Origin of the sequence: Dickeya sp. Secpp 1600, from assembly GCF_003049805.1 — a bacterium.
GTDB classification, from domain to species: domain Bacteria; phylum Pseudomonadota; class Gammaproteobacteria; order Enterobacterales; family Enterobacteriaceae; genus Dickeya; species Dickeya fangzhongdai.
Genome location: NZ_CP023484.1, coordinates 4,092,422 through 4,149,282, shown reverse-complemented (window position 1 = coordinate 4,149,282; position 56,861 = coordinate 4,092,422). Strand labels below are relative to the sequence as shown.

Below are 56,861 nucleotides of genomic sequence, written 5' to 3'. Positions count from 1 at the left end.
TCAACGGCTCCCGCGGGCTGTTCCCCGGCTTGCTGGCGGTGATCTGCTTCATTTCCATCACTCCCACCACCATCGATATGGTGATCAACGGACAGACTTTGCCGGTGAAAGACGTGCTGGCGCGCCAGTTTTCCGACACCAAGAGCCTGTTCCTCGGCATGTTTATCGCCATTCTGTCAGTCGAAATCTATTCGAAGCTGGAGTCGGTGGACCGGTTGCGCATCAAGATGCCGGACAGCGTGCCGCCGAATGTGTCGGCGTCGTTTTCGGCGTTGATCCCGGCGATCATCACCGTGACGCTGGTGGCGACCTTCGGTTTTACCTTCCAGAAAGTGACCGGCATGTACCTGTATGACGCCATCTATATGGTGGTGCAGCAGCCGCTGGAGTCGGTGGTGCAGAGCCTGCCGGGGCTGTTGATCCTGATGTTCGTCGCGCAGCTGTTCTGGGTGATCGGTATTCACGGCAACCAGATGATCAAGCCGATCCGCGAACCGCTGCTGCTGGGGGCCATCGCGGTGAACATGACCGCGTTCGAGCAAGGCCATGAGGTGCCGAACATCATCACCATGCCGTTCTGGGACGTGTACATGAGCATCGGCGGGTCCGGCCTGACCATCGGTCTGCTGCTGGCGGTGATGATCGCCTCCAAACGCCGGGAGATGAAAGAGATCGCCAAAATCTCTTTCGGGCCGTGCGTGTTCAACATCAACGAGCCGGTGATCTTCGGCATGCCGATCATGCTCAACCCGATTCTGGCTATTCCGTTCATCATCACGCCGCTGGTGACCGGCACCATCGGTTACTTCGCCACCAGCATGGGCTTTGCCGGTAAAGCGGTGGTGATGGTGCCCTGGACCACGCCGCCCATCATCAACGCCTGGCTGTCCACCGCCGGCTCTATGGGCGCGGTGGCGACGCAGATTGTCTGCATCATCGTCGCCACCCTGATTTACCTGCCGTTCGTCAAAGTGGCGTCCCGTCGCGCCGAGCAGGCGCAGCGTGAAGCGGAAGCCGGACAGGTCAGTGCAGCGAAAAACTAGCGAATCGAAACACGAAGCGAATCGAAAAATGAAAGGGAGACAGGCATGAGCAAGGTATCAATGACCCTTCCCGAGGGCTTCATTCTGGGGGCGGCGGCGTCCGCCTGGCAGACCGAGGGATGGTCGGGTAAGAAAGCCGGGCAGGATTCCTATCTGGACTTGTGGTACAAGCGCGACCGTCAGGTGTGGCACAACGGCTACGGCCCGGCGGTGGCTACCGACTTCTACAACCGCTACCGCGAAGATGTGGCGCTGATGAAGCAAACCGGGCTGACCCATTTCCGCACCTCCATCAACTGGTCGCGCTTTATGCTGGACTACGAGAACGGTGTGGTGGATGAAGAATACGCCGCCTACATCGACAACCTGATCGACGAAATGCACCGGCAGGGCATCGAACCGATGCTGTGTCTGGAGCACTATGAACTGCCGGCGGTGCTGTTCGAGAAATATCAGGGCTGGTCGTCCAAACAGGTGGTGGAGTGGTTCGTACAGTACGCCGACGCGGTGTTCGCCCGCTATGCCGGCAAGGTTAAACGCTGGTTCACCTTCAACGAGCCTGTCGTGGTGCAGACCCGCGTCTATCTGGACGCGGCGCGCTATCCCTACCAGCAGGACACCGGCGTCTGGATGCAGTGGAACCACCACAAGAATCTGGCGACCGCCAAAGTGGTGCAGCTGTTCCGCGACAAAGGCTATCACCGGCAGGGCGGCAGCATCGGGGTGATCCTCAATCCGGAAGTGACCTATCCCCGCTCCAGCGCCGCGCACGATGTGGAAGCGGCGCGCCTGTATGATCTGTTCTACAACCGGGTATTTCTGGATCCGGCGCTGAAAGGCGAGTATCCGGCGGAGCTATTGGCGCTGCTGGAAAAACATCAGGTCAAATGGGATTACAACGAGGAAGAGCTGGCGATCATCCGCGCCAATACCGTGGATGAGGTGGGGATCAACCTCTACTACCCGCACCGGGTCAAAGCGCCCAGCCGGGCGTGGAACAGCAACACACCGTTCCACCCGGCCTACTACTACGAGCATTTCGAGCTGCCCGGCCGCCGCATGAATAAGTCCCGCGGCTGGGAAATCAACCCCCGCATTATTTACGACATGGCGATGCGCCTGAAAGACGACTACGGCAACGTGCCCTGGTTCGTGTCGGAAAACGGCATGGGGATTGAAAACGAAGGGCAGTTCAAAGACAGCCGCGGCGTGGTGCAGGATGATTACCGCATCGCGTTCATCGCCGAGCACCTTTACTGGACGCTGAAGGCGCGCGAAGACGGGGCCAACTGTCTGGGCTACATGCTGTGGGCGTTTACCGACAACGTCTCGCCGATGAACGCGTTCAAGAACCGTTACGGCCTGATTGAAATCGATCTGGAGCACGACCGGCAGCGGCGGCCGAAGAAATCGGCAGGCTGGTTCCGTCAGGTGCGGGACAGCGGCGTGCTGGCGTTCGAACTGGACGATGAAGATAAATAAGGGGGAAAGATGAAACGGATCGTACTGGCCTGCTCGGCAGGCATGTCCACGTCGCTGGTGGTGACCAAAATGGAAAAAGAAGCGACGGCGCGCGGCATGGAATACCAGATTTACGCCATTCCCGAACAGAACCTGCGGGATGAACTGCAAACCTACGGCGACGATATCATTGCGGTGCTGCTTGGGCCGCAGGTGCGCTTCAAGCTGGCGGAAAACAAGAAACTGACCGACGAGTACCAGATTCCGATTGCGGTGATCGACTCGGTGGCCTACGGCACCCTGAACGGCGCAAAGGTACTCGATCAGGCGCTGAGTTTGGTAAACTGAGCCCCTGATTGCTGTAAAGCGCGGACCGGTGGTGCAGACCCCGGTCCGCGTTTAGGCTGTAGCCCCTGACGAATGCGCGCGCCGTGCCGGCGAGGCGATGATTCAGGGGCGCGCAGCCTGGTATCCGGCCCCGCGTCGGGGCGGCAGCGGTGTTCAATTCTCGGCCGTTCAGGGTGGCATTGTGGCGAAGGTTGTGGTTCTACAAGAAAGAAAGCAATACCAGGAGATAGGGTGTGACCTGAGGGAGAAAATCCAGCAGGGGGAGTACCCGGTCGGGTCGCGTCTTCCGCCGGAGCGGAATATCGCGGAAACTTACGGCGTCAGCCGTACCATCGTGCGTGAAGCGTTGCTGATGCTGGAGCTGGAAGGCACGGTGGATATCCGCCAGGGGTCGGGCGTGTACGTGCTGCGCGTGCCGTCGGCGGAAGAGCCGTCTCCCAATGCGCAAAACCGCATCGGCGCGTTTGAAATGCTGCAGGCGCGTCAGTTGCTGGAAAGCAATATCGCCGCCTTTGCCGCCCGCATGGCGACCCGTAATGACATCGACACCCTGCGGCATACGCTGGAGCAGGAGCAGGCGGCCATCGCCGCCAACGATTACCGCAGCGATTTCGACAAAATCTTTCATCTGCAGGTGGCGGGCGCCACCCAAAACCAGATGTTGCTGGAAACGGTCAGCAATATCTGGTCCTGCCGGGACGAAAGCCCCATCTGGCAGCAGCTTTACAGCCATGTCGGCAACCACGGCTACCGGCTGAAATGGCTGGCGGACCACCAGACGATACTGGCGGCGCTGCGCCGTCGGGACGTCAGCGGTTCTTATCAGGCGATGTGGCAGCATCTGGAAAACGTCAAAACCACGCTGATGGAGATTTCCGACGCCGAAGCGCCGGAATTTGACGGCTACCTGTTCGACTCGGTACCGATCTTTCAGGGAAAACTGGTCTGACGCATGACGACGATGGAATCTCAGCCAACGATTGGCTATCTGGCGGATTACCCGCATTTTGAAACCCAGGTCGTCGACTGGCTGTGGCAGGCGTTTGGCGACGGGCTGAGTCGGGACTTTTTTGCCAGCGTGGTGCATCACAGCATGGACAGACGGGCGTTGCCGCTGACGTTTGTGGCGCTGGAAGGCGAGCGACTGGTGGGCACCGTCGGGCTGTGGCGTTGCGATCTGATCAGCCGGCAGGATCTGACCCCCTGGCTGGCGGCGCTTTATGTGGACGAGCGCTACCGCGATCGCGGGCTGGGCGCCGAGCTACAGCGCTTTGTGGTGGAATTCAGCCGCGAGCGCGGCTTTGACGATCTCTATCTCTACGCCGATTTCAGCGGCTACTACGAACGCCACGGCTGGCGCTATCTCGGCGACGCGCCGGAGTACCCCGACAAAATGGTGCGGTTGTATCACCGCGCGTTAAGGTAATCTATTTCGTTGGCAAGTCTAACCAATGACGGCTTATATGATGGGTTTTCCGGCGTCAAAAACCGTGCTGAGGCAGGCGGCTTCGCCGGATGCGCGGCAGGGAAGCAGCGCAAGCCCGTGCCGTGTCGGGAGCACGTCACGGGCGGTCCGAACAGCGAAGACGAATGCCGAAGGCACCGCGTTAGCGGCACGGTTTAGCCCTTAGCCAGTGGTCAAGGAGAGGTGGCGCTTGCACCTCTCCTTGTCGTGCGTGCGATGAAGCAACAAGGAAACGACACCGGTTATCCCGCACGAAACCATTCACCAACCAGATATAAATCCATTATTAGTGAGACAACGTGGCTGTTTGTTAACAGCCTTGACGCACCACTAGTGCCCATTATTCAAACTGGCGACTGAATGACGGCGGATCAGCGTCGGGTGGAACAGGTTGATGGCGTTGGGCAGCGGCGTGTCGTTGGCCAGCGCCAGCGCAATCTGCGCCGCCTGCGTCGCCATTGCGGTAATCGGGTAGCGGATAGTGGTAAGGCGCGGGCGCAGGTAACGCGACAGCAGCACATCATCGAAGCCGATCAGCGACATATCCCGCGGCACCTCAATGCCGTTATCGCTCAGCACCGCCAGCGCGCCGGCGGCCATCGGGTCGTTGTAGCAGCTCAGCGCGGTCAGCGGGCGGCCGCGTTCCAGCAGCGTGATCATCGCGGCTTCGCCGCCGCTTTCGTCCGGTTCGCCGTAGGCGATCAACTGCTCATCCAGCGGAATCGCGTGCTCGGCCAGCGCGTCCCGGTAGCCGGCCAGACGGTCATCGGCGTCGGAGATGGCGTGGTTGGAACACAGGATGCCGATCTGACGATGCCCTTGCAGGATCAGGTGTCGGGTCGCCAGCCAGGCGCCGTAGCGGTTATCCAGCGCCACGCAGCGCGCTTCATACCCCGGCAGGATGCGATTGATCAGCACCATGCCCGGAATCTGTTCCATCAGTTGCGTGAGTTCCTCATCCGGCAGCATTTTAGCGTGGACCACCAGCGCCGCGCAGCGGTGGCGAATCAGCTGTTCGATCGCCTGACGCTCCTTGTGCGCCACGTGGTAGCCATTGCCAATCAGCAGGAAGTTGCCGGTGCGATAAGCCTCCTGCTCCACCGCTTTGACCATCGTGCCGAAAAATGGGTCGGACACGTCGGACACCACCAGCCCCAGCGTTTCGGTGGATTGTTGGGCCAGCGCGCGGGCGTTGGCGTTCGGATGGTATTGCAACTGCTGCATGGCCTGCAGTACGGCGTTGCGCGCCTGTGCGCTGGCTTTCGGCGAATCGTTGATGACGCGCGACACGGTTGCGACCGACACGCCCGCCAGCCTGGCGACGTCCTTAATGGTGGCCATGGAGGTTTCCTGTTGTTCCTGATGTGAAATGGTGCGCTGAATCAAGTGACTGCCAGAGTGTCACGGAATTAAGCCGCAGCCGCAAGAGGCGGGGATCGCAACTTTCGCTGTCGGCGCGTCGTCATATTCTCCCCGGCAGCAATATTGGTGAAACGTAAATGTGTTGTTTGCCATAGGTTATGAATGTGTTGTTTACCATACGTTATAAATGTGTTTCTTCAACGAGCCGTCATCCTGCGCCGGGTGCTGATGCTCTGTATCGGGAATGACGCCGGAAAGTAGGCCGGCCTTTCCCATGCGGGCAGGATGGGCTCATCGCTCTCAGGGAAGTCACTGCATGAAATATGTCATTCTGATGGTGTTTATTCTGGCGGTCGCCTATGTCCACTTTCGTGGTCGCGTACGTTATAAGTTCTGGCGCCAACTGTCGGATCACTCGACCTTTACCGCGCCGCTCAACGGCTTTATGTACTTGTTTTCCCGCGTCCCGGTGACGCCGTATCTCAGGCCCGGCCATTTCCCCGAACTGGCGGTGTTGCAGGAGAACTGGCCGATGATCCGGGAAGAGGGGGAAAAGCTGCTGGCAATGCAGGAAATCAAAGCGTCGGATCGCTATAACGACGCCGGTTTCAACTCGTTCTTCAAGACCGGCTGGAAACGGTTCTACCTGAAATGGTATGAGGATGCTCATCCGTCCGCGGATGTGATGTGCCCCAATACTACGGCGTTGCTGCGTTCACTGCCGTCGGTAAAGGCGGCGATGTTCGCCACCCTGCCGGATGGCAGTCGTTTGCCGCGCCACCGCGACCCGTACGCCGGTTCGCTGCGTTACCATCTGGGGCTGAAGACGCCCAATGACGATCGCTGTTTTATCGAGGTCGACGGCGAGCGCTACAGCTGGCGTGATGGCGAAGGCGTGCTGTTCGACGAAACCTATATTCATTATGCGGAAAACACCAGCGGTCAGAATCGGCTGATCCTGTTTTGCGATATCGAACGGCCGATGCGCTATCGCTGGGCGCAGGCGATCAATCACTGGGTGGGGCGCAATCTGATGAGCGCGGCGGCTGCGCCTAATACCGACGCGGATCGCACCGGCGGGATTAACCGGATCTTCCGCTATGTCTATGCGATCAGAAAAGTGGGCAAGCGGCTGAAAAGCTGGAACAAGCCGGTTTACTATCTGGTGAAGTGGACGTTGTTCGGCGGTATTGCGGCGCTGATCTGGCTGGCGTTATAGCCAGCCCGAGCGGCGATCGTCCGCCGGCTGAATTCTGGTCGGCGTCGGCCGGTAAAGTCGGCCGAATTGCATGACAACCGTTGTTTTTCACGGCTTTATTACAGCTCACTCGAGAATTTTACAGTTGGTTGCACTTCGAACGTTTATCTTTCGATTCTGCGCTAGTGATTCGGGATGACTCTCTTTAGAGTAACAAGTCCCAGAGGTATTGATGGGTGACAAATCGATGTGTTCTCCACATTGAACCATTCAAATTGCACCAACCTACGCGGATGCGTAGGTTTTTTTTTTGCCTGCGTTCCGACAGGCGGGAAAATAATACCCTTGTCACAAATAAAAAAGAAATCCTGCCACCTGTCAGAGGCGCGATTGACGCCAAAAATAGCGGGTGATAGTTTTTGCTCATTGCATAAGGCTTGTTACCGTTCGGCGGGCAAAACATAAGTGCAGCAATCGTATGAAGTCGAATGACTTCGCCGTCTGCTGTATTTACGTTTTGCCCGTTTCTGTTTTCAGGGGAAATGCGATGAAGATAACTCAAGTCCTGAATAATAATGTAGTCAGCGTTACCGACAATCAGGGGCAGGAGCTTATCTTGACCGGCTGCGGATTGGGTTTTCATTCCCGAACCGGGCAGGATGTGGAAATGCCGCGGGTGGAAAAAATATTCCGTTTGCAGGATAACGTCATTTCCGCGCGTTTTAAGGACCTGGCGCAGGAAGTCCCGCTGGAAATATTGCAACTGACCAGCGACATTGTCGAAACGGTGAAAAAGCAACTACAGCAGAAACTGAGCGAAGGCATTTACGTCACGCTGGCCGACCACCTCGCGTTTGCCCTGCAGTGCCAGCGCAACGGCACCCTGATTCAGAACCCGCTGCACTGGGAAGTGCGCCACTTCTACAAGCAAGAGTATGCCGTGGCGGAGCAAGCGCTCGCGTTGATACAGGAAACGCTGGGCGTCACTCTGCCGGAAGATGAGGCATGCAGTATTGCGTTGCATATCGTCAATGCCGAGCTTGGCGACAATATCGGTAATATGAAGCAGATTACGCAGCTGATTTATCAGGTGCAGAATATCGTCAAATATTATTTTCAGGTGCCGCTGGATGAAAACAACGGCAATTATTACCGCTTCATTACCCACCTGAAGTTTTTTTCTCAACGGGTGGTGGAAGGCGCTTCGCTGGATAATGACGACGGCGATTTATTTACCATGGTTCAGCAACGTTATCAAAAAACGCTGGGCTGTGTGGAAGCCATCAATACCTTTATCAAAAAAAACTACCAACACACCATGACCAATTCGGAGAAACTCTACCTAACCATTCATATCGATAATATGATTCATTATCTTACCCAAAATAATTCGAGTTGCAGGACAAAACGTTCTGCGTTTTGAACAACGCCACGCGTTGGCCCTTTAGGGCAAGGCTCATAAGAGCCTTGTAACGCGGCAACCGAATGAATCCCCGGGAGCTTACATAAGTAAGTGACCGGGGTGAATGAGGGCAGCCAACACACCGGCAACTTGAAGTATAAAGGGTATAAATCATTCCGAATAGGCTTGTTACTGGCAGCGGCGATTCGTCGGAGACGAGGCGATATCCGCTGACGCAGGCAAACCCCAGAGGAACAAGGCGCCACGGTAAATACCGTGCGGTTGTTGCAGAAATCGTAAGATTTCTTTCTGGAAAGAGGAATTGTTATGTCAGTTAATTATCAGGAGACGGCAAAGAACATTGTGGCGCTTGTCGGGGGGGAAGGAAATATCCGACAGGTTTTTCATTGTATTACCCGATTGCGTTTTTATTTGCATCAAGCGCAACGTATCGATCGCGCCCAGCTGGAAGCATTAGACGGGGTAATTGGTATTAATGTCGCCGGCGAACAGTTTCAGGTGATCATCGGCAACGACGTGGCGGATGTTTACCGCGCGTTGATCCGGCAGTTTCCGCTGCTGGCGAGCCAGACCGCCGATGCCCCGGAGGCTGGGCGGCCGCGACACCCTATCTCGGCGCTGCTGGAGGCGTTTTCCAGCATCTTCTCGCCGGTGATCCCGGCCATTGCCGGCGCCGGTATCCTCAAAGGGATCCTGTCGCTGCTGGTGGCGCTGCACTGGGTATCCAACACCAACCAAACCTACCTGATTCTGTCCGCCATCAGCGACGGTATTTTCTACTTTATGCCGCTGGTGCTGGCGTTCAGCGCCGCCCACAAGTTTGGCTGTAATCCGTATGTGGCGGTGGCGCTGGCGGCTACGTTGCTGCATCCCACTCTGACCAAGCTGTTTCAAGGCGGCGGCGAGATTACCTTCCTCGGGCTGCCGGTATCGCCGGTGTCTTACGCTTCGTCGGTGATCCCGATTCTGCTGGCGGTGTGGCTGATGTCCTGGGTGGAGCGCCGCGTCGACCGCATCATGCCCGGCGCGCTGAAAACCATGTTCGTGCCGCTGCTGACGTTGCTGATCGTCGCGCCAGTCATGCTGATCGCCATCGGCCCGCTCGGCATCATCGTCGGAAACCATCTTTCCACCGGTATCGTCTGGCTGGTGGACAACATGGGCATTCTCGCCGGGCTGATTCTGGGCGGCACGCTGTCGATGATCATCATCACCGGCATGCACTATGTGCTGATCCCCATCATGATCAACAACATCAGCAAGATGGGGTTCGATCCGTTCAAGATCATCTTCTATATCGCCAACATGGGGCAGGCGGGGGCGGCGTTCGGCGTGTTCCTGCGCGCCCGCGACAAGAAAACCAAGTCGCTGGCGTTGTCCACCAGCCTGACCGCCACTATGGGTATCACCGAGCCGGCGATGTACGGCGTCAATATCCGTTTCAAACGCCCGTTCGCCGCCGCGCTGATTGGCGGCGCCTGCGGCGGCGCGTTCGCCATGTTTTTCGGGGTGAAGACCTACGCCTTTGCCTTGAGCGGGCTGCCGGGGTTGCCCGCGCTGGTGGGGCCGACCTTCCTGTACGCGCTGGCCAGCATGGCGATTTCGTTCACCACGGCAACGGTGATGACCTGCTTACTCGGATTTGAAGAGAACGTGGGAAAAGCCGCCACGCCGCATGAAGGGCAGACGGTGATGCCGGCCGCGCCGGTGGCGCTGAGCGAGCATAACGAACAGCTATTGCATAACGAAAAACTGTTCGCGCCGGTGGCCGGTCGGGTGGTGGCGCTGGAGAGCCTCAGCGACCCGGTATTTGCCGGGGAGGTATTCGGCAAGGGGATCGCCATCTACCCGGAAAACGGCGAACTGCTGTCGCCGGTCAATGGGCGCATCGAGTCGATATTCGACACCCACCACGCGCTGACGCTCAAAAGCGACACCGGCGCCGAGGTGCTGATCCACATCGGCATCGACACCGTCAAACTCGGCGGCCGCCACTTTATCCGTCACGCCCAGCCCGGGCAGATAGTGGAAGTCGGTGAACCGCTGGTGAGCTTCGACCTGCCGGCGCTGCTGGCGGAAGGCATCGACCCCAGCGTGATCGTGATCGTCACCAATACCGAATGTTATGGCGAAGTGAGCCCGTTGCTGAATGGCGACGTCCACTCGCGCGACGCCTTGATGAAACTGACCGCTGCGGCGGCCTGAGGGAGAGGAAACAAGCATGAGCGTATCAAAAACGTGTCCATCGGATTTAAACGCGTTTCCACCGGATTTTCTGTGGGGCGGCGCGACGGCCGCCAACCAACTAGAAGGCGCCTGGAACGTGGGCGGCAAAGGGCTGTCGGTATCGGACGTGTATACCTTTGACAGCCGCACGCCCAAAGAACGCTGGCTGGATCAGTGGCTGTTTATGACCCACCAGCAGGTGGCGGACGCGCAGGACCCGCACAGTAAAAAGTACTATCCAAAACGTAAGGGCAACGGCTTTTATTACCACTACAAGGAAGATATCGCGCTATTCGCCGAGATGGGCTTCAAGTGCTTTCGTATGTCGATCGCCTGGACGCGCATTTTTCCGCGCGGCGACGAAACCGAACCGAATGAAGATGGGCTGGCGTTTTACGACCGGGTGCTTGATGCCCTGCTGGCGCACAACATTCAGCCGATTGTGTCGTTGTCCCACTACGAGATGCCGCTGTGTCTGGTTACCGAATACGGCGGCTGGCCCAATCGTAAGCTGGTCGATTTTTACGTGCGTTTCGCCACCACGGTATTCGAGCGCTATCGACACAAGGTCAAATACTGGATGACCTTCAACGAGATCAACTGCGTCAAACATCACCCCTACGTCAGCGTCGGGGTGATCGAAGAAGACAATCCGCATCTGGAGCAGGACAAGTATCAGGGCGTTCACCATCAGTTTATCGCCAGCGCGCTGGCGACCAAAGCCTGTCATCAGATCATTCCCGGTTCGCAGGTCGGCTGCATGATCAGCTATCAGATCCTCTATCCCAACACCTGTCACCCGGACGATCTGCAGGCCTGCGAGGAAGCGCAGCGGGTGTCGCTGTTCTTCAGCGACGTGCAGGCGCGCGGTTACTACCCGGCCTATACCGACCGTATGCTGGCGGAAAAAGGCGTGGTGCTGAACAAGGAACAGGGGGACGACGAGATCCTGCGGCAGTACCCGGTGGATTACGTGTCGTTTAGCTACTACATGTCCAGCACCGTCAGCGCCCACCCGGAAAAGCTGGAAGGCGCGACCGGCAACCTGATCACCGGCGGCATCCGCAATCCCTATCTGCCCACCAGCGAGTGGGGCTGGCAGATTGACCCGAAAGGGTTGCGGCTGGCGCTCAACCAGCTGTATGACCGCTATCAGAAACCGCTGTTCATCGCCGAAAACGGGCTGGGCGCGTTGGATAGCGTCAATCCGGACGGTTCAATCGACGATGACTACCGCATCGAATACCTGCGTCAACATGTGGAACAAATGAAGGAAGCGCTGGCGGACGGCGTCAAACTGTTCGGCTACACCTGGTGGGGGCCGATCGACGTGGTCAGCGCCGGCACTTCGCAAATCTCCAAGCGCTACGGCTTTATTTACGTCGATCAGGACGACGACGGCCATGGCACCCAGCAGCGCTCGCGCAAGAAGAGCTTCTACTGGTATCGAAAATTGATCGCCTCCAACGGCGCGGACCTCGACTGACCCAGACGCCGGCGGCGCGGGCCGCCGGCTTTACCGGACATGTAAGGAGTGATCATGGCTCGTTTCCCGCAAGGGTTTTTATGGGGCGGCGCGATTGCCGCCAATCAGGCGGAAGGCGCCTGGAATGAGGACGGCAAAGGGCCGTCGATTGCCGATGTGGTACGCGGCGGCATCGTGGCGGGCAAACCGGATACGGCTGTCGACCCCGCAAGTTACTACCCCAGCCACGAAGCGATCGATTTCTATCACCGCTACCGGGACGACATCGCCCTGTTCGCTGAAATGGGGTTCAAATGCTTTCGCACCTCAATCGCCTGGTCGCGTATTTTCCCGCAGGGGGATGAGACGCAGCCCAACGAAGCGGGGCTGCGTTTCTACGACCAGTTGTTTGACGAACTATTGAAGTACGGCATCCAACCGGTGATTACCCTGTCGCACTATGAAACGCCGCTGGCGTTGTACCAGCGCTACGGCGGCTGGCACAACCGTAAACTGGTGGAGTATTTCGTCCGCTATTGCGACACGGTGTTTCGCCGTTACCGGCACAAGGTGAAGTACTGGATGACGTTCAACGAACTGAACAACATGAACCGCATCCCGTTCGCCACCGGCGCGGTGCAGCCGGGGACGGAGGAACGGTTGGCGGTGATTTATCAGGCCAGCCATCACATGTTTGTCGCCAACGCGCTGGCTAACCAGCTGTGTCACCAGCTAATTCCGGACGCTCGCATCGGCTGCATGTTGTCGCTGAGCACCGTTTATCCGCACAGTTGCCGCCCGGATGACGTGTTCGAAACGATGCAGATGCGGCGTCGCTCGCTGTTTTACGCCGATGTGATGATGCGCGGTCGCTACCCGGCTTACAGTCAGCGGATGTGGCGCGAACATGGCATTGAACTGGCGATGGAAGCGGGCGATCTGGCGTTGCTGGCGGCACATCCGTCCGACTACCTCGGGTTCAGCTATTACCGCAGCGCCACCTATCAGGCCGGTATGCCGGTGCTGGCGGATACCGGCGGGGTGATCGGCAAGGAAAATCCGTATCTGCAAAGCACCGACTGGGGCTGGCCGATTGACGCCAAAGGTTTGCGGCTGGTGTGTAACGAACTGGCGGATCGCTATGAAAAGCCGCTGTTTATTGTCGAAAACGGCTTCGGCGGAGTGGATGTGCCGGACGCCAACGGCGTCATCAACGATGACGACCGCATTCGCTACGGGCAACAGCATCTGCACGAGGTGGCGCAGGCGATTGCCGATGGCTGCGACATCATGGGGTACACCTGGTGGGGACCGATTGATATCGTCAGCGCCGGCACCGGCGAGATGAAAAAGCGCTACGGTTTTATCTACGTGGATAAAGACAATGACGGCCACGGCACGCTGGCGCGCCGTAAGAAAAAGAGCTTTGACTGGTACCGGCAGGTGATCGCCAGTAACGGCGAAGTGCTGTAACCCCCTTCCCCTGGGCGGGCCGCACCCGCCCGATCTTTCCCCGCCGCAGTATGATGATTTTCGGCCGTTTTTTTACTCCCTATTGCCGCTGATTCCGGCGGTGTTTTCATCGCTAATGTTGGTGCGGTTTATGGTATGGTGAACCCGTTGATGGGGGCGCGCGCCGCGGTGCGCGCGCTATCCCGACGTCGCGGTTATGCCGACGGCGAAAGTGAACAATCGATGGGAGCGAGCGACCATGAACCATCGGCGGTATGTGGGTCCAAACCGGACTGGGTTACTGTTTACACATAGGGAGGTGGGATGATTTATACCTTTTTACGCTGGGTGCTGAAGCATCTGTACCGCATTCAGATCACGGGTGATGAAAGCAGTTTCCGGCAGTCAAAGATATTGATTACCCCAAACCACGTTTCATTCCTTGATGGCATGTTGATGGCGCTGTTTCTGCCGGTGCAAAGCAAACCGGTGTTCGCCGTCTATTCCAGCATCACCGACCGCTGGTTCATGCGCTGGCTGAAACCGTATATTGATTTTTTGCCGCTGGACCCGACCAAACCGCTGGCGATTAAACAGTTGATCCGGTTGGTGGAGCAGGGTCGCCCGGTGGTGGTGTTCCCGGAGGGGCGTATCTCCGTCACCGGTTCACTGATGAAGATTTACAGCGGCGCGGCGTTTGTGGCCGCCCGCGCTGGCGCAACGGTGGTGCCGGTGCGTATCGAAGGACCGGAGTTCACCCATTTCGGCCGTCTGGGCGGCGTGTTGCGTCGCCGTCTGTTTCCACAGATTTCCCTCCATTTTTTACCGCCGGCCCAGCTGCCGATGCCGGTGGCGTCTTCGGCGCGCGAACGCCGCGAGCTGGCGGGAGAAGCGTTGCATCGCATCATGATGGACGCACGCATGGCGGTGCGCCCGCACCATACGTTATATGAAGCCTTTCTGGCTGCCTGCGCCCGTTACGGCTACCACTCGCCGTGCATTGAAGACATCAACCTGAAGGAAGACAGCTACCACGGATTGCTGAAAAAATCGCTCGGGGTGTCGCGCATTCTGCAGCGCTTTACCGGCGAGCGCGAACATGTCGGGTTGCTACTGCCCAACGCCACCGTCACCGCCGCCGCGATTCTCGGCGCGTCGCTCGGCAGCCGGGTGCCGGCAATGCTCAACTACACTTCCGGGGCGAAAGGGATTCAGAGCGCGATGACCGCGGCGCGGATTAAAACCATCGTCACCTCGCGGCAGTTTCTGGAGAAAGGCAAGTTGACCCACCTGCCGCAGCAGGTGAAAGAGGCTAACTGGGTCTATCTGGAAGATTTGAAGGATACCGTTACGCTGTCGGACAAACTGTGGATCCTGTTCCACCTGCTGTTCCCGACGCGCGCCATGCGCCCGCAACAGCCGGACGACGCGGCGATCATCCTGTTTACCTCCGGCTCGGAAGGCAACCCGAAAGGGGTGGTGCATACCCACAACAGCCTGACGGCCAACGTGGAGCAGATCCGCACCGTGGCCGATTTCACGCCGCGTGACCGTTTTATGTCGGCGCTGCCGCTGTTCCACGCCTTCGGGCTGACGGTGGGGCTGCTGACGCCGCTGATGACCGGCGCGCGGGTGTTCCTCTACCCGAGTCCGTTGCATTACCGCATCGTGCCGGAGCTGGTGTATGACCGCAACTGCACGGTGCTGTTCGGTACTTCCACCTTCCTCGGGCACTATGCGCGCTTCGCCCATCCGTACGATTTCGCCCGCCTGCGCTACGTGGTGGCCGGGGCGGAAAAACTGTCCGAACGGGTGCGGACCGTATGGCAGGACAAATTCGGCATCCGCATTCTGGAAGGCTACGGCGTGACCGAGTGCGCGCCGGTGGTGGCGATCAACGTGCCGATGGCTTGCAAACTGCATTCCGTCGGTCGGCTGTTGCCGGGCATCGAGTCGCGGTTGATTCCGGTGCCGGGCATCCATCATGGCGGCCGTCTGCAACTGCGCGGGCCGAACGTGATGAAAGGCTATCTGCGGGTGGAAAACCCCGGCGAGCTGGAGTTGCCCGCGGCGGAAAACGAGCTGGGGCAGCGTGAATCGAACTGGTACGACACCGGCGACATCGTCGATCTGGATGAACAGGGCTTCTGCACCATCGTCGGCCGCGTTAAGCGCTTTGCCAAACTGGCCGGGGAAATGGTGTCGCTGGAGAGCGTGGAGCAACTGGCGAATCAGGTATCGCCGCAGGCGCAGCACGCCGCCAGCGCCCGCAGCGACAGCAGCAAAGGGGAGGCGCTGGTGCTGTTTACCACCGATGCCGGTCTCACCCGCGACAGCTTGCTGACGCAGGCGCGCCAGAGCGGCATGCCGGAACTGGCGGTGCCGCGCGATATCCGTTACCTGAAAGAGCTGCCGTTGCTGGGCAGCGGCAAACCGGACTTCGTCACGCTGCGCCAACTGGCGGAACAGCCCGTTGGTGAGGCGGCGGAGGAGGCCGGGGAACAACCGGAGCATGATGCATGAGTAATCAGATTTCTCCCTCGTCATCGCTGTTTTCCCGCGGCATGAACGCGGTGATGGTGGCGCAGTTTTTCTCCGCCTTCGGCGATAACGCGCTGCTGTTCGCTACGCTGGCGCTGGTGAAATCGTTGGCTTACCCCGACTGGAGCCAGCCTTTCCTGCAGATGGGGTTTGTCGCCGCCTATATTGTGCTGGCGCCGTTTGTCGGCCAGTTCGCCGACAGTTTCGCCAAAGGGCGGGTGATGATGTTCGCCAACGCACTGAAACTGGCCGGTGCGTTGCTGATCTGCCTGGGCGGCAATCCGTTTCTGGGTTACACGCTGGTGGGGCTGGGCGCGGCGGCCTATTCCCCGGCCAAGTACGGCATTTTGGGCGAAATCACCCGCGGCGATCAGCTGGTGAAAGCCAACGGCCTGATGGAAGCGTCCACCATCGCCGCCATTCTCACCGGATCGGTGGTGGGCGGCGTGCTGGCCGACTGGCAGATCTACGGCGCGCTGGCGGTGTGTGCGCTGGCTTATGGCATCGCGCTGGCCGCCAACCTGCTGATTCCGAAACTGGCGGCGGCGCGCCCCGGCGCGTCCTGGCGCCCGGCGCGCATGACCCGCTCGTTCTTTGACGCCTGCCGCGTGCTGTGGCGCAACGGCGAAACCCGTTTTTCGCTGGTCGGCACCGGCATGTTCTGGGGCGCGGGCGTGACGCTGCGTTTCCTGCTGGTGCTGTGGGTGCCGCTGGCGCTGGGCATCAACGACAATTCGACGCCGACGCTGCTCAACGCCATGGTGGCGGTGGGGATTGTGGTCGGCGCGGCGGCGGCCGGTAAGCTGGTCACGCTGAAAACCGTGCGACGCTGCCTGCCCGCCGGGGTATTGATCGGCGTGATGGTGGTGGTGTTCACCCTGCAACACAGCCTGATTAGCGCTTACGCCTGCCTGCTGGTGCTGGGGGCGCTGGGCGGCTTCTTCATCGTACCGCTCAATGCGCTGTTGCAGGAACGCGGCCGGGAAAGCGTGGGGGCGGGCAACGCCATTGCGGTGCAGAACCTGGGCGAAAACGGCGCCATGCTGTTGATGCTGGCGCTCTACTCGCTGGCGGTGAAGGTCGGCGTGCCGGTACTGGCGATCGGCGTCGGCTTCGGCGTGCTGTTTGCGCTGGCCATTGCCGGTTTGTGGGTCTGGGTGCAGGTCACCCAGTGGCGGCGTCGGCCTGAATCGGCGGCAACGACCCATTCGGCTGACGGCGAATAAGGAGCGGCGATGAGTCTGATTTGGCATGACTGGGGCGTGAAAGACCTGAACCCTTATGCGCTATACGACATTTTGCGCCTGCGCAGTCAGGTCTTTGTGGTGGAGCAGCAGTGCGCCTATCAGGACCCGGACGGTCTGGATCTGGTGGACGGCAACCGCCATGTGACCGCCTGGCAAAACGGCAGGTTGATCGCCTGCGCGCGATTGCTGGCGCCCCATGACGGGCAGGACGCCGTAACCATCGGCCGGGTGGTCGTCGCGCCCGACGCGCGCGGTCAGCAGTTGGGGCATCAGTTGTTGATGCATTCACAGGCCGCCTGTGCCCGACACTGGCCGGGGCGGGCGCAATACTTGTCCGCGCAGGCGCACCTGCAGCATTTTTATCAACAGTTCGGTTTTGCCGTCTGTGGCGACGGTTACGACGAGGATGGGATTCCCCACGTGCCGATGCGAACGGCGGGGTAATGACGGTTCTGTAAAGGTGACCCGCCTGCCTGTGCGGCAGGCGGGGCGCCGATCAACTGGCGGTATGGGAAATGGAACTGCCGAGTTTCTGAACGTCCTGACCGAATCCGCGAGCGGTGTTGCAGCCGGTCAATGCGGTCGCCATAAATAGCGTGGCAACCAGTAGGGTGATCGTTTTCATGGTGGTTTACCTTTTATAGCGTATAACGGGGCAAATCCCGCCTTCACTTTGTCATAATCCCGTGCCGGAATTCAACGTGTCGTCAGTCGGTTAAGCCGGATTTTTGTGCTGCGACCGTGTCTCTTAGCTACTCATTCTTCCGCCAGAAACAGCTCCAGCAACGAGTTGAGAAACAGCTTGCCGTGTTCGGTCACCTGCCAGTGCTGCCCGGTTTCGGTCAGGTAGCCTTGCGCCAGCGCCGCGTCGATGTACGGACGGATGGCGCTTTCCGGCAGTCCGGTGTAGGCGGTGAAATCAGCGCGCGGCGCCGGTTCCAGCAACCGGAAACGGTTCATGAAGAACTCGAACGGCCGGTCGGCCATCGCCACCTCGCTGCGTTGCTGCAGGTAATTGCCCTGCATGTAGCCGCGTGGGTGGCGGGTTTTCACCGTGCGCACAATACGGCCGTCGGCGAAGGTGATTTTGCCGTGAGCGCCGCAGCCGATGCCCAGATAATCGCCGAAACGCCAGTAATTGAGGTTGTGCTGGCACTGGTAACCCGGTTTGGCGTAGGCCGAGGTTTCATACTGCTGATACCCGGCGTCGCTCAACAAACGGTGACCCTGCTCGAAAATGTCCCACAGCGCATCGTCGTCCGGCAGCACCGGCGGGCGCGAACCGAACAGGGTGTTGGGCTCAATGGTTAACTGATACCAGGACAAGTGCGGCGGATTGAGCGCGATGGCCTGACGCAGATCGTCCAGCGCTTCGTCCAGCGATTGCTCCGGCAGCCCGTGCATCAGGTCGAGATTAAAACTGCGCAGCCCCAGACCAGCGGCCAGCCGGGCGGCGCGTTTGGCCTCTTGTGGACCGTGGATGCGGCCCAGCCGCGTCAGTTTATCCGGGCTGAAACTCTGCACGCCGATGGAAATCCGGTTGATGCCTGCCCGCTGGTAGCCGCTGAAGCGGTCGGCTTCCACCGTGCCGGGATTGGCTTCCATAGTGATTTCCGCCTCGGCCGGCAAGGACAGCCTTGAGCGCACGCCATCCAGCAACTGTTGCATCGCGTCGGCGCTGAGCAGGCTCGGCGTGCCGCCGCCGATAAAGATACTGTGCAGAGGGCGTCCGCCCGCCAGCGGCAGGTCGGCATCCAGATCCGCCAGCAGGTGCGCCACGTAGTCGTCGTGCGGCACCTCGCCTTTCAGCGCGTGGGAGTTGAAGTCGCAATAGGGGCACTTCTGCACGCACCAGGGAATGTGGATGTACAGGCTGAGCGGCGGCAGATTAAGCATGTCGCAGGGCATCCAGTAACTGACGCAACGCCTGACCGCGGTGGGAGAGGGCATTTTTCTCTTCGCGGCTCAGCTCGGCGGCGGTTTTGCCGATTGACGGCACAAAAAACACCGGGTCGTAGCCGAAGCCGCCTTCGCCGACCGGCGCGCGGGCGATGACGCCCTGCCAGCTGCCGTGGCACACCAGCGGCGTCGGGTCGTCGGCGTGGCGCAGATACACCAGCACGCAGTGGAAGCTGGCCCGACGCTGCTCGTCCGGTACGTTGTCCAGCGCCGCCAGCAGTTTGTCCAGATTCTGCCGATCGCTGGCGTCTTCCCCGGCGTAGCGGGCGGAGTAAATCCCCGGCGCGCCGCCCAGCGCGTCCACCGCCAGACCTGAATCGTCGGCGATGGCCGGCAGACCGGTTTCACGCGCGGCGTGGCGCGCTTTCAGAATGGCGTTTTCGATAAAGGTTAAACCGGTTTCCTCGGCGGATTCGACCCCCAGCGTGGTTTGCGCTACCACGTCGAGGCCGAAATCCGCCAGCAGACCGGCGAGTTCACGCACTTTACCGGCATTGCCGGTGGCTAAAACCACGTTTTGCATCTGTTGTTCCTGCAATCTGTTCAGGGTATTTGTTCAGGGAATCACTTCTGTTCAGGGAATAACTTCCGTTCAGGGAATAACGTCTGTTCAGAGAATAAATTCCGTTCAAAGAATAACTTCAGGGGATGAGTTCCGCGACATCGGCCGGGATGGCTTGCGGGTTGACGATTCTAATCTGTTTGTGACGCCCAAGCTCGCCCTTTTCGATGGTCACCATGCCTTTGGCGACGCGAAACTGTTTGGCAAGAAATTTGATGAGGTGAGCGTTGGCCTGACCGTCCACCGGCGGCGCGGTGATGGCGACTTTAAGCTCGTCGCCATGCAGCCCGACAATCTGATCCCGGCTGGCTTTCGGCTGAATATACAGCCGAATCACCAGCCCGTCTTCGCAACGACTGACGGCACTCACAACAGGAACCACAGCCCCGGGAAAAAATCCATGCCGAGATAGTTCAACAGGTACAGCACCAGAATCACCACCATCGGCGAGAAATCCAGCCCACCGGCCGACGGCAGAATGCGGCGCACCGGCCCCATCAGCGGTTCAGTCAACTGATGCAGCATGTAGTCCACCGGGCTGCGGCCCTGGCTTATCCAGCTCATCAGCGAACGGATAATCACCACCCAGAACACCAGATAACCCGCGGATTTGACCAGCGCCAGCAGCCCCACCAGCAGGTTGATCGGGCTGAGCGACAGCGAGCCGACCTGAATCAGCAACAGTAACGGATACTTGAGCGTGGTGAGCAGAAACGCCAGCAGCAGCGAGGCGCTGTCGATCGGCCCCAGCGACGGGATGATGCGGCGTAGCGGCCCGATGATCGGCTGGGTGAGCTTCACCACGAATTGCGCCAGCGGGTTGTAAAAATCACTGCGCGCCCACTGCATCCAGATGCGCAGCAATAACACCATCACGTACAGGTCAATCAGGGTCTTGACCAGAAAAGTCAGGGTCAGCATGAGACGGTTATTCCTTCATTAAAAATCATGTTTCAGACGGCAATCAGAACAGCGATTCCATTTCCTTCGCACGGTGTACGGCGGCTTGCATAGCATCGGCGACAATCTGGCCCAACTGGCGCTCGTTGAACACACGCAGCGCTTCAGCGGTGGTGCCGCCTTTGGAGGTCACATTTTCCCGCAGTGTCGACAGCGGGATGTCCGGGCTGGCGTCCACCAGCGCCGCCGCGCCGCTGGCTGCCTGCTGTACCAGCAACCGGGCGGTGTCGGCGTCGAAGCCCTGACGAATCGCTTCCTGCTGCATGGCTTCCATGAACAGGAAGAAATAAGCGGGAGCGCTGCCGGCGGCGGCAATCACGCCGTTAATCTGCGCTTCGTCGGCGACCCAGCACAGCTTACCGACGCTCTTCATCAGGTCGGCGGCAAACGCCCGATCGGCTTCGCCGACGTTCGCCGGCGCGTACAGCCCGCTCATGCCCTGGCCCACCAGCGATGGGGTGTTGGGCATGATGCGCACGATGTTGAGCGAATCGCCCAGTAACTGACGGAAACGGGCGACGCTGACGCCGGCGGCGATCGACAACACCAGTTTGCCGCTGAAATCCACCTGCTGCGCCAGCGTTTGGCAGACGTCCGCCATCAATTGCGGTTTGACCGCCAACACCACAACGTCGGCATCGCGGGCGCTGGCGATATTGTCGCTCAGGCTGGCAACGCCATAACGGGCGGCCAGTACGTCCCGGTTTGTGGCGGACGGCGCGCTGACGCTGACCTGGCTGGCCGGATAGCCGTCCGCCATCAGACCGGCGATGATCGCCTGCGCCATATTGCCCGCGCCGATAAAGGCTATTTTACGGTGTTCCATCAGATTCTCGCTGTTCTCATCTGTCCGTTAAGGTTAACTGGCCGGTGAACGGTAATCACGTGCGCCAAAAATCGCGGTGCCGATCCGCACCAGCGTGCTGCCGGCCTCAATGGCGGCGGCCATGTCGTCGGTCATGCCCATCGACAGGGTATCCAAAGTGCCATAATCCGCTTTTAGTTGCAGAAAAAGTTCGGTCATCTGGCGAAATACCGCCAATTGACGGTCATGATCCGTTTCCGGCGCGGGGATCGCCATCAGCCCGCGCAGCCGCAGGTTCGGCAACTGGGCCACGCTGGCCGCCAGTTCCGGCAGGTCGCCGGCCAGAATGCCGGATTTGCTCTCTTCCTGGCTGATATTGACCTGCAACAGCACGTTGAGCGGCGGCAGATGCGCCGGGCGCTGTTCGCTCAGGCGTTGGGCGATACGCAGCCGATCGATGGTGTGGCACCAGTCGAAGTGCTCCGCTACCGGGCGGCTCTTATTCGACTGCAACGGTCCGATAAAGTGCCATTCCAGCGCCGTATCCGGCTGATGTGTCTGAAAATGGCGAATCTTGTCGACCCCTTCCTGCACATAGTTTTCGCCAAATGCCCGCTGCCCGGCCGCAATGGCTGCTTCGATCGCGCTCACAGGTTTGGTTTTGCTGACGGCAAGCAGCGTAATTTCTTCTGGCGCGCGCCCGCAACGTTCCGCCGCCGCCGAGATTCTCTGCCGGACGTCCTGTAGATTTTGCTGGACTGTCGATATCGTCATAATGGTTCAGGAGGCCAATCAATGGATGTGAGTGAATGGGTGCGGTCTAGTGTAAAACAGAATGTGTCCGATCTGCACCTGTGCAGCGGTCATCCGCCGGTTTGGCGTATCGACGGGCAACTGGTGGCGGATGCTGCGCAGCCGCCGTTGCACAACGACGAGCTGGAGCAGTGGTGCGGCAGCTGGCTGGAACCAGCCTGCGAGCAGCAACTGCGGCAAAGCGGGCAGACCGACTGCGCGCTGACGCTGCCGGAGGGTCAGCGGTTACGGGCCAATCTGTTTATGCAGCGCCACGGCCTGTCGGCGGCGCTGCGCCTGATCCCGTCACATCAGCCGGATCTACAGGCGTTGGGCGCGCCGCCGGTGGTAGCGGAGCTGGCCGATCGTCCCGATGGTCTGATTCTGGTGACCGGCGCAACCGGCAGCGGTAAATCCACCACGCTGGCGGCGATGATCGCCTCGCTCAATCAACGCCGTGCGCGCCACATTATTACGCTGGAAGACCCGATTGAGTTCCTGCATGTCAGCCAACGCTGTCTGATTCAACAGCGGGAGATTGGCCGTCATAGCGATGCGTTCGCCAGTGCTCTGCGGGCGGCGCTGCGCGAAGACCCGGACGTGCTGCTGCTCGGCGAGTTGCGCGACAGCGAGACGATTCGGCTGGCGCTGACGGCGGCGGAAACCGGTCATCTGGTGCTGGCGACGCTGCATACCCGGCGGGCGGTGCAGTCGGTGGACCGGCTGGTGGATGTCTTTCCCGCCGAGGAGAAAGCGTTTGTTCGCACGCAACTGGCCGCCAGTTTGCAGGCGGTGGTGGCGCAGAAACTGTTGTCGGGCGCGCAAGGCGGGCGCGTGGCGCTGTTTGAAGTACTGCTCGCCACCCCGGCGGTCAGCAACCTGATCCGCGAAGGTAAAACCCACCAGTTGCCGAGCCTGCTGCAAACCGGCGGTCAGGTCGGCATGCAGACCTTTGAACAGAGTTACCAGCAGCGATGCCGGGAGGGGAGGCTGCGGCCTGAAATGAATGCCGGTTAATCTGGATGCCAGTGAAGGTCATGGTGTGTTGCCGGGGCGGCAATGTGCCTAAACGGATCGGGAGGGTTTCCTTTTGCTTTCAGCACAGGATTACTTCATGCCAGGTTGCATGTATAATAAACAGACCAACATGGGGAGGACGATATGGCTGTCAACCAAAAGCACCGGAATGAGCAGTATGTTATGCCTTCTCGCGAACAAATCATCCGTACTGTGGCGACATCGACAGCCATTGAAACCGGCCAGTCTTCCAGCATGATTGCTTCTTCACTGGACGAGCAGCGGGATAAGTTCGCTTACCTGAGTTTGGCTGTTCACCCACCCGTTAGTGCTTGATTAACCCAGTATGTCATCGGCTCATAATCCATTCCGACCCCGGCATGGATAGCACCAATATACTGGGTCTTATTCTGCTCCCAGGGTTGGTAGTCCAACGGGGGATAACCACCCTGAACGGCCATCACATCTGCCACCAACCTTGATATGCGCCCGTTTCCTTCGCGAAAAGGGTGAATCAGTATCAATTCTACGTGGACAACAGCAATGGCTTCGGCCAGCCGATCGCGCGCCATGCCAGTGCAAGGCGTGTATCGAGTGAGGCATTTATCATTGAATTGCGTAAGCAGGCTGGGGATTTGTGACGCACTGGCAAACAGGAATCCGCCTTTGCTGATATTGACGGATCTGTTCTGACCAGCCCAGTCATACAGGTTACCGAGCCAAAGCGCGTGCCATGCTCTGATCTGGTCGACACTCAGTTGCTGGTCGGCGGGAAAGTGGTCTTCAAAGACGAAATGATACAGTTTTTCCAGTAGGACTAATTCGGCGCCGTCAATGTCATCAGGGTTGGTAATACCGAGCCTGTTTTTCAACACCAGATCTTCCGAGCCTTGTGCGTACTGTCCTTCGCTGTTGAAAACATTATATCGTCCCATGATATCCTCCGGCCTTCAGTATCACACCGCACTATTATAGCGTTGAATGCATATATAGCGTTGAATGCATGCCCGTATCCTGTGCGGGCGCAGCGAAGAGCCTGTTTCAATAAGCTCTTCGTCACGCTCATTTGGTCACGCTTATTGTGGATGACGTTAATCAGGTTGGCGGTCAGGATACCGAATCAGATCCGGTTCACGCTGCATGATGACCTTGCCGTGGCGTATCGACAGGCGCGCCTTGGCCTGACGCCGCACCGCTTCGTAGTCGTTTTCCGCATCCAGAATCAGCAGGTTGGCCGGGCGGCCGACGGCGAGGCCGTAGCCGTCGCCCAGATGCAGCGCTTTGGCGCTGTTGTCGGTCACGAAATCGAGACAACGCTGCAGATCCTGATACCCCATCATGTGGCAGATATGCAGCCCGGCGTCGAGAATGCGCAGAATGTTGCCGTTGCCGAGCGGGTACCAGGGATCCTTGATCGAATCCTGCCCGAAGCAGACGTTCATGCCGGCACGGTCCAGTTCGGCTACCCGGGTGACGCCGCGACGTTTGGGAAAGGTGTCGAAGCGCCCTTGCAGGTGGATGCTTTCGGTCGGGCAGGAAACGAAGTTGATGCCCGAGCGGCGCAGCAGGCGGAACAGTTTTGAGCAGTAGGCGTTGTCATAGGAACCCATCGCCACGGTGTGGCTGGCGGTGACGCGGGCACCCATGTTCCGCACCCGCGTTTCTTCCGCCAGCACTTCCAGAAAACGCGAGTTCGGATCGTCGGTTTCGTCGCAATGCACGTCCACCAGACAACCGGTGCGTTCCGCCAGATCCATCAGGAATTTCACCGAGCTGACGCCCTGTTCGCGGGTGTTCTCAAAATGGGGAATACCGCCAACCACGTCGGCGCCCAGCGCGATGGCGCGCTCCATCAACTGGCGGCCTGCCGGGTACGACTCGATGCCTTCCTGCGGGAAGGCGACGATTTGCAGGTCGATCAGCTCCTTCGCTTCTTCTTTAACTTCCAGCATGGCTTCCAGCGCCGCCAGCGACGGGTCGGTGACATCGACGTGGGTACGCACATGCTGGATGCCGTGGTCGCGCAACATGCCGATGGCGGTATGCGCCCGGCGCTTGGTGTCTTCGTGAGTGATGGCGGCCTTGCGCTGGCTCCAGCGTTCAATGCCTTCAAACAGCGTGCCGCTCATGTTCCATTCCGGTTCGCCGGCGGTCAGGACGGCGTCAAGGTGAATATGCGGTTCCACCAGCGGCGGGATCGCCAGTTGCCCGGCGGCGTCGATGGTATCCGGCGTGGCGGGCAGCATGGCGGGCTGGGGGACCATCGCGGCAATCAGGCCGTCCTGCAGTTGCAGCGTGTGAAGCCCGGCCTGATGGCGCAGGGCGGCGTTGATAATCTTCATAATCACTCCTGTGAGGTTGTCTTGAACGACGGTATGGCGGTTCCCTGCGTCTGTGAACCAGACAGGCGCCAGACTAATAGCGCGACGGAAGCGTTGAGGCGAAACAGCGGATCGTTCAACGCGCCGCCCGACAGCTGTTCAATACGTTGCAGGCGCTGATGCAGCGTATTGCGATGGATAGTTAGCCGCTCAGCGGCTTTGATCAGATTGCCGTTTTCCTGCAATACCGCATCCAGCGTTTCAATCAGCAAATTGGGCGATTTGCGGTTATTCTCCACCAGATTACCCAGCGCGTCGTGCATAAAGCGGGTAAGCAATGTCGGGTCGCTGACGGAAGTCAGCAATTGCAACACCCCCAGATCAGTGTAGTCGCACAGGCCTTTTTCCGGGCGCATGCTTTCTGCTGCGTTAAGCGCCTGCCGCGCTTCGCTCAGCCCGCGCCGATAGTGCTCGGCCGCGTTGATCGGGCCGGAAATCCCGCCAAACAGCGTCAGCGGCGCGATATCGGCGTTGATTGCCTGACGGAATGCGGTGAAGTCCTGATGTCCGCGGCGCAGCAGCGGGCTATCGGCCGGCAGCGCCAGCAGACAGAGGTCACCCAGCATGACCGGCGGCAGGTATTCCGACATGAGTTCCTGTAGCTGTTGTTGCAACTGCTGGCGTGCTCCGTGCAGTTGCGCTTCCGGGCAGCCGGCATAAGACGGGGAAAACAGCGTCGGCATACCGGACAGACGCCACGCCGTTACCCGATGGGGCCTGTCCAGCGGCAATTGCAGCCTGGCGGCGCGCTGATGGAGGAGAGGCAGATCCGGATGATCGCAGGTCAACAACTGGAGCAGAAAGTCGCTTCGCCACCTGTCCTGCTCACTTTCAGTATGATGATGAGGCAGGTTCCTGTGATGAAATACCGGCATGATGGTCCCTCTGGTTTTGCCCCGACATGGGGAACAGCAATCAATGTCCGTGGAATGACGTCCTTGGAGTTACAGCAAGGAACGTGCCGGTTTTTCGGTTAGCGGCAGCCGGGCGGCGAGGGCGTGGCTCACTGTGCAGGTTGCATGGTTTGGCGCTGAAAACAGGCATACTGCGCCCGTTTGTTGTGCGTCATGCTGTGTTATGCACTGAAAGCGTGAATCTGCCGGGCTGGGAAAGGCTCAGCGTTCGGTTCGACGGGAAAGGCAGTGACCGGTGGCCGGTCACTGCCGAAGCGGGGATGAGAATCAGCGCGCCTGCAGCAGCGCGGTGTGGTCTTCGATACGGAACATGGCCATCGCCTGCACCAACTGGCGAGACTGCTCTTCCAGCGATTGGGTGGTGTCGGCGGAAGCCTTGACCAGCGAGGCGTTCTGCTGGGCCACCTTGTCTATCTGGGTGAAGGCGATATTCACCTGTTCGATGCCGCGATGCTGTTCCTGAGAGGCGTAGGAGATCTCTTTCATCAGGCTGGTGATACGGTTGATCTCTTCCGCCACGTCGTCCATGGTGGTACCGGCTTTGGCAGCCAGGTCCAACCCTTCCGACACATGGGACTGAGAATCCAGGATCAGGGTGCGGATCTCTTTGGCCGCCTGAGCGCTGTGCTGCGCCAGACTCCGCACTTCGCCTGCCACCACCGCGAAGCCTTTACCTTGCTCGCCGGCGCGGGCCGCTTCCACCGCCGCGTTCAGGGCCAGAATATTGGTCTGGAAGGCAATGCCGTCGATAACGCCGAGAATATCGCTGATTCGTTTGGCGCTAGCGGCGATTTCACGCATTTTTTCCACCACGTAGTTAACGGATTCGTTGCCGCGATCGGTGGTGTCGGAAACCTGATTGGTCAACTGATGCGCCAGCTCGGCGTTGTCGGCGTTGCGTTTAACCGTCGCGCTCAGTTCTTCCAGGCTGGCGGCGGTCTGTTCCAGCGCCGCGACCGACTCTTCGGTCCGTTCCGCCAGATTGCGGTTGCCGCTGAACAACTCGCGGCTGCCTTGATCGATCTGATGACTGGCGTCACGCACCTGACTGACCGAATCCAGCAGCGCCAGCTGCATGCGCTCGATGGCGTCGCTCAGCCGGCCCAGTTCATTGTTGCCCCCCTGAGTAATGCGGCGGGTCAAATCGCCGGAGGCCACGTGTTCCAGCTGTTCAATGGCGTGATCCAGCGGTTTGAGCAGCATGTGGCGCAGCGCCAGCCAACCCAGCAGTACCAGCAGCAGCGACAGCAGGCAGGCGAACGCGATCAGCATCAGCATTATCCGTTCGTTGTTATTGGCCTGTTGGATATGTTGTTCGGAGAGTTGCTGGGAGTAGCTACGGAAGTTCTGGATGGATTTATCAAATGCGTCGCTCAGGGGCGTCAGGTTGTTTTCCAGCAAGGTGTAATATTCGTCGGTGTACTGCTTTTTCAGGGAGTCCAACATCGGTTTTAGTCCCTGATTCAGGTAGTCCTGATAACTTTTTAACACCTGCTGCGCCAGTTTCTGCTCCTGTTCGCCATTGGTTCCCACGCTGCTGAACTGGCGAATCTCTTTTTCCGATTGTTGTACATAACCTTCCAGCTTTTCGGTTTCCTTGGCCCCGACGTCCAACAAACCGATTTCGATTTTGCGCACCGCCAGCGTGGCGGAGGCTCTGGCTCGTAGCGTCAGGTTATAACCATTCATCAACGCGCCCAGTTGTTCTCCCTGAATCTGATTGAGCGCCGTCAGGGAGGCGCGGCTCTTGTTGATGGCCTGAATCCCCATACCGCTGACCAGCAGCAACAACAGGGTGATGACGGCCAGCAATGTCAGCAGACCGGTGCGGATGGAGAGATTTTTCAAACGCATGGTTCATTTCCTAGTGTGTGCAGAGCAAAAAACCACTGACAGAGCCTATTCCGGGCTCGCCGTACGTTAAGGTGTTGTAGGGTTATTTTTGTTCAGAACATAACAGATGAAACAGCATGTTAGGAAGCACGATTCTCTTATCTTTTGTGAATGGAAATGCATGGACTCGGGGAATTCCACTTTGGAAAGGATCGGTTAGCGCTAAATAAATTCGCCCGGCGTTGATCACTGGTTTATCATCTGCTGATAAAAAATGAACATGACGGGCACGAACCAGGGCTAACGAGCGCCATCCCGGTTCCAGCCCGCGTTTTTCGGGGCGGTCGCCTGACTGTCCGGCAAGGTACCCAGAGGTCTCTGTGCAGTTAACAAGTTTTACAGATTATGGTTTGAGGGCGCTGATTTATATGGCGTCATTGCCGGAGGGCAAAATGACCAGCATCTCAGAAGTAACTGAAGTGTATGGCGTTTCACGTAACCATATGGTGAAGATCATTAATCAGCTGAGCCGCGCCGGGCTGGTCATGGCGGTGCGTGGCAAAAACGGCGGCATCCGGCTGGGCCGCGATGCGTCCACGATTCGCATCGGAGATGTGGTGCGAGAGCTGGAACCGTTGTCGCTGGTTAACTGCAGCAAGGAATTTTGTCATATCACCTCCGCCTGCCGCCTGAAGCAGGTGCTGCAGCAGGCTGTACAGAATTTCCTGAAAGAACTGGATAATTACACGCTCGCCGATATGGTGGAAGAAAACCCGCCCCTCTATAAATTACTTCTGGTTGAATAAGCCTGTTCAGCCGCCTGCTGATGACAACGGAGGAACCGCAATGTCACAAGATCCGTTTCTGGAACGTGAAGCAGAAAAATACGAATTCCCCATCCCCAGCCGCGAGTACATTCTTGAGCATCTGGCAAAACGGGACACGCCCATCAGCCGTGAGGAACTGGCCGCCGACCTGCAACTGACCAATGATGAACAACTGGAAGCGTTGCGTCGTCGGCTGCGCGCTATGGAGCGCGACGGTCAACTGGTGTTCACCCGCCGCCAGTGCTACGCGCTGCCGGAAAAACTGGATCTGCTGCGCGGCACGGTGCTCGGCCACCGCGATGGCTACGGCTTCCTGCGGGTGGAAGGGCGCAAAGACGATCTTTACCTCTCCGCCGAACAGATGAAGACGGTGATCCACGGCGATGTGGTGCTGGCCCAGCCGTTGGGCGAAGACCGCAGAGGGCGCCGCGAAGGGCGCATCGTGCGTATTCTGGAGCCCCGCACCAGCCAGATCGTCGGACGTTACTTCACCGAGGCCGGTACCGGCTTCGTGGTGCCGGACGACAGCCGGCTGAGCTTCGACATCCTGATCCCGCCGGAATTTATCGCCGGCGCCCGCATGGGCTCCGTGGTGGTGGTGGAACTGACCCAGCGCGCCACTCGCCGTACCAAGGCTATCGGCAAGATCGTGGAAATCCTCGGCGACAACATGGGCACCGGGCTGGCGGTGGATATCGCGCTGCGTACCCATGAAATTCCGCACAGCTGGCCGCCCAAGGTGGAAGAGCAGGTGGGCGACCTGACGGACGAGGTGCCGGAAAACGCCAAGAAAGGCCGGGTGGATCTGCGTTCCCTGCCGCTGGTGACCATCGACGGCGAAGACGCGCGCGATTTTGACGATGCGGTGTACTGCGAGAAGAAACGCGGCGGCGGCTGGCGGCTGTGGGTGGCGATCGCCGACGTCAGCTACTACGTACGCCCCGGCACGGCGCTGGACCATGAAGCCCGCGCGCGCGGCACTTCGGTTTACTTCCCGTCGCAGGTGGTGCCGATGCTGCCGGAAGTTCTTTCCAATGGGCTGTGTTCGCTCAACCCGCAGGTGGACCGTCTATGTATGGTGTGCGAAATGACGGTTTCCACCCAGGGGAAACTGTCCGGCTATAAATTCTATGAGGCGGTGATGAGTTCTCACGCCCGTCTCACTTATACCAAGGTGTGGAGCATCCTGCAGGGCGACGAGGCATTGCGCGAGCATTACCAGCCGCTGGTGGCGCCGCTGGAAGAGCTGCACCGGATGTACAAGGTGCTGGAGCATGCCCGTGAGGTGCGCGGCGGCATCGCTTTCGAAACCGAAGAAGCCAAATTCATTTTTAACGCCGAACGCCGCATTGAGCGGGTGGAAGCGGTGGTGCGCAACGACGCGCACAAGCTGATTGAAGAGTGCATGATTCTGGCCAACATCTCGGCGGCGAAGTTTGTCGAGAAGAGCGAAGAACCGGCGCTGTTCCGCGTGCATGACCAGCCCAGCGAGGATCACGTGCTGGCGCTGCGCAGCGTGCTTGGCGAACTGGGGCTGACGCTGAAAGGCGGCATGAAGCCGCAGCCGAAAGATTACGCCGAACTGATGGATTCCATCGCCGACAGGCCGGACCACGAAATGCTGCAAACCATGCTGCTGCGTTCGATGAAACAGGCGGTGTATGACCCGGAAAACCGCGGCCACTTTGGCCTGGCGCTGACTTCGTACGCGCATTTCACCTCGCCGATTCGGCGTTACCCGGATCTGTCGCTGCATCGCGCCATTAAGTACCTGCTCAGCGACCGTAAGGCGCGCTGGACTCACAGCGGCGGCTGGCACTCGGATTTCAACGAGATGCTGCAACTGGGCGAACACTGTTCGATGACCGAACGCCGGGCCGATGAAGCCACGCGCGACGTGGCTGACTGGCTGAAGTGCGACTTCATGCAGGATCATGTCGGTGAAGCCTTCACCGGCATTATCTCCAGCGTCACCGGTTTCGGTTTCTTTGTGCGCCTCAACGACCTGTTTATCGACGGTCTGGTTCACGTTTCCACGCTGGATAACGACTACTATCGTTATGACAATGTCGGCCAGCGCTTGATCGGCGAATCCCGTGGTCAGACGTACCGACTGGGGGATGAAGTGCAGATCCGCGTTGAAGCCGTGCATATGGATGAACGCAAGATCGATTTCGCACTGGTGTCTTCCACCCGTAAGGTGCGCGGCGAAGGCAAAACCGCGCGCGATCGGGCGAAGAAAGGCGGCGAAGCGGACGCAAAACCGCCGCGCCGTCGTCGTACCGGGCAGCGCGCCAACTTTGAGCCGGATAGCGCATTCCGCAGCGACGGCGACGGCAAGCGTCAGCCTGCCGGCAAGGGCAAGGATAAAGATAAAGATAAAGATAAAGATAAAGCGAAAACCGGCGGCAGGAAGAAGACGGCTAAATCGCAAAAGAACGCTGAAAAAACGCGTAAAATTGCTGCCGCCACTCGCGCCAAACGCGCCAGCAAAAAGAAGGCGCCGGCGGAATAATGGAAGTCGGCTGACCATCGCACCTGTATCATGGGCAGCCGGGCCGGCTGCCCCGTTAACCTGTTTGAAGCGTATTATTGAAGAGTTGTAATGAGCGAAATTATTTACGGCATCCATGCGGTGAAAGCGCTGCTGGAGCAAGACCCCCAACGTTTTCTGGAAGTGTTCACCCTTAAAGGGCGTGAGGATCGCCGCCTGCAGCCGTTGATCGCCGAGCTGGAAGCCAGCGGCATCGCGGTGCAGGTTGCTAACCGCCAGTGGCTGGATGACAAGGTGGAAGGCGCGGTGCATCAGGGCATTGTCGCCCGGGTGAAAGAGGGGCGACAGTATCAGGAAAACGATCTGCCGGGACTGCTGGCATCGCTGGATACCCCGTTCCTGCTGGTATTGGATGGCGTAACCGACCCGCACAACCTGGGAGCCTGCCTGCGCAGCGCCGATGCGGCGGGCGTTCACGCGGTGATTGTGCCGCGCGATCGGTCTGCCCAACTCAACGCTACCGCGAAAAAGGTCGCCTGCGGCGCGGCGGAAACCGTACCGCTGATTCGTGTGACCAATCTGGCGCGCACGCTGCGTTTCCTGCAGGAGCAGAACGTCTGGATCGTTGGTACGGCGGGCGAAGCGGATCACACCCTGTATCAGAGCAAACTTACCGGCCCGCTGGCGCTGGTGATGGGAGCGGAAGGGGAAGGGATGCGTCGCCTGACCCGCGAACACTGCGATGAACTGATCAGCATTCCAATGGCGGGCAGCGTGTCGTCGCTGAACGTGTCGGTCGCCACCGGAATCTGCCTGTTTGAGGCGGTACGTCAGCGCTCGGCGTAATCATGGCGCAGGCGCGCTAAAAGAGAACGGGCGTCAGACAAGATTCCCGACAGGCAGGGCAACCGCGATAGGTTGCCCTGTTGCTATCCACTTCAGGATGGGCGTTATTTTTTCAGGCTGGCGAGTTTCTGTTCTACGGCCGCGCACCACAGCACGGAATTGCGCGATGGCCAGGAGGTCGCAGGCAGTCGGCTTTCTACCGCCTGCTGCCACACCAGCGAACCGACTTCCACATCGCCCAACTGTCCGCGGGTATTCACCTGCATTTCAACCCAGACATTCCATTCCGGGCTGCGGCACGGGTATTCCGAGGCCGCAGCCACGCCGCTAACGCCGGTTGTCAGCAGTAACAGGGCGATGGCGGCAATCTTTGTTTTCATCCTTATCCTCTCAATCTTTCTGGGGCGCTGATTGGCCTGGTTGGTTCAGGGGCGGGCGGCGGCAGGCGGGCGGTAGAAGATTGCATAGCCGTGCCAGCTATCCCGTCGCACATGTTCGTTTTCCGTCAGGCTGACCACCCGGTAGTAAGGCATGCCGCGAGCGTTGGCCTGACGCTGTATTTCCCGTACCGCATCATCCAGACTGCCGCGTACATCGACCGAAACTGAACCGGTTTTTTCCAGCAGATAGCTCTGTTCTCTGGATATTTCGGCCGCCTGTTCCGCGGGCGGCGGCGGCGGGACCGGCTTACCGGCCAGCAACGTGCAACCGCTGATCAGCATCGACAACAGGGTGCTCAGCAACACTCGGTTCAACGGCGTAACGCTGAATAGCCATGATGGGCGTGTCATTGTTGGTGTTCCGGTCAGTCCGGTACTGGGTGGATATAGTGTAACCCCTTGAGGCAGACAGGGATACCGCCGGCGTGTAACGGAGGATAAACCGCCTAAGCGGACCTCTGCCGATAGCCGGCAGAGGTAATGAAGCGATCAGGAGTGGATGCGGAACACGCTGACCACATCGCTCAGATGATGGCCTTTTTCGCGTAGTCCCTGCGCGGTGCTTTCCGAATTCTGCACCAGCGAAGCGTTCTGGTTGATGGCCTGCCCAATCTGGTTGATGGCCACGTTAACCTGTTCAATGCCCAGCGACTGCTCGCGCGAGGCGATATCAATGTCGTTGACGATAGTGCTGACCTGCTGGATGCGATGCAGCAGATCGTCCATCACCGAACGGGTTTTTTCCGAGAAACGGTAGCCGGTTTCGATTTGATGCAGCGATTCGGCAATCAGCGCTTCGATTTCCTTCACCGCTGAAGAGCTGCGTTGGGCCAGCGAACGCACTTCGGCGGCAACCACGGCGAAGCCCTTGCCGTGCTCGCCGGCGCGTGAGGCTTCCACCGCCGCGTTGAGCGCCAGAATATTGGTCTGGAAGGCGATCGACTGGATGGTGGTGGTGATGTCGGCGATCTTCTGCGACGAGCGTTTGATTTCGCTCATGGTTTCCACCGAGTCCGTCACCGTGATGCTGCCGTTCTGCGCGGCGCTGGCGCTTTCCGCCGCCAGCCCTTTAGCGGCGGAGACGTTGTCGGCATTCTGTTTCACCGTCGAGGACAACTGTTCCATCGTGGCCGAGGTTTCTTCCACGCTGCTGGCCTGACGGGAAATCTGCTCGCTGATGTTGCCGCTGTCTTCGGCCAGCGCGTCAGTACCGGCGGCGATCTCTTCCGCGGCGTCGCGCACCTGAGACACCAGCCGGGTCAGGCCGTGGCCCATACCGTTGATGGCGTCCACCAGACGGCCGACTTCATCCTGGCTGTCGGTGGTCAGCGTCGCCTGCAGGTTACCGGCCGCGAACTGCTCCGCCACTTTAACCACTTCCTCCAGCGGCCGGCTCAGCCAGCGACGGGTAAGGTAGACAAAGAACACGGCGAACAGCACCACCAGCGCGATGCCGCCGCCCAGAAACAGATTGCGGATCGTGTTGATTTCCGCCAGCAGGCTGGCCTTGCTGATGGTGCCGATGACGACCCATTTCCACTGCGGCACGCTGCGATATACCATCACCTGGGTACGGTCATCGCCGCTCAGGCTGTTATCAGCGTATTCCAGCCTGCCGCCGTCGTTTTTCAGCACCTGCTGCAGAGCATCGCCAGACCAGTCCGGTTTTTGCCCGGCCAGCGACGGGTGCACCAGATAGGTGCCGGCCGTCGCGCCTGCCTTGCTGAGTACGATAAAGTGGCCGGTATCGCCGATACGCTTATCCAGAATGCGTTTTTGCATCTGGGCAAATTCTTTGCTGATATCAATCCCCACGAACAAAATGGCGATCACGCTGCCGCTGGCGTCGGTGACCGGTTTGTACTGGGTGATATATTGCTTGCCGAACAGTACCGCCAGGCCGCTGAAGGACTTGTTGCCGGAGACGGGCGCGAACGCCGGGCTGGCGCGATCCAGTTTGGTGCCGATGGCGCGCGAGCCGTCTTCCTTTTTCAGCGAGGTGGTGATACGCACGAAGTCGTCGCCGTCGCGCACGAAAATGGTGGAAATAGCGCCGGTACGGTTGAGAAAGTCGTCGGTGACGGCGGTGTTCATGTTGAGGACGGTATCGCCGGATTTCAGGGTCGGCGCGGTCGTGCCGCTGATGGGCAGACGCGCCTGATTGTCCACGGTAAAACGAGAAGGAAGAAAGCTGGCAAACAGATTGGTATAGCTGTCGACGCTGGCCTGCAGGCTGGTGTCGTACATGGCTATCATATCTGTAATACCCGTAACCTGACTTTCCATGTCATGCATTGTCAATGATTCCAGTTTTTCACCGGCCGAACGTGTCAGGCTGAGGCTGAATGCGATAAACAGCACGGCCACACTCAGGGAGGCGATAACTGAAAGTTTGACACCGAGGCTCCAGCGTCTAAAAGCAAGCTGCATGATAATTCTCTTTATTGTGAGACGTTATTAGGGGTGGTTAATGCCGTTAACGGCAAAAAAGTGCGAAATTTTACACTAACTGGTGCTTTTGTAACTAATTTGATCAAGATCATTGCGATCTATTTTTCTATGTGTCGATTGTTGTTGATGGTTAAATGATATACAGAATAATCGTAGGCGTTTTTTACGGTTTTACCTGTCAATCAACGAAGGAATGGAGGCAAGGATGGTAGAAATGGGAAGTGAGAATGTTTCAGGGATAGAGGTGTTGCATGCCTTTCCATCCGGCAGCCGAACGCGGCCGTTGCCAACCATTTTCTTCTTTCATGGCTATACCTCGTCGAAGGAAGTCTACGCGTATTTTGCCTACGCGCTGGCGAAGGCCGGGTTCCGCGTCATCGCGCCGGATGCGTTGATGCATGGCGCGCGGTTTGACGGCGATGAAGCGCGTCGCTGGCGCTGTTTCTGGGATATTTTCCTGAATAATGTCAGTGAATTGCCGCTCCATCTGGACTGGTGTCGGGAGCAGGGGCTGATTGACGGGGATCGGGTCGGGATTTGCGGCGCATCAATGGGGGGAATGACCGCGCTGGCTGCGATGACGCAATATCCCTGGCTGCGGGCTGTGGCCTGTTTTATGGGCTCCGGATACTTTTCATCGCTGTCGCAGACGCTGTTTCCGCCGGTCGCGCCGGAAGAGCCGGGCGCGCAGGCGCAGTTGCAGGCGCTGGCTGATCGCGTCGCGCCCTTTGATGTGCGTCATCAACTGGACAAGGTTTCCGACCGGCCGCTGCTGCTCTGGCACGGTCTGGCGGATGAGCTGGTGCCGGCGCAGGAGAGCGAACGGCTGTACCGGGAGTTAACCGCTCGCCAGTCCCACCAGCATCTGACTTACCTGACCGAGGCCGGCATCGGCCACAAGATCACCCCGACCGCCCTGCAGGCCGGCGCGGATTTCTTCTCGCGCTCGCTTTGATTTACCCGTCTATGGCCCGCCAGCGGCGGGCTATTTCTCCTGACCCAGCCCCCTCATGATGGAAATCAGCGATATGGCTTGTTTTCCCGCGTGGCAGTCAGTACAATTGCGCGTCATTTTTTCAGCCGTACACACAACACGTTCCTTGCTTCCATGGGCCGCGGCTGACCCTGACAGGAGGCTGAATAATCCGTAAGGAGCAATTCGATGCGTCATTACGAAATCGTTTTTATGGTTCATCCTGACCAGAGCGAACAGGTTCCGGGCATGATCGAGCGTTACACCGGTGCTATCACAGCAGCGGAAGGCAAGATCCACCGTCTGGAAGACTGGGGCCGTCGTCAGCTGGCTTACCCGATCAACAAACTGCACAAAGCTCACTACGTTCTGCTGAACGTTGAAGCCCCGCAGGAAGTGATCGATGAGCTGGAAACTAACTTCCGCTTCAACGACGCCGTTATCCGCAGCATGGTTATGCGCGTTAAGCACGCGGTAACTGAAGCATCTCCGATGGTTAAAGCGAAAGACGAACGCCGTGAGCGTCGTGACGAATACGCTGAAGCCGATGATGATGCTGAAGTTGGGGATTCTGAAGAGTAATTGTTGTGGTGACGGTGAATCGACTGGAGCTGTCGGGCACGGTGTGCAAGACGCCCATTCGAAAAGTCAGTCCGTCGGGTATTCCTCACTGTCAGTTTGTGCTTGAGCACCGCTCAGTGCAGGAAGAAGCCGGACTCAGCCGACAAGCATGGTGCCGTATGCCCGTGATTGTCAGCGGACACCCGTCACAGGCATTTACCCACAGTATAACGGTCGGTATGCAACTCAGGGTTCAGGGGTTCATTAGTTGCCATCAAGGGCGCAATGGCCTGAGCAAAGTGGTGCTGCATGCCGAGCAGATTGAATTGATTGATTCTGGAGACTAGCCAAATGGCACGTTATTTCCGTCGTCGCAAGTTCTGCCGTTTCACCGCGGAAGGCGTTCAAGAGATTGACTATAAAGACATCGCAACGCTGAAAAACTACATCACTGAAAGTGGTAAAATTGTACCGAGCCGCATCACCGGCACCCGTGCAAAATACCAGCGTCAACTGGCCCGCGCTATCAAGCGTGCGCGCTACCTGTCTTTGTTGCCGTACACTGATCGTCATCAGTAATCGGCCACTGTCCATTAACGAGACTTTGAGAGGATAAGGTAATGCAAGTTATTCTGCTGGATAAAGTAGCAAACCTGGGCAGCCTGGGTGATCAGGTTAACGTTAAAGCGGGCTACGCTCGTAACTTCCTGGTTCCGCAGGGCAAAGCTGTGCCGGCAACCAAGAAAAACGTTGAGTTTTTCGAAGCCCGCCGCGCTGAACTGGAAGCCAAACTGGCTGACGTTCTGGCTGCTGCTGAAGCCCGCGCTGAGAAAGTCAACGCGCTGGCTTCCGTGACCATCGCATCTAAAGCGGGTGACGAAGGCAAACTGTTCGGTTCCATCGGTACTCGCGACATCGCTGACGCGGTCACCGCTGCTGGTGTTGATGTTGCCAAGAGCGAAGTTCGCCTGCCGAACGGCGTTCTGCGCACGCTGGGTGAGCACGAAGTAAGCTTCCAGCTGCACAGCGACGTATTCGCCAAGCTGAACGTCGTGGTTGTTGCCGAGTAATTTTTACTTCGGTTGACCACAACAGGTAAAACGCTGGCCTTGTGCCAGCGTTTTGCATTGGTAAGTCGGTCAAAGCGGCCTATCATCAACGTGTGTATCACTGAGCGACATACGAGATGAGCGAGCTGGTCCAATTGATGCGTGTCTATGATGCGCAGCCTCCTTTTTCTTCCCCCACGTTTCTGGTCGATCGGCTGTGGCCGCGCGGCATCGCCAAAATCCGTCTACCCGACGTCGTCTGGCTTAAAGACGTCGCACCCAGTCATGAATTGCGGCGCTGGTATCATGCTAACCCAGTAGAGTGGGAAACATTCGTCGGGATGTACCGTGCGGAGCTGAGTCAGCACACTGCGTGGCAGCCGCTGGCGGCGTTATTGCGTCAGTCGCAGCCGATAACCCTGCTGTATGGCAGCCGGGATACGGAACGGAATCATGCGGTGGTGTTGCGTGATTTTTTGATAGAACAGGCTGCGCTTAGCGAACGCGAATGAAGGAACCGTCCTGCTGGCGAACGAACTGCACCTGCTGACCGTCCGGGGTGTCGATCTCAAGCTGGCTCACCATTCCTTGCGTATTGAGCTGCAGCTGGACTTTCTGCCCGGTCCGCAGATTGCTGAGCGGCTTGCTTTGCCCCTCCACCTGCGCCATGGCGAAGACATCGTTGACGGGAAGGTTGTTGTCGCGAAACAGCTGGGCCAGCGTCTGGCCGGACGCGATCTGATAGGATTGCCAGGTGGCGCCAGACGTCGCCGGGCGCGGCGTCTGGCTGGCGGTGGCTGCAGGAGCCACCAATTGCGCCTGTATCGGCGCGGTCTGCGAGCTGAGCGGCACGTCCACCTGACGGGAAGGCGCGGGGGCTGGGGGGGACACCGGCCACAGCAGCACCAGCAACAGCAAACACAGCAAAATCAAAATACAACGACGGTGAAAATAGGGCAGCGGTTCCATCCAGCTGAAATCATCCGGCAGATGCCAAAGCGTTCGCAGCCAGGGTTGCTGTCTGCGATGCCTGCGGCGTGGAGCGGGGTCCGGGGTAACCGTCTCCGTCTCGTCTGCGCTTTCTTCCGGTTCACCGGGAATTTCCTTGCGTCGACGCCATTGGGCCAGCCAATTCTGGCAGGATTGCCATAGCGTCAGGTGATTCCAGGTGGATTGCTTTCTCCTGGGCGCGATTCTGCCCATGGTGACCTCTCTTAGAACCGTATAAAGGTGAAACAGCTTAATTATATCGGTAATCAAGGACAGATAACCAGTTAAGGTCATCGTCATTGGGTTCCGACGCCGCAAACATGAGCGGTTTGACGCTGTGCCGGCCGGCAACACGGCGAGATCGCGACAGAACGTTTTACCCTCAACCGACTCGCTGCTATGCTGCGCTTTCGTATTTTACAGATTAAAGGAACATTCATGACAACGCCTTCTTATGACAGCGTCGAAGCGCAGGCAAGCTACGGCATTGGCCTGCAGATTGGTCAACAACTGCAGGAATCTGGTCTGGAGGGGTTGATCCCCGATGCGCTGGTAGCGGGTCTGTGCGATGCGCTGGAAGGAAAAGCGCCTGTGGTGCCGGTTGATGTGGTACATCGCGCGTTGCGTGAAGTGCATGAGCGGGCGGATGCGGTGCGTCGTGAGCGTCAGCGTGAGCAGGCGGCGGAAGGCCAGCGCTTTCTGGAAGCCAACGCTGGCAAAGACGGCGTCAGCAGCACCGAGACCGGCCTGCAGTTCCGTGTACTGACGCAGGGCGAAGGCGCTATCCCGGCGCGTCAGGATCGGGTGCGGGTTCACTACACCGGCCGCCTGATTGACGGCACCGTGTTCGACAGCTCGGTGCAGCGCGGCCAGCCGGCGGAATTCCCGGTTAGCGGCGTGATTCCTGGCTGGATCGAAGCGTTGACGCTGATGCCGGTCGGTTCGAAGTGGGAACTCTATATTCCTCAGAATCTGGCGTATGGCGAACGTGGCGCGGGTGCGTCCATCCCGCCGTTCAGCACGCTGATTTTTGAAGTGGAACTGCTGGAAATCCTGTAAGTTTCTCTGCCGGGGACGTCGCGACCCGGCATGCTTTTCTCTGACCTATCATGGCGTTAGCCGCAGCGGCCTCATTGCTTTCATCCCTGCTGATTCCGTGTCGTGTAACCCGTCGATACACCTCGTAAAGGCGGCCTGACGATTGCCTCGTTATGCTGACGTCGATAAGCGGCGCCAAACCTGAATTGCTTTCCTGAAGGTATTAATATTTAGCCATTTTCTGATAGCGGCTCATGGCGGCGCGCCGTATAAGTGAGTCATCCGCCGCATCGCGGTGAAGCAGAGGTTAGCATTATGATTAAGCCACTTTTATTAGGTGCCATTATGACGGGTGTACTGTTGTCGGCGATGCCCGCCGCACAGGCCGACAGCCTGAGTCTGGCGCTGCCGGGTGTGTATCTTCACATCGGCGATCGTGACGATCGTGGCTATTACTGGGACGGCAATCGTTGGTGCGATCCCGACAGCTGGTATGAGCGTCGGCACCATCATGCCCGTCAGGTTTATTACTACGCACCGCCACCCCCGCCACGCGTTGTGGTGATTGAACGCCCGCAACCGGTTTACGTTGTCCCTGCCGGACCACGCGGTCCGGGGCCTGGCCCGGGGTGGGGCGGCTGGGGCCATCATGGCGGCGGCCCGCGCTGGTAAGCCGGGCGGCCGATAACGAAAAGACAAAAACCGCGCTAAAACGGCGCGGTTTTTTTATGGCGGCGGGCGCGGTGTGATGGATAGGCGCTGACGGATAACGCCAATTACTCGCCCCGCAGTGCCCGTGGGAACAGCTGGTTATTTTCCAGATGGATGTGCTCCATCAGGTCGTCGATAAACTCGTTGATGCCGGTATACAGCGCCCGCCAGGTGGTGCAGGCATTAGCGGGCGGCGTAACGTTGTTGGTGATCGTTTTGACCACTTCCAGTTGCTGACCGGCGTCATCATGTTCGTGTTCCATCATCGAAATCGGTCCGCCGGCTTGCGCGCCCATACCGGACTGAATCATCGGGAACAGGATCCGTTCTTCTTTCATCATGTGTTGCGCCAGATCGTCGTGAATCAGCATCAGTTGATTGGTCAGTCCGTGCGGGCAGGCCGGTTTGTCGTGGTGCACGCGTTCCACTTTTTCGGCCATGCGGATCAGTTCCGGCAACTGCTCACGGTGACGATCGTGGAAACGGCTGATGATGTGTTGGATCATCTCGCTCAACGAGGCCTGCTGCCAGTCTTTTTCCGTTGACGGCTGCGCCGCCAGATCGGCCAGACGCGATTCCAGTATCTCGATATCCAACGCCTGTTTGCTGGCGGCGCGCAGCAGCGTCTGTTTGCCGCCACAGCAGAAATCGAGGTTGAATTCACGAAACAGCGCGGTGGCGCGAGGGATGGTGATGGCCAGTTCGCCTAATGATTGGTCGCGGTAATGCATGATGGGTACCCCTGAACGGTGTAATTTATAAAATGTATTTTAAATGCATCTTTTAAAATTAGCTATCCCTAAAAAGGATTACGATGGCGAATGCGGGGGAGACGAAAAAAAACCGCGCCGTGGGAGCGCGGTTTGATAGGGTTACTGTTTTTGCAGGTCCAGACGGTAGACGGCAAAGCCGATGTCGTCGTTACCTACCAGCGTTAGCGGGTACTGCGATTTTTCCTTGATGAAGGCAGCCGCTTTCGGCGACGGCGATGTTTCCACCCGGATATCCAGCGGGGTATCGCTGACAATTTTTGCCAGACGCCAGTTGTTGTCCGCGGCCGGTTTTACCTCGCCGGCTTTTTTCGTTTCGGCGCTGATATAGGCGGCCAGCACCGCGCGGTTTTCATCCGGCGAGGCGAACGCGACCTGTTTTTCGCCGGTGCCGGCGAATTTCTCGCCGTAGGCGCGGTAGTTGTTGGTGGCGATCAGGAACGTGGCCTGCGGATCGATGGGTTTGCCTTTGAAGGTCAGATCCTTGATGCGATGCGCATTGCCGTTGATCAACTGGCACTCGCCGTCGTAGCGGGCGGGTTGGGTGACGTCGATCTGATAATTCACGCCGTCAATAACGTCAAAGTTGTAGGTGCGAAAGCCTTCCCAGTTGATGAGCGACTGCGGCTCGCGTTTGTGCGCGTCAATCTGGTTGAACTGACCGGCGGAGCATTCCAGCCATTCCCGTACCTGCTCGCCTTTAACTTTTACCACTACCAGCGTGTTGGGGTAGAGATAGAGGTCGGCGGCGTTACGGAAGGTCAACTGGCCTTTTTCCACTTCCACGTAGCTGGCCGGGTCGTTCTTGCGGCCGCCCGCTTTGAACGGCGCCGCCGCCGACAGCACCGGCAGTTCGGCTAAATCCGGGTCGCCCTGAATAAAGTGCTCGACGTACGCGGTCTGCGCGTTGTTGACGATCTGCACCGTCGGGTCGTCCTGAATCAGCGACAGGTAGCTGTACATATTGTCGGAAGCTTTGCCGATCGGCTTACTGACGAACTCGCGGGTTTTCTGATGGGCGTCCGACAGCACGTTGACCAGTTGCGGGTCTTCCGCCGCCAGCGATTTCTTCTGCGCTTTGTCGTAGATCGGGCGGGCTTCCGCCTTACCTTCGGTCACTTTCCACTGGCCGCTGTCGTTGTTCAGTACCAGATCCACCACGCCGAGATGGTCGCCCCACTGGCCGGGCATCACGGCGGGAACGCCGTTCAGCGTGCCTTTTGCGATATCGGCGCCTTTGATGCTGGCGAAATCCTTGCTCGGGAATACCGCGTGGGCGTGGCCGAACATAATGGCGTCAATACCGGGGATGTGGCTTAAGTAGTAGACCGAGTTTTCCGCCATCGTTTTGTACGGCTCCGCCGACAGGCCGGAATGCGGTATGGCAACCACCACGTCCGCCCCCTGTTTGCGCAGTTCCGGCACCCATTTTTTCGCGGTTTCGGTAATGTCCGCTACCGTAACTTTGCCGCTTAGGTTAGCTTTGTCCCACACCATGATTTGCGGCGGCACGAAGCCGATATAACCAATGCGCAGCTCGTGGGATTTGCCGTCGCGGTCTTTCACCGTTTTCTTTTCGATCAGGTAAGGGGTAAACAGCGGTTTGCCGGTTTTCGCGTCCAGCACGTTGGCGTTGATATACGGGAAATGGGCGCCGGCCAGCGCGTTGTGCAGGTAGTCCAGCCCGTAGTTGAATTCGTGGTTACCGATATTGCCGACCGCATAATCCAGCGTGTTCATCGCCAGATAGACCGGGTGCACGTCGCCTTTCTGCAACCCTTTGGCGGCGGCGTAGTCGCCCAGCGGGCTGCCCTGAATAATGTCGCCGTTGTCCACCAGCACGCTGTTGACGGCTTGCTGACGGGCGGCTTGAATCAGGCTGGCGGTACGGACCAGTCCGAATTTATCCGTTGGACTGTCTTTATAGTAGTCATAGTCCATCATATTGCTGTGAAGATCGGTGGTTTCCAGCACCCGTAAATCGACGGTGGCTGCCTGAGTGGCGTTAGCGATGGCTATCGCGAGCAGGCTCAGCACCAGCTTATGCTTCATAAAGGTCGCTCCTGTGACGAGGTATCAACATGGCGGCGCCTGCGCAGTCGGACGGTTGTCCGACAATGGCGGCGCGGCCAGAATGTGTATCGCAGATTTTGATGAATATCGTGTTAAATATCAGCCTGAATTGTGAAGCATGACATAGAATTCCGGGGCAGACATAAAAATGGCCCGGTGCGTGCGCTGTCGCGGCACCTGACACATGGCCTGTACGTATAATGAGGTGAAACGATGTTAGAACAGATCTGCCAACTGGCGCGTGAGGCGGGAGACGCCATCATGCAGGTTTATAACGGTCAGCAGCCGCTGAACGTGGCGCTAAAGAAAGACGACTCGCCGGTGACGGCCGCCGACCTGGCGGCGCATCAGGTGATTGCGCGTGGATTGGCCGAACACTACCCCGAGACTCCGATGCTGTCGGAGGAGGACCCGCAGGCGTGGTCCGAACGTCAGCACTGGCAGCGTTACTGGCTGGTGGATCCGCTGGACGGCACCAAAGAATTTCTCAATCGCAACGGCGAGTTCACCGTCAATATCGCGCTGATCGATAACGGCAAACCGGTGCTGGGCGTCGTATACGTGCCGGTGACCGGGGTGATGTACGCCGCGGCGGACGGCAAGGCCTGGAAGGAAGAGGGTGGGAAACGCCGCGCCATTCAGGTAAAAGACGCCAGACCGCCGCTGGTCGTGGTGAGCCGCTCTCACGCCGATGCAGAGCTGGACGATTATCTGCGACAGTTGGGCGAACACCAGACCGTGTCCATTGGCTCGTCGCTGAAGTTCTGTCTGGTGGCGGAGGGCAAGGCCCAGCTTTATCCGCGTTTTGGGCCGACCAATATCTGGGATACCGCCGCCGGGCACGCGGTGGCGCTGGCCGCCGGCGCGCAGGTGCATGACTGGCAAGGGCGCTCGCTCTCTTATCTGCCGCGCGAATCCTTCCTGAATCCGGGCTTTCGCGTTTCACTGTTCTGATGCCTTTTCCGGTCGCTCCGGCCGGATTTTTCCTGATGATAGCCACGGCAGGCGATAGGCCTGCCGTGCTCTTCCCGCCTTCCCGTTTTTATCTTTATGCCGCTGGCGGCGCACTGTCGTTTTTTGGTCATATTTTCACGGTAGATTGGCGGCCGTTGATGCGTTTACCGTCGCGTATGTGAGTTTGCGGCATATCGCACATACGGCAATAACTTGAAGGTTTATACTGATTTAAAAAGTATGGCATTAGTCTATTCGGTAAAAATATGTAAATGCCGTAAATAATTCTGTCATTGCGGGAACTAACCGCAGGATAAGGACACTAACCAGTTGTACGTGATTGCCGTGCTGAACATCATCCGACCCTAATTGGGAACGGGTAGCGCGGTGGAAAAAAAACGGGAGGAGAGGAAGACGATGAGGATCTTCGAACGTTACAACCCCCTGAAGGTCGCCAAGTATGTGAAAATCCTGTTTCGTGGAAGACTCTACATTAAAGGGATTGGCGCTTTTGAATTTGATCAGGGCCGCATTCTGTTGCCCAAAACGCAGGATAAACAGCATCTGGTGGTGATGTCCGAAGTCAACCGTCAGGTACTGAAGTTGCAGGCTGAATTGGGTTGAAGGAACTCGCCCCCTGCGACAGGAAAACGGCCCGTTAACGGGCCGTTGTTATTTGTTGGGGTTGTACTCTTTGTTGAAGTTAGTGCGCGAAGCGGCTTATGCCGGATGCGTTTCAGCGTTGAGCGCCGTTTTTTCTTCCAGCCGTGTGACCAGCAGCTGGTCGATCTTGTAGCTGTCGATATCCACCACTTCGAACTTATACCCGGCGTAGCGAACAAAATCGGTGCGTTTGGGGATTTTACGCAGCGTGTACATCATGAACCCGCCGATGGTTTCGTAATTGTCGGAGTGGGGGAACTCATCGATGCTGAGTGCACGCATGACATCTTCTATCGGCGTACCGCCATCGACAAGCCAGGAGTTCTCGTCACGGGCGACGATCTGCTCTTCCAGCCCCTGCCCAACCAGGTCGCCCATCAGCGTGGTCATTACGTCGTTAAGGGTGATAATTCCCACCACCAGCGCGTACTCGTTGAGGATCACCGCGAAGTCTTCGCCGGCGGTTTTGAAACTTTCCAGCGCTTCCGACAGCGTCAGCGTGTCCGGCACGATCAGCGCCGGGCGAATCTGTACGCCGCTGGTCAGTTCCAGACTCTGATTGCCCAGCACCCGGTTCAGCAGATCCTTGGAATCCACATAGCCGACAATCTGATCGATGGTGCCGTTGCACACCAGAAACTTGGAATGCGGCTGGTGCGCGATTTTCTCTTTGATCTGCGTTTCATCTTCATGCAGGTCGAAATAGACCACGCTTTCGCGCGAGGTCATTGAAGAGGGCACGGTGCGCGACTCCAGTTCGAACACGTTTTCGATCAGCTCATGTTCCTGTTTACGCAGTACGCCGGCCAGCGCGCCGGCTTCCACCACCGCATAGATATCGTCGGGAGTGATGTCTTCTTTACGCACCATCGGCAGCTTGAACAGCCGGAAAATCAGGTTAGCCAGACCGTTGAACAGCCAGACCAGCGGGCGGAACACCAGCAGACAGAAGCGCATGGGGTTGATGATCCGAATGGCTATCGCTTCCGGGGCAATCATACCAATGCGTTTCGGCGTCAGGTCGCCAAACAGGATGAACAGGCTGGTAACCAGCACAAACGAGCAGATAAAACTGGCGCGGGCGACCATGTCCTGCGGCAGAAAGCTGGCAAACAGCATTTCGAAATAGGGCGAGAAGGCGGCGTCGCCGATGATACCGGCCAGGATGGCGACCGCGTTGAGGCCGATCTGAATCACGGTGAAGAAAATGCCCGGCGTTTCCTGAAATTTCAGTACCAGAGCAGCGTTCAGGTCTCCTTCGTCGGCCATCAGCTTCAGTTTGATCTTGCGTGAAGCGGCCAGCGATATTTCAGACAAAGAGAAAAACGCACTGATGGCGATAAGACATAAAATAATTAACAGACTGTTTAACATAGTTTTTTCGCACAGTCGTCACGGACGGCGAACCTCTGAAAGGGAATAACATTATGGGTGCGGCATCGCCGCAACAGGGGCCGGAAGCCGGCCCGTGGTCGCCCAGTATAGCAGGCGAGGTTAAATCGCCGCCAGTTTCACCCCTGCGGGGGCAGGCAAACCCCGATGCCGCCCAGCCCACAATAGCCGTTCGGGTTCTTGTGCAGGTATTGCTGGTGCTCGTCTTCGGCGTAGTAAAACGGCCCGGCGGGCTGGATTTCCGTAGTGATGTCGCGGTTCTCGCCCGCATCGCGCATGGCCTGCTGGAAGCGCTGGTAGCTCTCTTTCGCCGCGGTTTCCTGCTCCGGGGTTAACGTATAGAGAGCGGAACGATACTGCGTACCGATGTCGTTGCCCTGTCGCATGCCTTGCGCCGGGTTATGATTTTCCCAAAACAGTTGCAGTAACTGCGGGTAACTCACCACCGCAGGATCAAACACCACCCGCACGGCTTCCGCGTGGCCGGTTTTGCCGGTGCATACTTCCCGGTAAGTGGGGTTGGGGGTATAGCCGCCGCAATACCCGGACGCAGTGCTGTACACCCCGGACTGTTGCCAGAACAGCCGTTCCACGCCCCAGAAGCAGCCCATGGCGAAGATCGCCACCTCCATGTGATCCGGCACATGGGTCATGGAATGCTGATTCACCACATGCAGACGGGCGACCGGCATCGGTGTGGTGCGGCCCGGCAGGGCGTCCGACTGGCCGATCAGCTGTGTCTTATCAAAATTCGCTATCACGTTTGGCTCCTGATTATCACCCTGTGTTTCATACTTTCAGAGCATAACCGAGTTAATGCGCTCTGTCTTTATGGCGAAATAGCACGGCAATATGACAGCGATGCTGGCGTCGGGCGGCGCGTTGCAACGATAGGCGCACGTATGGTCGGCATCCGGAGACCGTCAGACCTGCCCGTCGACTGGCGATGTCCGACATCAGCGATGGGGGTTTTCAGGGCGATAGCGTTGTCTGCATGGCGACGACTATCTATAGTTAACAGCACCGTTACAGGCATACTTGTCTGTGGTTAATCAGAAAATACGTCGATTCTGCTGACACTGCCGGGAAGTTAAGTGACAATTTTTATCAGGACAAAAAACAAATTTTGCCGTCGCGGCGTCATGTTCTGCCGCATGTTGGGACTCGGAAGTCTGCTGCTGATGGCGGCGCCGGCGCTTGCCGCATCGAACGTGCGCCTGCAGCTCACCGGGCTGGAGGGCGAACTGCAGAAAAATGTACGTGCCCGTCTTTCCACCATCACGCCAGATGAAGTCAACGCCGATGGCCGTTTCCGCGCCCGGGTCGATGAAGCGATCCGCAAAGGGTTGCGCGCGCTGGGTTACTACGACCCGGAGGTCCGCTTTGAGTTTATCCCGGCGCAGGGGCGCGGCCGTCCGGTGCTGAAGGTGACCGTCAAGCCGGGGGAACCAGTGAAAATCGCCGGCTCCAGCATTGCCATTCGCGGCGGCGCGCAGAGTGATGAAGACTATCAAAAACTGGTGAGACAGCATCGCCCCGCCGAAGGCAGTATCCTCAATCACGGCGCTTACGATGATTTCAAAAGCGAACTCGGCACCCTGTCGATGCGAAAGGGGTACTTTGACGGCCGCTTCAATAAAAGCCAACTGGGCGTGATGCCGTCCACCCATCAGGCCTGGTGGGATATTGACTACGACAGCGGCACGCGTTATCGCTTCGGCAAGGTCAACTTTCGCGGTTCCCAGATCCAGTCGGCTTATCTGCACAATCTGGTGCCGTTTCAGGAGGGCGATGTCTACTCTGCGGAACAGCTGGGGGAGTTTAACCGACGTCTGTCCGCTACCGGCTGGTTCAATTCGGTGGTGGTGGCGCCCGATTTCGAACAGGGCCGCCAGAGTAAAGTGCTGCCGCTGGATGCGGTGCTGACGCCGCGCACCCGCAACAGCGTGGAAACCGGTGTCGGCTACGCCACCGATGTCGGGCCGCGGCTGAAAACCACCTGGAAAAGACCCTGGGTCAATTCTTACGGTCACAGCCTGGAAAGCAGCCTGAGTCTGTCCGCGCCGGAGCAGCAACTGGATCTGAGCTACAAGATTCCGCTGCTGAAAAGTCCGCTGGAGCAATACTATCTGGTGCAGGGCGGTTTCAAGCGCGAAGATCTCAACGATACCCAGTCCGACTCGACGTCGCTCAACCTGGCGCGTTACTGGGAGCTGTCCAGCGGCTGGCAGCGGGCGGTCAACCTGCGCTGGACGCTGGATCACTTTACCCAGGCCAACGTCACCAACACCACCATGCTGATATACCCCGGCCTCAGCTTTAACCGTACCCGGCAGCGGGGCGGGCTGATGCCCGACTGGGGCGATACCCAGCGCTATTCGGTGGATGTCTCCAATACCCTGTGGGGCTCGGATATCGATTTTGCGGTGTTTCAGGCCCAGAACGTCTGGATCCGATCGCTGGCGGAAAAACACCGCTTCGTGGCGCGCGCCAATCTGGGCTGGATTGAAACCGGCAGCTTCTCCCGCGTACCGCCGTCGCTGCGTTTCTTCGCCGGCGGCGATCGCAGCATTCGCGGCTATAAATACAAGTCCGTTTCTCCGCGCGACAGCGACGGCAAACTCACCGGGGCCTCAAAACTGGCAACCGGTTCGCTGGAATACCAGTACAACGTCACCGGAAAATGGTGGGGCGCGGTGTTTGTGGACAGCGGCGAGGCCGTCAACGATCTGACGCGCACCAACCTCAAGACCGGTGCCGGCATCGGCGTGCGTTGGGCGTCGCCGGTGGGGCCGATCAAATTCGATATCGCCCGGCCGATTGGGGATGACGACAAACACGGATTGCAGTTTTATATCGGGCTGGGGCCGGAGTTATGAGCAGGATGAAAAAAGCCGGAATTGGCCTGATGGCTGGCGTGCTGGCGTTGTTGCTGGCGGTGGTGTTGCTGGTGACCACGACGCCGGGGTTGCATCTGTTACTCAGCGCCGCCGTGCGCTGGGTGCCGGGGCTGGAAATAGGGCAGGTCGAGGGCGGCTGGCGCGATTTGACGCTGAAAGCGGTACGCTATCAAATGCCCGGCGTGACCGTGCAGACGGACAATCTGCATCTGGCGCTGGCGCCGGATTGCCTGTGGCGCAGCCAACTGTGTCTGGACGACCTATCGTTGCAAAATCTGACGGTGGCGATCAATACCAGCGATATGCCGCCTGCTGAACCCGAGCCGGTGGCGCAGGCGGCGCCGGTGACCGAAATCAGCGCGCCGGTGGCAGTGCTGCTGCGCCGTGTAAACCTGAGCAACAGCCGTATTACTGTCGATGGCGCCGATGTGTCGCTGTCGTTGCTGCAAACCGGCCTGAACTGGCAGGGGCGGTCGCTGACGCTGCTGCCGACGCAGGTATCGGGCCTCACCGTGGCGCTGCCTGCCGCCCCGAAAACGCCGTCCACGCCGCCGGCGACTGCGGGTAAACCGCAACCGCTGGGTGAGACGCTGCGCACCCTGTTTGCCGCACCGCTGTTGCCGGCGATGCCTGAATTTACGCTGCCGTTGGATCTCACCATCGCCGATTTGCGCGGCGAGTCGTGGCAGATTCTGGGCGGCCAGCCGGTGACCCTTTCCCGTTTTCAGTTGCAGGCCGCCACCCGGCAGCAGACGCTGACGTTGCAACAGCTGACGGTACAGTCGCCGCAAGGCGCATTGTACGCCCACGGCGAGGCCCGGCTGGCCGGCGACTGGCCGGTAACGCTCAACGTTAACGGCATTCTGAACCGCGACCCGTTCAAAGGCGAACGGCTGCGACTGACGGCCGAAGGCAGTCTGCGCCAGCAGTTGCGGCTGGCGATGAACTTGTCCGGCCCGCAGCGGGCGCAACTGGATATCCAAACCGCGCTGGCCGAGCCGGGACTACCTTTGAATATCAGCCTGCACAGCCCGCAACTGCGCTGGCCGCTGACCGGCGACGCCCAATATCAGTTCAACGACGTACAACTGAACATCGGCGGCAAAGCCACCGATTACTCGTTGGCCCTGCGGGGCGATATTCGCGGCCGCGAGTTACCGCCCGGCACGTTGACGCTGGAGGGCAACGGCAGTGAGCAGCAGTTCGCGCTGACGCGATTGCGGCTGGCCGCGTTGCAGGGCACGGCGGATATCTCCGGCCAGTTGGACTGGCGCGATGCAATCAGCTGGAACAGCAACCTGACCCTGAAAGGCATCAATACCGCACAGCAATGGCCGGAGTGGCCGGCGCGGCTGGAAGGATCGTTGACCACCCGCGGCAGTCTGGCGGGCGAGACGTGGCAACTGGACGTGCCGCAGCTGGCGCTGGACGGGCAGGTACGGCAGAACAAGGTGATGGTCAAAGGGGCGCTGAGCGGCAACGCCGGCGGCCAGTGGTCGATTCCAGGCGTGACGCTGGCGTTGGGGCGTAACCAACTGACGCTGCAGGGTGAGCTAAGCGACCAGTGGCGGCTGAACGGCGATATCAACGCGCCGTCGCTCAACGGGATTCTGCCGGGTCTGGGCGGGCAGGTGATGGGGAAATTGCGACTGAGCGGCAAACGCGACGCGCCGCAGTTGCAGACGGAAATCAATGCCACGGCGCTGCGCTGGCAGGAACTAAGCCTTGGCAAACTGACACTCAATGGCGATGTGCAGTCGTATAAACAGGTGCACGGCACGCTGACATTGCAGCTACAGCAACTGGCGCAGGGCGACCTGCGTCTGGCGTCCCTGAATGTGCGCGCTACCGGCGACGAAAACCAACACCAGTTGCGTTTGACCATGAACGGTGAGCCGATAGGCGGTCAGTTGTTGTTGAGCGGTCATTTCGACCGTGCGCAGCAGCGCTGGCAGGGGGAACTCAGCGATACGCGCTTTGAAACCCCGGTCGGCGAGTGGCGGCTGGCGCCGGCGATGTCGCTGGTTTATCAGGCGGCGGCGCAGAAAGTCACGGTGGGCGCGCATTGCTGGCGTAACCCGGATGCCGAGCTGTGCGTGCCGCAGCCGATCGAGGCGGGCGCCAGCGGCAAGGCGAGCGTCAATCTGAACCGGTTTAATCTGGCGATGCTGAAACCCTTTATCGGCCAGCAGACGGCGGTCAACGGCACGATTACCGGCAACGCTCAGGTTAGCTGGCAGGCAAACGGCGGTCTGCCGGAAGCCCACGTCGCGCTGGCCGGCAATGGCGTAACCGTGCGTCAGCAGGTGCAGGGCGGTACGCTGCCGGTGGCCTTTGATACGCTGACGCTGGAGGCCGGGTTGCAGCGAGGGCAGGCGCGGCTGGCATGGCTGATGGGGATTCAGGGCAATGGCCGTTTTCGGGGCGACGTACAGATTGCCGACCCGCAGCGACGCCGTAGCCTGAGCGGTACGGTGACGTTAAACGCGTTGTCGCTCGATCTGCTGCGGCCGATTCTGCGCCAGAACGAGAAGGCGGCCGGGGTCGTTAATGCCGATCTGCGGCTGGGGGGCGACCTGCAACGCCCGCAGGTGTTCGGGCAGATGACGCTGGATAATCTTGACGTGGACGGCAGTTGGATGCCGGTGGATTTGACCAGCGGGCGGCTGGCGCTGTTGTTCAACGGCATGTCGTCGACGTTGCAGGGCGTATTTCGCACCACGCAAGGGCAGATTAATTTGGCGGGGAACGCCGACTGGTCGGTGCCTGAAGCCTGGCGGGCGCGCATCGCCGTCAACGGCGACCGCATGCGGGTGACGGTGCCGCCGATGGCGCGACTGGATGTGTCGCCGGATATTGTGTTCGAGGCGACGCCGCAGTTGCTGACGCTCAACGGCACGGTGACGATCCCCTGGGCGCGAATCGTAGTGCATGACATGCCGGCCAGCGCGGTGGATGTGTCGTCGGATGAGGTTATTCTGGATGAACGGCGACGCCCGATGCCGACCGCCGCCAGTTCGATTCCGATTGCCAGCAACCTGATCGTGCGGGTGGGCGATGATGTCTGGCTCGACGCCTATGGCCTGCGCGCCCGGCTGAGCGGCGATTTGAAAGTCACGCAGGACACGCAGGGGCTGGGCCTGAACGGCCAGATTTCGATGCCGGAAGGGCGTTTCAAGGCGTATGGTCAGGATCTGCAGGTGCGCAAGGGACAGTTGCTGTTCTCCGGCCCGCCGACGCTACCGGTGCTGAATATCGAGGCGATCCGCAATCCGGACAATACCGCAGACAGCGTGACGGTCGGCGTGCGGGTAACTGGCACGGCCACCGCGCCTAAGCTGGAAGTGTTCTCCGACCCGACCTTATCTCAGGAAGAGGCCTTGTCCTACCTGTTGCGCGGCCAGGGACTGAACAGCAGCGGAACGGATAGTTCGATGATGACATCGGCCCTGATCGGTTTGGGGGTTGCACAAAGTGGTCAAGTTGTGGGTAAAATCGGCGAGGCCTTTGGCGTAAGCAATTTAGCTCTGGATACACAGGGGGTTGGCGACAAATCGCAGGTGGTTGTCAGCGGTTACGTCCTTCCGGGCCTACAGGTCAAGTATGGTGTCGGCCTGTTCGATTCATTGGCAACGTTAACCTTACGTTACCGTTTAATGCCAAAACTATATCTGGAAGCGGTGTCTGGTGTGAATCAGGCGCTTGATGTGCTCTATCAGTTCGAGTTTTAGCAATGCGAATTATTGTCTACGGCAGTTTACGGCGCAAACAGGGAAACAGTCATTGGATGACCAACGCTCAGTGGTTAGGGGATCATCAGCTTGAAGGGTATGAGCTGTACGATCTGGGACACTACCCGGCGGCGGTTGCAGGCAAAGGAGAGATTTACTGCGAAGTGTACCGCATCAGTTCGTCTATTCTGACCGAATTGGATGAACTGAAGCGGGGAGACGGCGTTTACCAGCGTGAGCTTATCGCCACGCCTTTCGGTAGCGCCTGGATCTACCTGTATCAGCGCCCGGTTACCGGTCTGCGCCGCATCGCCAGCGGCGACTGGTTGAAGCGTAACGAAGAGCAGTAAAAAAAACACCGCCTCGGCGGTGTTTTTGTTTCTGGCATTGCCGGTTCGCGCGTGCTGCAACCGGCAGAATAGCCTTATTTATTTTTGGCGCGTTCGAAAGACGTCAGGATTTCAGCTTTTGCGGCGGCGGCGTCGGCCCAGCCGTCCACTTTCACCCATTTGCCTTTTTCCAAGTCTTTATAGTGCTCGAAGAAATGGCCGATCTGGGCGCGCAGCAGCTCCGGCAGGTCGTTCACGTCTTTGATGTGATCGTACTCTTTGCTCAGTTTGGTGTGCGGTACCGCCACCACTTTAGCGTCTTCGCCGGATTCGTCGGTCATTTTCAGTACGCCAACCGGACGGCAGCGGATCACTGAACCCGGCTGCAGCGGATACGGGGTCGGCACCAGAACGTCAACCGGGTCGCCGTCCAGAGACAGCGTGTTGTTGACGTAGCCGTAGTTGCACGGATAGAACATGGCGGTAGACATAAAGCGGTCTACGAACAGGGCGCCGGTTTCCTTGTCCACTTCGTACTTGATCGGATCAGAGTTGGCAGGGATTTCGATCACTACATAGATATCTTCCGGAAGGTCTTTGCCCGCCGGTACCGTATTCAAACTCATGTCGGTTTCCTTCTTCTTCAAACCAGAATGGAGTGGCGCTCATTATAGCCAACTGATGGCGAAAGTCGTGATTTTTTAGGCTGGGCGCATTGCGTCTGTTTGCCGGTTGCCGTATCGGATTCCCATAAGCCTAATCAATGGAAATTAAATAATTAATCTAATTAAAGAACAACGGCAGGATTCCGATAAACGTGGATCCTGAATCGTGTCACCCGGCGTGTTCCGCGATGTACCGGCATGGTGCGTCGTACTGGACTACGCCATCTTATTTATTTGCTGCTTTTTATTATTTTGAATCACAAGGGAGAGTACGGATGCTAAAGAACATTACGGTCAAGCATGGCCTGCTAGCGCTGGTGGGCATCATGCTGGTGCTGCTGGCGATTGTCGTTGGAATCGGCACCAGCGCGATCAGTCAGGGGAACCGCTCGCTACTGTCTATCGATAAAATTCAGGGGAAAGAACTGAGCGCGCTGTCGTCAAGCTATACCGCCACGTTGCGTGCCCGCACCGCTGCGGCTCAGGCAGTCAGGCTGTATGAAATCGGTTTGATCGACAAGGCGAAGGAAACCGTGGGGCGCGTGGAAAATTATGCCGAGGCGTCGCGCCGGGAGATGGCGCGGTTTCTGGCGTATGGCACCGTGACCAAACGCGGCGCCGAAATGGCCGAGCATGTCAAAGTCGCGTATGAAGCCTACGATCGTCAGGGCATGACGCCGATGATCGCCGCGCTGAAGAAAGACAATCTGGATGACTATTATTCTCTGATGCAGGATACCCTGCCGGCGCTCAGCATCGGCATGGATACTTCTATTGCCGATTTCCGCGATTTTGCGCTGCAGGTGGGAGAAACTATGTTGCAGCAGGCGGACGAACTGGCTTATGGCCGCCTGTGGTCGATGGGGATGGTATTTGCGGTGGCGCTGTTGCTGGCGGTGTTGGCATGGTGGGCGATCCGTCAGGTGTTTTTGCGCCCGCTGGACGGCGCGGTACGGCAGCTTGAGGTGATTGCGCAAGGCGATTTGTCGCGCACCATTGAAGACGGCGGCAACAACGAAATCGGCCGGCTGATTCGGGCGATGAAATCCATGCAGCACTCCCTCGCCGTGGCGGTGGGCCGCGTGCGCGACGCCGGCAGCCAGATTGATGTCGGCACCAGCGAGCTGGCGTCCGGCAACAGTCATCTGGCGGAACGTACCGAAGAGTCCGCCGCGTCGCTGGAACAAACCGCCGCCAGCATGGAACAGCTGGCTTCCACCGTGAAGCTGAACGCCGATAGCGCCGATCAGGCTTATCTGCTGGCGCAGCGGGTATCCGATACCGCCACGAAAGGCAGCCAGGCCGTTGATCAGATGCTGGACAAAATGCAGCTGATCTCCGCTACGGCGGCACGGGTGGCCGACATTCTGACGATGATCGACGGCATCGCTTTCCAGACCAATATTCTGGCGCTGAATGCGGCGGTGGAAGCGGCGCGCGCCGGCGAGCAGGGCCGCGGTTTCGCCGTGGTGGCGGGCGAGGTGCGTAGTCTGGCGCAGCGCAGCGCTCAGTCGGCCAGAGAGATCAAGGTGCTGATGCAGGATTCGCAAACGCAGGTCAACGAAGGCGCCGAAATCGCCCGCGTCGCCGGCGAAACCATGAGTGACGTGGCGTCGTCGGTGTCGCAGGTGACCACCCTGATGCGTGAAATTTCCACCGCGACCCGTGAACAGAGCAATGGCATTGAGCAGGTAAACCTGGCGGTGTCGCAGATGGATTCGGTGGCGCAGCAGAACGCATCGCTGGTAGAAGAGTCGGCGGCGGCGACCCGCTCGCTGGAAGAGCAGGCGCGCGAACTGGCGGCCAGCATGGCTCAGTTCCGGCTGGAACAGCAAGCTCTGGCAGCGTTAGGACGTTACTGATTAAAACCGGGAAGACCACCTCTAACCTGATAAAAAACGAAGCGGCCAATTAAGGCCGCTTTTTTTACGCTCAGGATACGTCGTGTTTATCTGGCGTATCGTCCGTCGAATGGTGTTTGCGACGCAGCTTTTTCCAGATCTTGCTTTCCTGACCGCGCCACAGCCGCTGGATGTTATCGTGATGCCGCATCAGGATCAGGCAGGAGAGCATGGCTACCGGAAAGGTGAACTGGGGCTTGAACCACCAGACGTAGAACGGTGCGATCAGCGCACTGATAATCGCCCCCAGCGAGGAATAGCCGCTCAGCAGCACGGTCAGGAGCCAGGTGCCGGTCATCAGGCCGGTCAGATCCCAACCGATAGGCGCGATGGCGCCAAACGCGGTAGCGACCCCTTTGCCGCCGTGGAAGCGAAAAAAAATCGGGTAAATATGGCCCAGACAGGCGGCGATGGCCGTCAGGCCGAGATACAGCGGTGAACTGCCCAGCGCGTAAGCGCCCCACACCGGCAGCATGCCTTTAAGAACGTCAAAAACCAGTACGGCAGCGGCCGCGGTTTTACCGCCGATGCGTAGCACATTGGTGGCGCCAGGGTTGCCGGAACCGTGTTCGCGCGGATCGGGCAAACCGGCGATGCGACAAATCAGAATCGCACTGGAGATCGAGCCACACAGATACGCGACGATAAT

55 protein-coding genes (2 of these 55 running past the window's edge) are annotated in these 56,861 nt (G+C 58.8%); 32 read left to right on the top strand and 23 right to left on the bottom strand.

Going from position 1 to position 56,861, the window contains the following annotated elements:
* The 5 genes from CPA59_RS18505 to CPA59_RS18485 form a co-directional block, all read left to right on the top strand.
* Positions 1-1,043, top strand: the 3' portion of a protein-coding gene (locus CPA59_RS18505) for a PTS sugar transporter subunit IIC (RefSeq protein ID WP_049853833.1). The gene continues 298 nt to the left of window position 1, outside the view; the window shows 1,043 of its 1,341 coding nt (coding positions 299-1,341); the start codon falls outside the window, past its left edge; its stop codon occupies positions 1,041-1,043.
* 45 nt (positions 1,044-1,088) lie between these two features.
* Positions 1,089-2,525, top strand: coding sequence for a glycoside hydrolase family 1 protein (locus tag CPA59_RS18500; RefSeq protein WP_049853834.1), 1,437 nt, complete (start codon positions 1,089-1,091; stop codon positions 2,523-2,525).
* Positions 2,526-2,534: 9 nt separating this feature from the next.
* Complete coding sequence (locus tag CPA59_RS18495; protein ID WP_038666046.1) at positions 2,535-2,852, top strand: PTS sugar transporter subunit IIB; 318 nt, start codon at positions 2,535-2,537, stop codon at positions 2,850-2,852.
* Positions 2,853-3,033: 181 nt separating this feature from the next.
* The gene (locus CPA59_RS18490) at positions 3,034-3,801 is read left to right on the top strand and encodes an FCD domain-containing protein (RefSeq protein WP_038921112.1); all 768 of its coding nucleotides are present in this window, start codon (positions 3,034-3,036) and stop codon (positions 3,799-3,801) included.
* A 3-nt stretch (positions 3,802-3,804) separates the two neighbouring features.
* Positions 3,805-4,278 (top strand): GNAT family N-acetyltransferase, encoded by a 474-nt coding sequence (locus CPA59_RS18485; protein WP_107760336.1) that lies wholly within the window; start codon positions 3,805-3,807, stop codon positions 4,276-4,278.
* A gap of 369 nt (positions 4,279-4,647) precedes the next feature.
* On the opposite strand, the gene galR is transcribed toward CPA59_RS18485, so the two are convergent.
* The gene (galR, locus tag CPA59_RS18480) at positions 4,648-5,658 is read right to left on the bottom strand and encodes an HTH-type transcriptional regulator GalR (protein ID WP_038921111.1); all 1,011 of its coding nucleotides are present in this window, start codon (positions 5,656-5,658) and stop codon (positions 4,648-4,650) included.
* Positions 5,659-5,995: 337 nt separating this feature from the next.
* Between galR and lpxO the strand changes: the two genes are divergently transcribed.
* Positions 5,996-6,898: a lipid A hydroxylase LpxO gene (lpxO, locus tag CPA59_RS18475; protein ID WP_038920123.1), complete on the top strand. Its 903-nt coding sequence runs from the start codon at positions 5,996-5,998 to the stop codon at positions 6,896-6,898.
* A gap of 184 nt (positions 6,899-7,082) precedes the next feature.
* Here lpxO and CPA59_RS22995 read toward each other — a convergent pair whose 3' ends face one another.
* Positions 7,083-7,520 (bottom strand): hypothetical protein, encoded by a 438-nt coding sequence (locus CPA59_RS22995; RefSeq protein WP_174213721.1) that lies wholly within the window; start codon positions 7,518-7,520, stop codon positions 7,083-7,085.
* Here CPA59_RS22995 and licT point away from each other — a divergent pair.
* From licT to CPA59_RS18435, 7 genes are all read left to right on the top strand, one after another.
* A complete protein-coding gene (gene licT, locus CPA59_RS18470; RefSeq protein WP_107760334.1) occupies positions 7,425-8,300 on the top strand; it encodes a BglG family transcription antiterminator LicT in 876 nt (291 codons plus the stop codon). The genes CPA59_RS22995 and licT overlap by 96 nt on opposite strands.
* Positions 8,301-8,606: 306 nt before the next feature.
* The gene (locus CPA59_RS18460; RefSeq protein WP_049853837.1) at positions 8,607-10,505 is read left to right on the top strand and encodes a beta-glucoside-specific PTS transporter subunit IIABC; all 1,899 of its coding nucleotides are present in this window, start codon (positions 8,607-8,609) and stop codon (positions 10,503-10,505) included.
* A gap of 16 nt (positions 10,506-10,521) precedes the next feature.
* Positions 10,522-12,012, top strand: coding sequence for a glycoside hydrolase family 1 protein (locus CPA59_RS18455; RefSeq protein WP_107760332.1), 1,491 nt, complete (start codon positions 10,522-10,524; stop codon positions 12,010-12,012).
* Positions 12,013-12,066: 54 nt separating this feature from the next.
* Positions 12,067-13,464 (top strand): glycoside hydrolase family 1 protein, encoded by a 1,398-nt coding sequence (locus CPA59_RS18450; protein WP_107760330.1) that lies wholly within the window; start codon positions 12,067-12,069, stop codon positions 13,462-13,464.
* Positions 13,465-13,767: 303 nt separating this feature from the next.
* Positions 13,768-15,966, top strand: coding sequence for a bifunctional acyl-ACP--phospholipid O-acyltransferase/long-chain-fatty-acid--ACP ligase (aas, locus tag CPA59_RS18445; RefSeq protein ID WP_107760328.1), 2,199 nt, complete (start codon positions 13,768-13,770; stop codon positions 15,964-15,966).
* On the top strand, positions 15,963-17,210 hold the full coding sequence (gene lplT / locus CPA59_RS18440) for a lysophospholipid transporter LplT (RefSeq protein ID WP_042860942.1): 1,248 nt from the start codon (positions 15,963-15,965) through the stop codon (positions 17,208-17,210). Before aas ends, lplT begins: the two co-directional genes overlap by 4 nt.
* Positions 17,211-17,219: 9 nt before the next feature.
* Positions 17,220-17,675: a GNAT family N-acetyltransferase gene (locus tag CPA59_RS18435; RefSeq protein ID WP_038666075.1), complete on the top strand. Its 456-nt coding sequence runs from the start codon at positions 17,220-17,222 to the stop codon at positions 17,673-17,675.
* Between the two features lie 52 nt (positions 17,676-17,727).
* On the opposite strand, the gene CPA59_RS18430 is transcribed toward CPA59_RS18435, so the two are convergent.
* The 7 genes from CPA59_RS18430 to CPA59_RS18400 form a co-directional block, all read right to left on the bottom strand.
* Positions 17,728-17,856, bottom strand: coding sequence for an entericidin A/B family lipoprotein (locus tag CPA59_RS18430; RefSeq protein ID WP_038666077.1), 129 nt, complete (start codon positions 17,854-17,856; stop codon positions 17,728-17,730).
* 131 nt (positions 17,857-17,987) lie between these two features.
* Positions 17,988-19,127, bottom strand: a complete 1,140-nt coding sequence (gene hemW, locus CPA59_RS18425; RefSeq protein WP_107760325.1) for a radical SAM family heme chaperone HemW — start codon at positions 19,125-19,127, stop codon at positions 17,988-17,990.
* Positions 19,120-19,713, bottom strand: coding sequence for an XTP/dITP diphosphatase (locus CPA59_RS18420; RefSeq protein ID WP_038920116.1), 594 nt, complete (start codon positions 19,711-19,713; stop codon positions 19,120-19,122). The genes hemW and CPA59_RS18420 overlap by 8 nt, the downstream gene beginning before the upstream one ends.
* Positions 19,714-19,831: 118 nt before the next feature.
* A complete protein-coding gene (gene yggU, locus CPA59_RS18415) occupies positions 19,832-20,122 on the bottom strand; it encodes a DUF167 family protein YggU (protein WP_038666082.1) in 291 nt (96 codons plus the stop codon).
* Positions 20,119-20,673 carry a YggT family protein gene (locus CPA59_RS18410; protein WP_038920114.1) on the bottom strand — a complete coding sequence of 185 codons (555 nt, stop codon included), beginning with the start codon at positions 20,671-20,673 and terminating at the stop codon, positions 20,119-20,121. Before CPA59_RS18410 ends, yggU begins: the two co-directional genes overlap by 4 nt.
* A gap of 43 nt (positions 20,674-20,716) precedes the next feature.
* Positions 20,717-21,538: a pyrroline-5-carboxylate reductase gene (proC, locus tag CPA59_RS18405; RefSeq protein WP_107760323.1), complete on the bottom strand. Its 822-nt coding sequence runs from the start codon at positions 21,536-21,538 to the stop codon at positions 20,717-20,719.
* Positions 21,539-21,571: 33 nt separating this feature from the next.
* Entirely contained in the window at positions 21,572-22,285 is a 714-nt protein-coding gene (locus CPA59_RS18400) for a YggS family pyridoxal phosphate-dependent enzyme (protein WP_107760887.1), read from the bottom strand.
* A 27-nt stretch (positions 22,286-22,312) separates the two neighbouring features.
* On the opposite strand from CPA59_RS18400, the gene CPA59_RS18395 reads away from it, so the two are divergent.
* Entirely contained in the window at positions 22,313-23,326 is a 1,014-nt protein-coding gene (locus CPA59_RS18395) for a type IV pilus twitching motility protein PilT (RefSeq protein WP_049842457.1), read from the top strand.
* A gap of 144 nt (positions 23,327-23,470) precedes the next feature.
* Positions 23,471-23,662 (top strand): hypothetical protein, encoded by a 192-nt coding sequence (locus tag CPA59_RS18390; protein WP_072093512.1) that lies wholly within the window; start codon positions 23,471-23,473, stop codon positions 23,660-23,662.
* Here the strand turns inward: CPA59_RS18390 and CPA59_RS18385 are convergent.
* From CPA59_RS18385 to CPA59_RS18370, 4 genes are all read right to left on the bottom strand, one after another.
* Entirely contained in the window at positions 23,641-24,261 is a 621-nt protein-coding gene (locus CPA59_RS18385) for a Fic family protein (protein WP_038920109.1), read from the bottom strand. The genes CPA59_RS18390 and CPA59_RS18385 overlap by 22 nt on opposite strands.
* 156 nt (positions 24,262-24,417) lie before the next feature.
* A complete protein-coding gene (gene codA, locus CPA59_RS18380) occupies positions 24,418-25,668 on the bottom strand; it encodes a cytosine deaminase (RefSeq protein ID WP_107760321.1) in 1,251 nt (416 codons plus the stop codon).
* A 2-nt stretch (positions 25,669-25,670) separates the two neighbouring features.
* Positions 25,671-26,582, bottom strand: a complete 912-nt coding sequence (locus CPA59_RS18375; RefSeq protein WP_100850067.1) for a CdaR family transcriptional regulator — start codon at positions 26,580-26,582, stop codon at positions 25,671-25,673.
* Between the two features lie 306 nt (positions 26,583-26,888).
* Entirely contained in the window at positions 26,889-28,475 is a 1,587-nt protein-coding gene (locus tag CPA59_RS18370; protein WP_038920105.1) for a methyl-accepting chemotaxis protein, read from the bottom strand.
* A 359-nt stretch (positions 28,476-28,834) separates the two neighbouring features.
* On the opposite strand from CPA59_RS18370, the gene nsrR reads away from it, so the two are divergent.
* The 3 genes from nsrR (at position 28,835) to rlmB (ending at position 32,621) form a co-directional block, all read left to right on the top strand.
* A complete protein-coding gene (gene nsrR, locus CPA59_RS18365) occupies positions 28,835-29,260 on the top strand; it encodes a nitric oxide-sensing transcriptional repressor NsrR (protein WP_038666099.1) in 426 nt (141 codons plus the stop codon).
* 40 nt (positions 29,261-29,300) lie between these two features.
* Positions 29,301-31,796, top strand: a complete 2,496-nt coding sequence (gene rnr, locus CPA59_RS18360; RefSeq protein WP_107760319.1) for a ribonuclease R — start codon at positions 29,301-29,303, stop codon at positions 31,794-31,796.
* A 90-nt stretch (positions 31,797-31,886) separates the two neighbouring features.
* The gene (gene rlmB / locus CPA59_RS18355) at positions 31,887-32,621 is read left to right on the top strand and encodes a 23S rRNA (guanosine(2251)-2'-O)-methyltransferase RlmB (RefSeq protein ID WP_038920103.1); all 735 of its coding nucleotides are present in this window, start codon (positions 31,887-31,889) and stop codon (positions 32,619-32,621) included.
* 104 nt (positions 32,622-32,725) lie between these two features.
* Here rlmB and CPA59_RS18350 read toward each other — a convergent pair whose 3' ends face one another.
* The 3 genes from CPA59_RS18350 to CPA59_RS18340 all read right to left on the bottom strand — a co-directional run bounded on the left by CPA59_RS18350 (position 32,726) and on the right by CPA59_RS18340 (position 35,491).
* Positions 32,726-33,001: a hypothetical protein gene (locus tag CPA59_RS18350; protein WP_038920102.1), complete on the bottom strand. Its 276-nt coding sequence runs from the start codon at positions 32,999-33,001 to the stop codon at positions 32,726-32,728.
* A gap of 45 nt (positions 33,002-33,046) precedes the next feature.
* Positions 33,047-33,412, bottom strand: coding sequence for a biofilm peroxide resistance protein BsmA (bsmA, locus tag CPA59_RS18345; protein WP_100850065.1), 366 nt, complete (start codon positions 33,410-33,412; stop codon positions 33,047-33,049).
* 138 nt (positions 33,413-33,550) lie between these two features.
* The gene (locus tag CPA59_RS18340; RefSeq protein WP_049853847.1) at positions 33,551-35,491 is read right to left on the bottom strand and encodes a methyl-accepting chemotaxis protein; all 1,941 of its coding nucleotides are present in this window, start codon (positions 35,489-35,491) and stop codon (positions 33,551-33,553) included.
* Positions 35,492-35,717: 226 nt separating this feature from the next.
* Here CPA59_RS18340 and yjfP point away from each other — a divergent pair, with 226 nt between their 5' ends.
* The 6 genes from yjfP (at position 35,718) to CPA59_RS18310 (ending at position 38,607) form a co-directional block, all read left to right on the top strand.
* Entirely contained in the window at positions 35,718-36,467 is a 750-nt protein-coding gene (gene yjfP / locus CPA59_RS18335) for an esterase (RefSeq protein WP_049853848.1), read from the top strand.
* Between the two features lie 207 nt (positions 36,468-36,674).
* The gene (gene rpsF, locus CPA59_RS18330) at positions 36,675-37,067 is read left to right on the top strand and encodes a 30S ribosomal protein S6 (protein WP_012768533.1); all 393 of its coding nucleotides are present in this window, start codon (positions 36,675-36,677) and stop codon (positions 37,065-37,067) included.
* 5 nt (positions 37,068-37,072) lie between these two features.
* Positions 37,073-37,393 (top strand): primosomal replication protein N, encoded by a 321-nt coding sequence (gene priB / locus CPA59_RS18325; protein ID WP_038920098.1) that lies wholly within the window; start codon positions 37,073-37,075, stop codon positions 37,391-37,393.
* 4 nt (positions 37,394-37,397) lie between these two features.
* A complete protein-coding gene (gene rpsR / locus CPA59_RS18320; RefSeq protein WP_000135199.1) occupies positions 37,398-37,625 on the top strand; it encodes a 30S ribosomal protein S18 in 228 nt (75 codons plus the stop codon).
* 41 nt (positions 37,626-37,666) lie between these two features.
* A complete protein-coding gene (gene rplI, locus CPA59_RS18315) occupies positions 37,667-38,116 on the top strand; it encodes a 50S ribosomal protein L9 (protein ID WP_033569210.1) in 450 nt (149 codons plus the stop codon).
* A gap of 116 nt (positions 38,117-38,232) precedes the next feature.
* Positions 38,233-38,607 (top strand): DUF488 domain-containing protein, encoded by a 375-nt coding sequence (locus CPA59_RS18310; RefSeq protein WP_038920097.1) that lies wholly within the window; start codon positions 38,233-38,235, stop codon positions 38,605-38,607.
* Here CPA59_RS18310 and CPA59_RS18305 read toward each other — a convergent pair.
* The gene (locus tag CPA59_RS18305; protein WP_038920096.1) at positions 38,591-39,298 is read right to left on the bottom strand and encodes a LysM-like peptidoglycan-binding domain-containing protein; all 708 of its coding nucleotides are present in this window, start codon (positions 39,296-39,298) and stop codon (positions 38,591-38,593) included. The genes CPA59_RS18310 and CPA59_RS18305 overlap by 17 nt on opposite strands.
* A 225-nt stretch (positions 39,299-39,523) precedes the next feature.
* Between CPA59_RS18305 and fklB the strand changes: the two genes are divergently transcribed.
* Both fklB and CPA59_RS18295 read left to right on the top strand, forming a co-directional pair.
* On the top strand, positions 39,524-40,144 hold the full coding sequence (gene fklB / locus CPA59_RS18300) for an FKBP-type peptidyl-prolyl cis-trans isomerase (RefSeq protein ID WP_042860926.1): 621 nt from the start codon (positions 39,524-39,526) through the stop codon (positions 40,142-40,144).
* A gap of 294 nt (positions 40,145-40,438) precedes the next feature.
* Entirely contained in the window at positions 40,439-40,795 is a 357-nt protein-coding gene (locus tag CPA59_RS18295) for a DUF2502 domain-containing protein (protein WP_038920095.1), read from the top strand.
* A 104-nt stretch (positions 40,796-40,899) separates the two neighbouring features.
* On the opposite strand, the gene ytfE is transcribed toward CPA59_RS18295, so the two are convergent.
* Positions 40,900-41,565: an iron-sulfur cluster repair protein YtfE gene (ytfE, locus tag CPA59_RS18290; protein WP_038666120.1), complete on the bottom strand. Its 666-nt coding sequence runs from the start codon at positions 41,563-41,565 to the stop codon at positions 40,900-40,902.
* A 141-nt stretch (positions 41,566-41,706) separates the two neighbouring features.
* Positions 41,707-43,656: a bifunctional 2',3'-cyclic-nucleotide 2'-phosphodiesterase/3'-nucleotidase gene (locus CPA59_RS18285; RefSeq protein WP_107760317.1), complete on the bottom strand. Its 1,950-nt coding sequence runs from the start codon at positions 43,654-43,656 to the stop codon at positions 41,707-41,709.
* A 234-nt stretch (positions 43,657-43,890) separates the two neighbouring features.
* Here CPA59_RS18285 and cysQ point away from each other — a divergent pair, with 234 nt between their 5' ends.
* Entirely contained in the window at positions 43,891-44,631 is a 741-nt protein-coding gene (gene cysQ / locus CPA59_RS18280; protein ID WP_038920093.1) for a 3'(2'),5'-bisphosphate nucleotidase CysQ, read from the top strand.
* 417 nt (positions 44,632-45,048) lie between these two features.
* Entirely contained in the window at positions 45,049-45,255 is a 207-nt protein-coding gene (locus CPA59_RS18275; protein WP_012768543.1) for a DUF1107 domain-containing protein, read from the top strand.
* A 96-nt stretch (positions 45,256-45,351) separates the two neighbouring features.
* Here the strand turns inward: CPA59_RS18275 and CPA59_RS18270 are convergent, their stop codons facing one another.
* On the bottom strand, positions 45,352-46,668 hold the full coding sequence (locus tag CPA59_RS18270) for a hemolysin family protein (RefSeq protein ID WP_038920092.1): 1,317 nt from the start codon (positions 46,666-46,668) through the stop codon (positions 45,352-45,354).
* 137 nt (positions 46,669-46,805) lie between these two features.
* Entirely contained in the window at positions 46,806-47,444 is a 639-nt protein-coding gene (gene msrA, locus CPA59_RS18265) for a peptide-methionine (S)-S-oxide reductase MsrA (RefSeq protein ID WP_038921109.1), read from the bottom strand.
* Between the two features lie 384 nt (positions 47,445-47,828).
* On the opposite strand from msrA, the gene CPA59_RS18260 reads away from it, so the two are divergent.
* The 3 genes from CPA59_RS18260 to CPA59_RS18250 are packed head-to-tail and all read left to right on the top strand — an operon-like array spanning position 47,829 to position 53,667.
* Complete coding sequence (locus CPA59_RS18260; protein WP_107760315.1) at positions 47,829-49,565, top strand: autotransporter assembly complex family protein; 1,737 nt, start codon at positions 47,829-47,831, stop codon at positions 49,563-49,565.
* The gene (locus CPA59_RS18255; protein WP_107760312.1) at positions 49,562-53,317 is read left to right on the top strand and encodes a translocation/assembly module TamB domain-containing protein; all 3,756 of its coding nucleotides are present in this window, start codon (positions 49,562-49,564) and stop codon (positions 53,315-53,317) included. Before CPA59_RS18260 ends, CPA59_RS18255 begins: the two co-directional genes overlap by 4 nt.
* A gap of 2 nt (positions 53,318-53,319) precedes the next feature.
* Complete coding sequence (locus tag CPA59_RS18250; RefSeq protein ID WP_038920089.1) at positions 53,320-53,667, top strand: gamma-glutamylcyclotransferase; 348 nt, start codon at positions 53,320-53,322, stop codon at positions 53,665-53,667.
* 74 nt (positions 53,668-53,741) lie between these two features.
* On the opposite strand, the gene ppa is transcribed toward CPA59_RS18250, so the two are convergent.
* Positions 53,742-54,272 carry an inorganic diphosphatase gene (gene ppa / locus CPA59_RS18245; RefSeq protein ID WP_038666134.1) on the bottom strand — a complete coding sequence of 177 codons (531 nt, stop codon included), beginning with the start codon at positions 54,270-54,272 and terminating at the stop codon, positions 53,742-53,744.
* Between the two features lie 314 nt (positions 54,273-54,586).
* On the opposite strand from ppa, the gene CPA59_RS18240 reads away from it, so the two are divergent.
* Positions 54,587-56,173, top strand: a complete 1,587-nt coding sequence (locus CPA59_RS18240; protein ID WP_107760310.1) for a methyl-accepting chemotaxis protein — start codon at positions 54,587-54,589, stop codon at positions 56,171-56,173.
* Between the two features lie 70 nt (positions 56,174-56,243).
* Here CPA59_RS18240 and plsY read toward each other — a convergent pair whose 3' ends face one another.
* Positions 56,244-56,861: the 3' portion of a glycerol-3-phosphate 1-O-acyltransferase PlsY gene (plsY, locus tag CPA59_RS18235; protein ID WP_159077958.1), read on the bottom strand. It continues 24 nt past the right edge of the window; only the last 618 of its 642 coding nucleotides appear in the window; its start codon lies off the right edge, out of view; it ends in the stop codon at positions 56,244-56,246.

Coding starts and splice junctions, on each gene's coding strand:
- CPA59_RS18500 (WP_049853834.1), top strand. CDS start 1,089: ATGAGCAAGGTATCAATGACCCTTCCCGAGGGCTTCATTCTGGGGGCG.
- CPA59_RS18495 (WP_038666046.1), top strand. CDS start 2,535: ATGAAACGGATCGTACTGGCCTGCTCGGCAGGCATGTCCACGTCGCTG.
- CPA59_RS18485 (WP_107760336.1), top strand. CDS start 3,805: ATGACGACGATGGAATCTCAGCCAACGATTGGCTATCTGGCGGATTAC.
- galR (WP_038921111.1), bottom strand. CDS start 5,658: ATGGCCACCATTAAGGACGTCGCCAGGCTGGCGGGCGTGTCGGTCGCA.
- lpxO (WP_038920123.1), top strand. CDS start 5,996: ATGAAATATGTCATTCTGATGGTGTTTATTCTGGCGGTCGCCTATGTC.
- licT (WP_107760334.1), top strand. CDS start 7,425: ATGAAGATAACTCAAGTCCTGAATAATAATGTAGTCAGCGTTACCGAC.
- CPA59_RS22995 (WP_174213721.1), bottom strand. CDS start 7,520: ATGAAAACCCAATCCGCAGCCGGTCAAGATAAGCTCCTGCCCCTGATT.
- CPA59_RS18460 (WP_049853837.1), top strand. CDS start 8,607: ATGTCAGTTAATTATCAGGAGACGGCAAAGAACATTGTGGCGCTTGTC.
- CPA59_RS18455 (WP_107760332.1), top strand. CDS start 10,522: ATGAGCGTATCAAAAACGTGTCCATCGGATTTAAACGCGTTTCCACCG.
- CPA59_RS18450 (WP_107760330.1), top strand. CDS start 12,067: ATGGCTCGTTTCCCGCAAGGGTTTTTATGGGGCGGCGCGATTGCCGCC.
- aas (WP_107760328.1), top strand. CDS start 13,768: ATGATTTATACCTTTTTACGCTGGGTGCTGAAGCATCTGTACCGCATT.
- lplT (WP_042860942.1), top strand. CDS start 15,963: ATGAGTAATCAGATTTCTCCCTCGTCATCGCTGTTTTCCCGCGGCATG.
- CPA59_RS18435 (WP_038666075.1), top strand. CDS start 17,220: ATGAGTCTGATTTGGCATGACTGGGGCGTGAAAGACCTGAACCCTTAT.
- CPA59_RS18430 (WP_038666077.1), bottom strand. CDS start 17,856: ATGAAAACGATCACCCTACTGGTTGCCACGCTATTTATGGCGACCGCA.
- hemW (WP_107760325.1), bottom strand. CDS start 19,127: ATGCTTAATCTGCCGCCGCTCAGCCTGTACATCCACATTCCCTGGTGC.
- CPA59_RS18420 (WP_038920116.1), bottom strand. CDS start 19,713: ATGCAAAACGTGGTTTTAGCCACCGGCAATGCCGGTAAAGTGCGTGAA.
- CPA59_RS18410 (WP_038920114.1), bottom strand. CDS start 20,673: ATGCTGACCCTGACTTTTCTGGTCAAGACCCTGATTGACCTGTACGTG.
- proC (WP_107760323.1), bottom strand. CDS start 21,538: ATGGAACACCGTAAAATAGCCTTTATCGGCGCGGGCAATATGGCGCAG.
- CPA59_RS18395 (WP_049842457.1), top strand. CDS start 22,313: ATGGATGTGAGTGAATGGGTGCGGTCTAGTGTAAAACAGAATGTGTCC.
- CPA59_RS18390 (WP_072093512.1), top strand. CDS start 23,471: ATGGCTGTCAACCAAAAGCACCGGAATGAGCAGTATGTTATGCCTTCT.
- CPA59_RS18385 (WP_038920109.1), bottom strand. CDS start 24,261: ATGGGACGATATAATGTTTTCAACAGCGAAGGACAGTACGCACAAGGC.
- codA (WP_107760321.1), bottom strand. CDS start 25,668: ATGAAGATTATCAACGCCGCCCTGCGCCATCAGGCCGGGCTTCACACG.
- CPA59_RS18375 (WP_100850067.1), bottom strand. CDS start 26,582: ATGCCGGTATTTCATCACAGGAACCTGCCTCATCATCATACTGAAAGT.
- CPA59_RS18370 (WP_038920105.1), bottom strand. CDS start 28,475: ATGCGTTTGAAAAATCTCTCCATCCGCACCGGTCTGCTGACATTGCTG.
- rnr (WP_107760319.1), top strand. CDS start 29,301: ATGTCACAAGATCCGTTTCTGGAACGTGAAGCAGAAAAATACGAATTC.
- rlmB (WP_038920103.1), top strand. CDS start 31,887: ATGAGCGAAATTATTTACGGCATCCATGCGGTGAAAGCGCTGCTGGAG.
- CPA59_RS18350 (WP_038920102.1), bottom strand. CDS start 33,001: ATGAAAACAAAGATTGCCGCCATCGCCCTGTTACTGCTGACAACCGGC.
- bsmA (WP_100850065.1), bottom strand. CDS start 33,412: ATGACACGCCCATCATGGCTATTCAGCGTTACGCCGTTGAACCGAGTG.
- CPA59_RS18340 (WP_049853847.1), bottom strand. CDS start 35,491: ATGCAGCTTGCTTTTAGACGCTGGAGCCTCGGTGTCAAACTTTCAGTT.
- yjfP (WP_049853848.1), top strand. CDS start 35,718: ATGGTAGAAATGGGAAGTGAGAATGTTTCAGGGATAGAGGTGTTGCAT.
- rpsF (WP_012768533.1), top strand. CDS start 36,675: ATGCGTCATTACGAAATCGTTTTTATGGTTCATCCTGACCAGAGCGAA.
- rpsR (WP_000135199.1), top strand. CDS start 37,398: ATGGCACGTTATTTCCGTCGTCGCAAGTTCTGCCGTTTCACCGCGGAA.
- rplI (WP_033569210.1), top strand. CDS start 37,667: ATGCAAGTTATTCTGCTGGATAAAGTAGCAAACCTGGGCAGCCTGGGT.
- CPA59_RS18310 (WP_038920097.1), top strand. CDS start 38,233: ATGAGCGAGCTGGTCCAATTGATGCGTGTCTATGATGCGCAGCCTCCT.
- CPA59_RS18305 (WP_038920096.1), bottom strand. CDS start 39,298: ATGGGCAGAATCGCGCCCAGGAGAAAGCAATCCACCTGGAATCACCTG.
- fklB (WP_042860926.1), top strand. CDS start 39,524: ATGACAACGCCTTCTTATGACAGCGTCGAAGCGCAGGCAAGCTACGGC.
- CPA59_RS18295 (WP_038920095.1), top strand. CDS start 40,439: ATGATTAAGCCACTTTTATTAGGTGCCATTATGACGGGTGTACTGTTG.
- ytfE (WP_038666120.1), bottom strand. CDS start 41,565: ATGCATTACCGCGACCAATCATTAGGCGAACTGGCCATCACCATCCCT.
- CPA59_RS18285 (WP_107760317.1), bottom strand. CDS start 43,656: ATGAAGCATAAGCTGGTGCTGAGCCTGCTCGCGATAGCCATCGCTAAC.
- cysQ (WP_038920093.1), top strand. CDS start 43,891: ATGTTAGAACAGATCTGCCAACTGGCGCGTGAGGCGGGAGACGCCATC.
- CPA59_RS18275 (WP_012768543.1), top strand. CDS start 45,049: ATGAGGATCTTCGAACGTTACAACCCCCTGAAGGTCGCCAAGTATGTG.
- CPA59_RS18270 (WP_038920092.1), bottom strand. CDS start 46,668: ATGTTAAACAGTCTGTTAATTATTTTATGTCTTATCGCCATCAGTGCG.
- CPA59_RS18260 (WP_107760315.1), top strand. CDS start 47,829: ATGTTCTGCCGCATGTTGGGACTCGGAAGTCTGCTGCTGATGGCGGCG.
- CPA59_RS18255 (WP_107760312.1), top strand. CDS start 49,562: ATGAGCAGGATGAAAAAAGCCGGAATTGGCCTGATGGCTGGCGTGCTG.
- CPA59_RS18250 (WP_038920089.1), top strand. CDS start 53,320: ATGCGAATTATTGTCTACGGCAGTTTACGGCGCAAACAGGGAAACAGT.
- ppa (WP_038666134.1), bottom strand. CDS start 54,272: ATGAGTTTGAATACGGTACCGGCGGGCAAAGACCTTCCGGAAGATATC.
- CPA59_RS18240 (WP_107760310.1), top strand. CDS start 54,587: ATGCTAAAGAACATTACGGTCAAGCATGGCCTGCTAGCGCTGGTGGGC.